Annotated in this window: 47 protein-coding genes; 31 read left to right on the forward strand and 16 right to left on the reverse strand. The window is 71.1% G+C overall.

Annotated elements, in window-relative coordinates; all coding sequences use genetic code 11:
• The first annotated feature begins 143 nt into the window (after window positions 1-143).
• Window positions 144-899: a methyltransferase gene (locus IF67_RS0122965; RefSeq protein WP_030988558.1), complete on the forward strand. Its 756-nt coding sequence runs from the start codon at window positions 144-146 to the stop codon at window positions 897-899.
• A gap of 259 nt (window positions 900-1158) precedes the next feature.
• Window positions 1159-1572, forward strand: coding sequence for a DUF3040 domain-containing protein (locus IF67_RS0122970; RefSeq protein ID WP_030085829.1), 414 nt, complete (start codon window positions 1159-1161; stop codon window positions 1570-1572).
• 417 nt (window positions 1573-1989) lie between these two features.
• Here IF67_RS0122970 and IF67_RS0122975 read toward each other — a convergent pair whose 3' ends face one another.
• The 4 genes from IF67_RS0122975 to IF67_RS0122990 all read right to left on the reverse strand — a co-directional run bounded on the left by IF67_RS0122975 (window position 1990) and on the right by IF67_RS0122990 (window position 7800).
• Complete coding sequence (locus IF67_RS0122975; RefSeq protein WP_030988559.1) at window positions 1990-4431, reverse strand: transglutaminaseTgpA domain-containing protein; 2442 nt, start codon at window positions 4429-4431, stop codon at window positions 1990-1992.
• A 136-nt stretch (window positions 4432-4567) separates the two neighbouring features.
• Complete coding sequence (locus IF67_RS0122980) at window positions 4568-5950, reverse strand: DUF58 domain-containing protein (RefSeq protein WP_030988560.1); 1383 nt, start codon at window positions 5948-5950, stop codon at window positions 4568-4570.
• Window positions 5950-7005, reverse strand: coding sequence for an AAA family ATPase (locus IF67_RS0122985; RefSeq protein WP_420708706.1), 1056 nt, complete (start codon window positions 7003-7005; stop codon window positions 5950-5952). Before IF67_RS0122985 ends, IF67_RS0122980 begins: the two co-directional genes overlap by 1 nt.
• Window positions 7006-7239: 234 nt before the next feature.
• Window positions 7240-7800 (reverse strand): beta-class carbonic anhydrase, encoded by a 561-nt coding sequence (locus IF67_RS0122990; RefSeq protein ID WP_030988565.1) that lies wholly within the window; start codon window positions 7798-7800, stop codon window positions 7240-7242.
• Window positions 7801-8306: 506 nt separating this feature from the next.
• Here IF67_RS0122990 and rsmH point away from each other — a divergent pair.
• The 16 genes from rsmH to IF67_RS0123070 all read left to right on the forward strand — a co-directional run bounded on the left by rsmH (window position 8307) and on the right by IF67_RS0123070 (window position 26366).
• The gene (gene rsmH / locus IF67_RS0122995) at window positions 8307-9275 is read left to right on the forward strand and encodes a 16S rRNA (cytosine(1402)-N(4))-methyltransferase RsmH (RefSeq protein ID WP_030988567.1); all 969 of its coding nucleotides are present in this window, start codon (window positions 8307-8309) and stop codon (window positions 9273-9275) included.
• Window positions 9272-9937, forward strand: a complete 666-nt coding sequence (locus IF67_RS0123000; protein ID WP_030988569.1) for a septum formation initiator family protein — start codon at window positions 9272-9274, stop codon at window positions 9935-9937. Before rsmH ends, IF67_RS0123000 begins: the two co-directional genes overlap by 4 nt.
• 7 nt (window positions 9938-9944) lie before the next feature.
• Window positions 9945-11942 (forward strand): peptidoglycan D,D-transpeptidase FtsI family protein, encoded by a 1998-nt coding sequence (locus IF67_RS0123005; RefSeq protein WP_030988571.1) that lies wholly within the window; start codon window positions 9945-9947, stop codon window positions 11940-11942.
• A gap of 18 nt (window positions 11943-11960) precedes the next feature.
• Window positions 11961-13724 carry a UDP-N-acetylmuramoyl-L-alanyl-D-glutamate--2,6-diaminopimelate ligase gene (locus IF67_RS0123010; RefSeq protein ID WP_030988572.1) on the forward strand — a complete coding sequence of 588 codons (1764 nt, stop codon included), beginning with the start codon at window positions 11961-11963 and terminating at the stop codon, window positions 13722-13724.
• A gap of 62 nt (window positions 13725-13786) precedes the next feature.
• The gene (locus tag IF67_RS0123015) at window positions 13787-15220 is read left to right on the forward strand and encodes a UDP-N-acetylmuramoyl-tripeptide--D-alanyl-D-alanine ligase (protein ID WP_030988574.1); all 1434 of its coding nucleotides are present in this window, start codon (window positions 13787-13789) and stop codon (window positions 15218-15220) included.
• Window positions 15221-15225: 5 nt separating this feature from the next.
• On the forward strand, window positions 15226-16290 hold the full coding sequence (mraY, locus tag IF67_RS0123020) for a phospho-N-acetylmuramoyl-pentapeptide-transferase (protein WP_030085860.1): 1065 nt from the start codon (window positions 15226-15228) through the stop codon (window positions 16288-16290).
• The gene (gene murD / locus IF67_RS0123025) at window positions 16287-17741 is read left to right on the forward strand and encodes a UDP-N-acetylmuramoyl-L-alanine--D-glutamate ligase (protein WP_030988576.1); all 1455 of its coding nucleotides are present in this window, start codon (window positions 16287-16289) and stop codon (window positions 17739-17741) included. The genes mraY and murD overlap by 4 nt, the downstream gene beginning before the upstream one ends.
• Before the next feature lie 60 nt (window positions 17742-17801).
• Entirely contained in the window at window positions 17802-19148 is a 1347-nt protein-coding gene (gene ftsW, locus IF67_RS0123030) for a putative lipid II flippase FtsW (protein WP_030988578.1), read from the forward strand.
• Between the two features lie 6 nt (window positions 19149-19154).
• Window positions 19155-20246, forward strand: coding sequence for an undecaprenyldiphospho-muramoylpentapeptide beta-N-acetylglucosaminyltransferase (gene murG / locus IF67_RS0123035; protein WP_030988579.1), 1092 nt, complete (start codon window positions 19155-19157; stop codon window positions 20244-20246).
• A 22-nt stretch (window positions 20247-20268) separates the two neighbouring features.
• Window positions 20269-21084, forward strand: coding sequence for a cell division protein FtsQ/DivIB (locus IF67_RS0123040; protein WP_030988580.1), 816 nt, complete (start codon window positions 20269-20271; stop codon window positions 21082-21084).
• A gap of 281 nt (window positions 21085-21365) precedes the next feature.
• Window positions 21366-22592, forward strand: a complete 1227-nt coding sequence (gene ftsZ, locus IF67_RS0123045) for a cell division protein FtsZ (RefSeq protein ID WP_030988581.1) — start codon at window positions 21366-21368, stop codon at window positions 22590-22592.
• 13 nt (window positions 22593-22605) lie between these two features.
• Window positions 22606-23370 carry a peptidoglycan editing factor PgeF gene (pgeF, locus tag IF67_RS0123050; protein ID WP_030988582.1) on the forward strand — a complete coding sequence of 255 codons (765 nt, stop codon included), beginning with the start codon at window positions 22606-22608 and terminating at the stop codon, window positions 23368-23370.
• Entirely contained in the window at window positions 23322-24089 is a 768-nt protein-coding gene (locus IF67_RS0123055) for a YggS family pyridoxal phosphate-dependent enzyme (RefSeq protein WP_051818463.1), read from the forward strand. The genes pgeF and IF67_RS0123055 overlap by 49 nt, the downstream gene beginning before the upstream one ends.
• A gap of 123 nt (window positions 24090-24212) precedes the next feature.
• Window positions 24213-24833 (forward strand): cell division protein SepF, encoded by a 621-nt coding sequence (locus IF67_RS0123060; RefSeq protein ID WP_030988586.1) that lies wholly within the window; start codon window positions 24213-24215, stop codon window positions 24831-24833.
• Between the two features lie 71 nt (window positions 24834-24904).
• Complete coding sequence (locus tag IF67_RS0123065) at window positions 24905-25198, forward strand: YggT family protein (RefSeq protein WP_006606159.1); 294 nt, start codon at window positions 24905-24907, stop codon at window positions 25196-25198.
• A 49-nt stretch (window positions 25199-25247) separates the two neighbouring features.
• A complete protein-coding gene (locus tag IF67_RS0123070) occupies window positions 25248-26366 on the forward strand; it encodes a DivIVA domain-containing protein (RefSeq protein ID WP_030988590.1) in 1119 nt (372 codons plus the stop codon).
• A gap of 179 nt (window positions 26367-26545) precedes the next feature.
• Here the strand turns inward: IF67_RS0123070 and ileS are convergent, their stop codons facing one another.
• Window positions 26546-29683: an isoleucine--tRNA ligase gene (gene ileS, locus IF67_RS0123075; protein ID WP_030988592.1), complete on the reverse strand. Its 3138-nt coding sequence runs from the start codon at window positions 29681-29683 to the stop codon at window positions 26546-26548.
• 667 nt (window positions 29684-30350) lie between these two features.
• Here ileS and IF67_RS40830 point away from each other — a divergent pair.
• The 4 genes from IF67_RS40830 (at window position 30351) to IF67_RS0123100 (ending at window position 34540) form a co-directional block, all read left to right on the forward strand.
• Window positions 30351-31103, forward strand: a complete 753-nt coding sequence (locus IF67_RS40830) for a TraR/DksA family transcriptional regulator (RefSeq protein WP_063754381.1) — start codon at window positions 30351-30353, stop codon at window positions 31101-31103.
• 118 nt (window positions 31104-31221) lie between these two features.
• A complete protein-coding gene (gene lspA, locus IF67_RS0123090) occupies window positions 31222-31821 on the forward strand; it encodes a signal peptidase II (protein ID WP_030988595.1) in 600 nt (199 codons plus the stop codon).
• A 79-nt stretch (window positions 31822-31900) separates the two neighbouring features.
• A complete protein-coding gene (locus IF67_RS0123095; RefSeq protein ID WP_030085886.1) occupies window positions 31901-32842 on the forward strand; it encodes an RluA family pseudouridine synthase in 942 nt (313 codons plus the stop codon).
• A 120-nt stretch (window positions 32843-32962) separates the two neighbouring features.
• Window positions 32963-34540 (forward strand): Na+/H+ antiporter, encoded by a 1578-nt coding sequence (locus IF67_RS0123100; RefSeq protein ID WP_420708709.1) that lies wholly within the window; start codon window positions 32963-32965, stop codon window positions 34538-34540.
• Window positions 34541-34598: 58 nt separating this feature from the next.
• Here the strand turns inward: IF67_RS0123100 and IF67_RS0123105 are convergent, their stop codons facing one another.
• The gene (locus IF67_RS0123105; RefSeq protein WP_051818469.1) at window positions 34599-35690 is read right to left on the reverse strand and encodes a mechanosensitive ion channel family protein; all 1092 of its coding nucleotides are present in this window, start codon (window positions 35688-35690) and stop codon (window positions 34599-34601) included.
• Between the two features lie 112 nt (window positions 35691-35802).
• Here IF67_RS0123105 and IF67_RS0123110 point away from each other — a divergent pair, with 112 nt between their 5' ends.
• Entirely contained in the window at window positions 35803-36414 is a 612-nt protein-coding gene (locus IF67_RS0123110; protein WP_199812770.1) for a dienelactone hydrolase family protein, read from the forward strand.
• Between the two features lie 34 nt (window positions 36415-36448).
• On the opposite strand, the gene IF67_RS0123115 is transcribed toward IF67_RS0123110, so the two are convergent.
• The 6 genes from IF67_RS0123115 to IF67_RS0123140 form a co-directional block, all read right to left on the reverse strand.
• Window positions 36449-38092: an alkaline phosphatase D family protein gene (locus IF67_RS0123115; protein WP_030988604.1), complete on the reverse strand. Its 1644-nt coding sequence runs from the start codon at window positions 38090-38092 to the stop codon at window positions 36449-36451.
• Window positions 38093-38181: 89 nt separating this feature from the next.
• Window positions 38182-39114, reverse strand: coding sequence for a thioredoxin domain-containing protein (locus tag IF67_RS0123120; protein WP_030988606.1), 933 nt, complete (start codon window positions 39112-39114; stop codon window positions 38182-38184).
• 46 nt (window positions 39115-39160) lie between these two features.
• On the reverse strand, window positions 39161-39874 hold the full coding sequence (locus IF67_RS0123125; RefSeq protein WP_051818471.1) for a hypothetical protein: 714 nt from the start codon (window positions 39872-39874) through the stop codon (window positions 39161-39163).
• Window positions 39875-39993: 119 nt separating this feature from the next.
• Complete coding sequence (locus IF67_RS0123130; RefSeq protein ID WP_030988610.1) at window positions 39994-40809, reverse strand: thioredoxin domain-containing protein; 816 nt, start codon at window positions 40807-40809, stop codon at window positions 39994-39996.
• Between the two features lie 99 nt (window positions 40810-40908).
• Window positions 40909-41568: a hypothetical protein gene (locus IF67_RS0123135; protein WP_030988612.1), complete on the reverse strand. Its 660-nt coding sequence runs from the start codon at window positions 41566-41568 to the stop codon at window positions 40909-40911.
• Window positions 41569-41679: 111 nt separating this feature from the next.
• A complete protein-coding gene (locus tag IF67_RS0123140) occupies window positions 41680-43038 on the reverse strand; it encodes a DUF2252 domain-containing protein (protein WP_030988615.1) in 1359 nt (452 codons plus the stop codon).
• A gap of 234 nt (window positions 43039-43272) precedes the next feature.
• Between IF67_RS0123140 and dnaE the strand changes: the two genes are divergently transcribed.
• On the forward strand, window positions 43273-46824 hold the full coding sequence (gene dnaE / locus IF67_RS0123145) for a DNA polymerase III subunit alpha (protein ID WP_030988616.1): 3552 nt from the start codon (window positions 43273-43275) through the stop codon (window positions 46822-46824).
• Between the two features lie 77 nt (window positions 46825-46901).
• Here the strand turns inward: dnaE and IF67_RS0123150 are convergent, their stop codons facing one another.
• Window positions 46902-47081, reverse strand: coding sequence for a hypothetical protein (locus IF67_RS0123150; protein WP_030988618.1), 180 nt, complete (start codon window positions 47079-47081; stop codon window positions 46902-46904).
• Between the two features lie 271 nt (window positions 47082-47352).
• On the opposite strand from IF67_RS0123150, the gene IF67_RS0123155 reads away from it, so the two are divergent.
• The 4 genes from IF67_RS0123155 (at window position 47353) to IF67_RS0123170 (ending at window position 51353) form a co-directional block, all read left to right on the forward strand.
• Window positions 47353-48657: an NYN domain-containing protein gene (locus IF67_RS0123155; protein ID WP_030988620.1), complete on the forward strand. Its 1305-nt coding sequence runs from the start codon at window positions 47353-47355 to the stop codon at window positions 48655-48657.
• Between the two features lie 84 nt (window positions 48658-48741).
• Window positions 48742-49752 (forward strand): ABC transporter ATP-binding protein, encoded by a 1011-nt coding sequence (locus tag IF67_RS0123160; protein WP_420708707.1) that lies wholly within the window; start codon window positions 48742-48744, stop codon window positions 49750-49752.
• Window positions 49753-49815: 63 nt separating this feature from the next.
• Window positions 49816-50637 (forward strand): ABC transporter permease, encoded by an 822-nt coding sequence (locus IF67_RS0123165; RefSeq protein WP_030988624.1) that lies wholly within the window; start codon window positions 49816-49818, stop codon window positions 50635-50637.
• A gap of 68 nt (window positions 50638-50705) precedes the next feature.
• Window positions 50706-51353 (forward strand): ABC transporter permease, encoded by a 648-nt coding sequence (locus tag IF67_RS0123170; RefSeq protein ID WP_037839729.1) that lies wholly within the window; start codon window positions 50706-50708, stop codon window positions 51351-51353.
• A gap of 50 nt (window positions 51354-51403) precedes the next feature.
• On the opposite strand, the gene ybaK is transcribed toward IF67_RS0123170, so the two are convergent.
• Genes ybaK through IF67_RS0123185 form a run of 3 tightly spaced genes read right to left on the reverse strand, consistent with a single transcriptional unit; the run spans window position 51404 to window position 54346 of the window.
• Window positions 51404-51898, reverse strand: a complete 495-nt coding sequence (gene ybaK, locus IF67_RS0123175; RefSeq protein ID WP_030988627.1) for a Cys-tRNA(Pro) deacylase — start codon at window positions 51896-51898, stop codon at window positions 51404-51406.
• Between the two features lie 48 nt (window positions 51899-51946).
• Window positions 51947-52693, reverse strand: coding sequence for an LON peptidase substrate-binding domain-containing protein (locus tag IF67_RS0123180; protein WP_030988630.1), 747 nt, complete (start codon window positions 52691-52693; stop codon window positions 51947-51949).
• Window positions 52694-52744: 51 nt separating this feature from the next.
• A complete protein-coding gene (locus tag IF67_RS0123185; protein WP_030988631.1) occupies window positions 52745-54346 on the reverse strand; it encodes a hypothetical protein in 1602 nt (533 codons plus the stop codon).
• 263 nt (window positions 54347-54609) lie between these two features.
• Between IF67_RS0123185 and hisD the strand changes: the two genes are divergently transcribed.
• The 3 genes from hisD to hisB are packed head-to-tail and all read left to right on the forward strand — an operon-like array spanning window position 54610 to window position 57649.
• The gene (gene hisD, locus IF67_RS0123190; RefSeq protein WP_030988633.1) at window positions 54610-55932 is read left to right on the forward strand and encodes a histidinol dehydrogenase; all 1323 of its coding nucleotides are present in this window, start codon (window positions 54610-54612) and stop codon (window positions 55930-55932) included.
• Between the two features lie 8 nt (window positions 55933-55940).
• The gene (locus IF67_RS0123195) at window positions 55941-57059 is read left to right on the forward strand and encodes a histidinol-phosphate transaminase (protein WP_030988635.1); all 1119 of its coding nucleotides are present in this window, start codon (window positions 55941-55943) and stop codon (window positions 57057-57059) included.
• On the forward strand, window positions 57056-57649 hold the full coding sequence (gene hisB / locus IF67_RS0123200; protein WP_030085936.1) for an imidazoleglycerol-phosphate dehydratase HisB: 594 nt from the start codon (window positions 57056-57058) through the stop codon (window positions 57647-57649). The genes IF67_RS0123195 and hisB overlap by 4 nt, the downstream gene beginning before the upstream one ends.
• Window positions 57650-57671: the final 22 nt, after the last annotated feature.

Here is a 57671-nt window from a genome sequence, read left to right on the forward strand (position 1 = left end):
CCCGTCGCCCCCATCTACCCCCCTGCCCGCGCCGCCGCCCCCCGGGGTGGCACCGGGGTGGCTCCGCAGGCGGCGGACGGCGTGGGACGGAATAGGGTGGTGGACGCCTAGACGTTCATGCCCCCGCCGAGGAGCCACCCGCCGTGTCTGACCCGCTGCGCCCGCGCGCATCCCTTCGTACCGCCGTGGTCTGGGACGTCCTCAAGGACGCCCTGGAGCGCCGGGTCAAGGCCGCCGGCCGCGACACCCTGGACGTCCTCGACACCGGCGGCGGCACCGGCAATTTCGCCGTGCCGGTCGCCCGCCTCGGCCATCGCGTCACGGTCGTCGACCCCAGCCCCAACGCCCTCTTCGCCCTGGAGCGTCGCGCCGCGGAGGCGGGCGTCGCCGACCGGGTGCGCGCGGTCCAGGGCGACGCCCACGGCCTGTTCGACGTCGTCGAGCGCGGCGGCTACGACACCGTGCTCTGCCACGGCGTCCTGGAGTACGTCGACGACCCGGCCGAGGGCGTCCGCAATGCCGTCGAGGCGCTGCGCCCGGCCGGCACCCTCAGCCTGCTCGCGGCCGGTCTGGGCGGCGCCGTCCTCGCCCGCGCCCTCGCGGGCCACTTCACCGAGGCCCACCACGCCCTCACGGACCCGGCCGGGCGCTGGGGCGAGGGCGACCCGATGCCGCGCCGGTTCACCGCCGACCAGCTCGCCGAGCTGGTGTCCGCCACCGGACTACAGGTCGGCGCGGTGCACGGCGTACGGGTCTTCGCCGACCTCGTCCCCGGGGTGCTGGTCGACACCGAGCCGGGCGCCATGGAAGCCCTGCTGAAGCTCGAAGCGGCCGCCGCGGAACAGCCCGCCTTCCACTCCGTGGCCACTCAGCTGCATGTCCTCGCCGAGCGCGACTGACCCACGTGGCACACCCGGCTACCGCGTGCAGTCGGCCACAGACCACCCGATCAGCCCCTTCGCCCCGTATGATCGGGGTACGACGTTCTGGCATGGCGGACAGGCGGGTGGGGAATGCAGGCAACATCACCACCGGTCGCCGCGGCGGCCCGGACAGTGAATTGGCGTCGAGGGGCGGGTTTCACGGGGACGATTCCCTGCCTATCCTGAAAGGGTCGCACCCCGGTCGCCCCCCGCGACCGACGAGTAGGAGGACTCCGTGCCGCTCTCGGAGCACGAGCAGCGCATGCTCGAGCAAATGGAGCGAGCGCTGTACGCCGAAGATCCCAAGTTCGCGACAGCGCTTGAGGGAAGCGGGCTGCGTACGTACACCCGGCGACGGGTCTACCAAGCGGTCGCGGGCTTCCTGGTGGGTATCGCCCTGCTCATGGCCGGCATGGTCGCGCAGCAGATCTGGATCAGCGTGGTGGGTTTTCTCGTCATGCTCGGCTGCGCAGTGCTGGCGGTCACCGGCTGGCGCAAGGCTCCCAAGCCCGGTGAGCAGCAGTCCGGTGCGGGTTCCGGAGGCGGCGTAGGTGCTCCGGCACGCCGCCAGGCAAGGCAGCGCCGCTCGATGATGAACCGCATCGAGGACCGCTGGCAGCGCCGCAGGGACGAGCAGCAGGGGCACTGAGCCGACGCAGCGACGGGGCGCGCGGGACTGCTTCCGGCGGGTCCGCCGAGCCTCCGCTCCAGCCAGCCGTCGCGCCTGTGCAGCAGTTGCTCCAGCCGTTTCGATTTCCCAGCCTTTCTCCAGCTGTCCTGGAGCTGTATTTCCGGCACTTCTTCGGGCTGTGTGCCGACCGCTCCACCCCGCGCTTTCCTCTCCACCTCCACTCCGCACATTCCTGGCCACTCTGCTACCAACTCTGCGCGGCTCGCCGACCGGTGAGCTGTCTCCTTCTCCACCGGCCCGGTGATCCGGCGCTTCGGCACGCACCAGCTTTCGCCGCGGTACCGGCCTTCACCGTGGACACCGGGATCTGCGTGCTGTGGCCGCCCGACAGGATCGGGCGGCCACAGCACGTTGTCGTGCCTCCTGCCCCGGTGATCAGGCCCGCTGCCGGCCCGGCCGGAGGGCGGCCGCCACGCGCCGTGCGGACGTCACCGGGCGGCTGTTGCGGCATCGGAGCAGCAGGGTCCTCCAGCGGGCGGACCAGGCCCAGAGGAGGCGGGCCGCCGAGCGCGGGGCGAGCCGGGCGCGCCACCGCAGACGACGGGGCGCGCCGGTCCGGAGCCCGGCGCGCACCTGTTGCACATCCCGGGTGAGCCCGGACACCGGCTGGGGTTGTGGTGCGTACAGAACCTGCTCGACCGCCGCCGCAACCCGGTGGGCGGCCGCGGCGGGCTCCGGTTGCAGTTCTCCGATGTCGATGATCCGAGCGGCCGCCTTGCGCGGGGTCAGCGACTCGTTCGGCACGATGCCGAAGTCCCAGGCGGTGTCCAGCAGCTCCCGCCAGGCGGCGAGGGTGGCCGCCGCGAAGTCCCCGTCCGGGCCGCCGCCCGCCAGCCGTCTGGAGCGCGTCCGCACACGCCACAGCAAGGGGGCCGTGGGCAGCAGCAGGACGAGCAGGGCGGCCAGTGCCAGGCCGGCGACCGCCCAGGGGGACGACCCGCTCTCCGGCGGGCGGGTGCCGGACTCCGCGGGCAGCGCGACGCATCCCGTGCCGGAACCCGACCGCTGCTCATCGGGTCCGCACGAGGGGGCGGTTGAGGGGCCCTCCGAGGGGTCCGCGGACCGGGACGGTGCGGGGTCCGGGCTGCCGGGGTCGGCCGTGCCCGGGGTGTCGGGGTATGCGTAGTCAGGGATACTGCCCCGGCTCGGGGTCGGCTCGAAACGGGTCCAGCCGATGCCCTGGAAGTACAGCTCGGGCCAGGCGTGTGCGTCCTTGAGACCGACCGAGGTCGTGCCGTCGGGCTGCTTGGTGCCGGGAGTGAAACCGATCGCGACCCGGGCCGGTATGCCCAGCGTCCGGGCCATCGCCGCCATGGAGAAGGAGAAGTGGACGCAGAAGCCCTCCTTCTGCCGCAGGAACCGGGCAATGGCCTTGGAACCGCTGCCCGCCCGGACGTCGGTGCTGTAGGAGAAGCCGCCGTTGACCGCGAACCAGTCCTGGAGTCTGACGGCCTTGGCGTAGGCGGTCGGTGCGCCGCGGGTGACCCGGCGCGCGGTGCTCCGTACGACCGGGGGCAGTGAGCCCGGGACCTTGGTGTACTCGCGGAGCAGGCCGGCGGACGGGGCCGGCGCGGCGGCCAGCTGCTGGGAGGTGGGCCGCACTTGCAGGCTCTCGACCTGGTACTGCATGCCGTGGGTGTTCTGTCCGCGGTCCCCGACGAGCGTGCGGCCCTGGGGCTCGAAGCGCCAGCGCCCGGAGATGTCCACCTTGGACGCCGGGTAGGGCAGCGGCAGCCAGTTCTGGGCGTACCACTCGGCCGTCGAGATGGAGGTGTTGATCCGGTTGAGGCTGACCGCGGAGCTGAGGCCGGGCGGTCGCGGAAGCTCTTCGGGGACGTCCGTGACCGTACGCTCGGACGGCTTCCAGGTCGTGCCGTCGAACTGGTCGAGGGCGACGATCCGCAGATACAGATCGCGGGTGTCGGAGGCGGTCGTGCGGTAGTTGAGGACTTCCTTGTCCTCGGGCTGGTTGAGGCTGTCCTGCAAGGACACCAGCGGGTTCACCGCGGAGATCGTGCCGCCACCGCTGCCGGGGCCCGCACCGCTGCCGGAGCCCCCCAGCAACCCGGCGTCGAAGGTGGGCAGCACGGCGGGCACCGCCACGGCGATCCCGAGCGCCACCGCACCGATCCTGCGGCCCGCACGGACCGGGGCGGACGCCTGCCCGTCGGGACCGGAGGCGAATCCCCGTCCGCCGTCCGGCCGGTCCGCTCCGGCACCCGGCCCGCCGAACACCCGGCCCCACTGGGAGAGCCGGTCGCGGCCCTCGGCCAGCAGAAGCAGCAGATAACCGGCCGCCGCAACCAGGAACAGCAGCCGGCCCGCACCGCCCTTCGACAGCCCCGCGGCCACCGAATAGAGCGCGAGCAGCGGCAGCCCGGCGGGCGCGGCGCTGCGGTAGGTGACCGCGAGGGCGTCCACTATCAGGCCGATCACCAGCACGCCGGCGATCAGCAGCAGCCGGATGCCGGGGGTGACGGGGGCGGGGATGGCGTACCGGCCGACGTCCTGCATGCCGTGGCGCAGCAGCCGGCCGAATTCCGCGAGGGCGTCCGGGCCCGGCAGCAGTCCGAGGACCGCCTCCTGCCGGGCGAACAGCAGGGTCAGCAGCAGCACGGCGGACAGGGCCTGTGCGGCGATGGTCAGCGGTCCGGCGAGGGGCACCCGGCGGGCGGCCGCGCCCACGCCGGTCATGAGGCCCAGCAGGATCGCCGCCTCGAACATCCAGCTGATCGGATCCACCAGCGGCAGCAGGGCGCCCGCGGCGCACAGGGTGGCCACCGCCGCACACAGTGCCAGCCGCGCCCGGCCGCTCATGCTCGTGCCTCGCTTCGCTCGGGACCCGGGCACCGCCCGCACCGTCCGCTGCCCCGGCCGCGGGGCCGGGGCGCACTCGCCCGCCCGCCCCTCGCCGGCCGGCCGTCCGTAACCCGTCCGATGTTCACGCCCCCGTTCATGACCAGCCCCCGGCCGCCGTCTCCGGCGTGCCCGTCTCCGCCGACCGCTGCGGCTCGGCTGCGGCACGGTCCGCGGCCGCACGCCACAGGTCGGCGAGCGACTCGCCGGGCGTCACCGGGAGCGCGGTCCAGCCCGCCCTGCGCAGCAGCCGCAGCCGTTCGGCCACCGGGACCTGGCCGCCGGAGAATCTGATGCCGCCGGGGCCCCGCATCCAGGCGTCGCCGTCCAGGACGAAGGCGACGGCCGCGCTGCTGCGCTGCCGCATCCGCCCTGCGACCGCCGCCTGTTCCTCGTCCAGATCGCCGAAGAAGGCGATCAGCAGTCCTTCGTTGCCGCCGCGCACGAGGTCGTACGCCGCCGACAGCCCCTCCTCCTCGGAGTGGTCGACGACGGCGAGGGTGTCCAGCAGCAGGCCCACGGCTTCGGCGGATTCGGCGCCGCCCGCGAAGCTGCCGGCGCTGTCGGGGCCCGGTACCGAGGTGCCGGTGTCGGTCAGCAGCCGTACCGAGAAGCCGCGCTCCAGCAGATGTACCGCGGTCGAGGCGGCGCCGGCCACCGCCCACTCGAAGGCCGAGTCGGGGCCCGCTCCCGGGTAGGCGATTCCGCGGGTGTCGAGCAGGACCGTGCAGCGCGCCTTCTGCGGCTGCTCCTCCCTGCGGACCATCAGTTCGCCGTAGCGCGCGGTGGAACGCCAGTGGACCCGGCGCAGATCGTCGCCGTGCCGGTACTCGCGCGGAATGAGATCGTCCTCGCCGGCCAGCGCCAGCGAGCGCTGTCGTCCGTCGCCGTACCCGGCGGCTTCGCCCGCCGGCCGTACCGGCGGCAGCGGTTCGACCCGCGGCACCACCGTCAGCGTGTCGACGGAGCTGAACGCACGGGTCAGCTCGCACATCCCGAACGGGTCGGAGAGCCGCAGTTGCAGCGGTCCCAGCGGATAGCGTCCGCGCAGGTCGGAGCGGACGCGGTAGGAGACCTCGCGGCGGCCGCCGGCCTCGACCCGGTCCAGGACGAAGCGCGGCCGGGGCCCGAGGACGTACGGCACCCGGTCCTGGAGCATCAGCACGCCCGTCGGCAGCCGGGAGATGTTCTCCATCCGGAGCCGGACCCGGGCCTCGGAGGCCGCGGGCACCCGGGCGGGGGAGAGCGTACGGCTGCCCGCGACGCGGTAGCGGGTGCGCTCCAGGACCAGGACACACACCAGCGGGAGGGCGGCGAGCAGCAGGCCGACCCGCAGCAGATCCGCCTGCCCCAGGAGGTAGGAGCACACCACGGCGGCCAGCCCGGCCGCCAGGAACGATCTGCCCCGTGTCGTCAGCCCCCCGAGGGCCGCCCGCAGTCCGCCCCGCTCCGGCGTCCCCTCGCCTCCCCCCTCGGACATCACAACCCCCGTACGCCGGGCGGCTGCTGGCCGGGATGCCGCCAAACCTGTGCGGACGGGTCGGGGACCGGGACGCGCCGGAGGATCTCCTGCACGATCTGTTCGGCCGTACGGCGGTTCAACTGGGCCTGGGCGGTGGGCAGCAGCCGGTGCGCGAGCACCGCCACCGCCAGCGACTGCACATCGTCCGGGAGGGCGTACTCCCGTCCCAGGAGCGCGGCCGATGCCTTGGCGGCGCGCAGCAGATGCAGGGTCGCCCGCGGTGAGGCACCGAGCCGCAGCTCGGGGTGGCTGCGGGTGGCCGCCACCAGGTCCACGGTGTATCTGCGCACCGTTTCGGCGACATGGACCGTACGCACCGCGTCGATCAGTTTCAGGATCTCGTGGGCGTGCGCGACCGGCTGGAGGTCGTCGAGCGGGGAGGCGCCGCCGTGCACATCCAGCATCTGAAGCTCGGCCGCCGGGCTGGGATAGCCGATCGACACCCGGGCCATGAAACGGTCCCGCTGCGCCTCGGGGAGGGGGTAGGTGCCCTCCATCTCGACCGGGTTCTGGGTGGCGACCACCATGAACGGGCTGGGCAGTTCGTAGGTCTGCCCGTCCATCGTGACCTGGCGCTCCTCCATGGACTCCAGGAGCGCCGACTGGGTCTTGGGCGAGGCGCGGTTGATCTCGTCGCCGATCACGATCTGGGAGAAGATCGCGCCGGGCTTGAACTCGAAGTCCCGCTGCTGCTGGTCGAAGATGCTGACGCCAGTGATGTCGGAGGGCAGCAGGTCGGGCGTGAACTGGATGCGCCGCACCGAGCAGTCGACGGACCGGGCGAGCGCCTTGGCGAGCATGGTCTTGCCGACGCCGGGCACATCCTCGATCAGCAGATGTCCCTCGGCCAGCAGCACGGTCAGCGCGAGCCGTACGACCTCCGGCTTGCCCTCGATCACGCTCTCCACCGACCGGTGAACACGCTCCGCGGTGGCGGTCAGATCTCCCACTGCGCTCGGCTCCGCTCGCGCGGGGGGACCCCCAAGGCTCGCTCGTTCGTCATACGCCGTCACTCGGCCCTCCTCGGCCCCGTACTACGGGCCGATGCCCCCTCTGCGGACCCGGCCCACCCCGAAAGTGTGCGCCGCACCCGATCACTTCCAGGTCGACGTCACCCACGCATTCTTGCCGCCCGCGCGGCTTCGCGTCATGACCTGTGGATAACTCACAAGGATAAGTCCCGGCCTTCCCGGCGAACCCGACTTTCCGGGCCGGTCCGCACGTCGGCCCGGACCGGCCCGGTGGCCTCAGGGGCGCGGGTCGATCTCCCGCAGCAGCCCCGTGGTGACGTCGAAGACGAAGCCGCGGACATCGTCGGTGTGCGGGAGGAAGGGCGAGGTGCGCACGCGCTGCATGGACTGCCGCACGTCCTCGTCGAGGTCCTTGAACGCCTCGACCGCCCAGGTGGGACGCTGCCCGACCTCGGCGGACAGTTCGTGGCGGAAGTCCTCGGTCAGGCTGAGCAGACCGCAGCCGGTGTGGTGGATGAGGACGACGGAGCGGGTGCCGAGCGCGCGCTGGCTGATGGTCAGGGACCGGATGATGTCGTCGGTGACCACACCGCCGGCGTTGCGGATGGTGTGGCAGTCGCCGAGTTCGAGGCCGAGCGCGTCGTGCAGGTCGAGCCGGGCGTCCATACAGGCCACCACCGCGACCTTGAGGACGGGACGGGCGTCCATCCCGGGGTCGGTGAAGGCATCGGCGTAGCGCCGGTTCGCCTCGACGAGACGGTCGGTGACGGTGCCACCGGCGCGGTCGGCGGCACCGTCGGCGGAGGGGGGCAGCGGCTGCGATGCAGGTATAGGCATGGATTCACGGTAATCGGCATCGGCCCTTTCGGCTGCGGGAGAGGTCGGGCATAGGGGTCAACGTCACTCCTTGTGAGGTAATCCACAGGGCCGTTCGCGTCGCCGCCGTCCGGGTGAGAAGCCCGCGGGAAAGGCGGTGCGAAAGCCGTCGCAGGACGCGCGCAACCGGTTGATTGACCGGGGCACCCGGTGGACTAAAGTGGCGCGAAGTGGGAGGCGTGACGCTCTCCTTGGATACCGGATTCCTCGCGTGCGCGCGTCGTACGTACGGCTCGGCCTCCTCCCGCTCCCATGGTCTTCCGACGTCACTTCCCCGTCGCCGGAGGGCCACTTCCCCTTCAGAGCGGGCGGGGACCAAGCGGTACGTGCGGCATCCCCCAGCCAGCGGCCGGGGACCCACCTGCCGCCCAGCCCATCGGAAGGCACATGAGCGAGCGTAGCGAGCGATTCAGGAAGCGGTGCGCGCATGGCGCCGGCAGGCGGACCGAGCGCGGCGGGGCCGTCGCATGACCAACAACACTCGCCACGTACCCGTCATGCTCCAGCGGTGTCTGGACATGCTCGCCCCCGCTCTCGCCGAGCCGGGTGCGGTCGTCGTCGACTGCACGCTCGGCCTCGGAGGGCACAGCGAGGCACTCCTCTCCACCTTCCCGGCGGCCCGGCTCATCGCCCTCGACCGTGACACGTCCGCCCTGAAGCTCGCGGGCGAGCGGCTCGCCCCGTACGGCGACCGCGCCACCCTGGTGCACGCCGTCTACGACGAGCTCCCCGAGGTCCTCGACCGGCTCGGCACCCCGCGCGTCCAGGGCGTCCTGTTCGACCTCGGCGTCTCCTCCATGCAGCTCGACGAGGCCGACCGCGGCTTCGCGTACGCGCAGGACGCCCCGCTGGACATGCGGATGGACCAGACGACCGGCATCAGCGCGGCGGACGTCCTCAATACCTACGCGCCCGGTGAGCTGGTCCGGATCCTGCGCTCCTACGGCGAGGAGAAGCAGGCCAAGCGGATCGTCGAGGCCGTCGTGCGCGAGCGCGCCAAGGAACCGTTCACCAACAGCGCGCGGCTGGTCGAGCTGATCCGTGACGCACTGCCGCAGGCCGCCAAGCGCACCGGCGGCAACCCCGCCAAGCGCACGTTCCAGGCCCTGCGCATCGAGGTCAACGGGGAGCTGGCGAGCGTCGAGCGCGCCGTTCCTGCCGCCGTGAAGGCCCTCGCGGTGGGCGGCCGGATCGCCGTGCTCTCCTACCAGTCGCTGGAGGACCGCCTGGTCAAGCAGGTCTTCGCGGCAGGAGCGGCCAATACGGCGCCGGCCGGGCTGCCGGTCGTCCCCGAGCGCTACCAGCCCCGGCTCAAGCTGCTGACCCGCGGCGCCGAACTCCCCACGGAGGAGGAGGTCGCCGAGAACCGCCGCGCCGCCCCCGCCCGGCTGCGCGGCGCGGAGCGCATCCGCGAGAACGTCGAGGACACCGCGTGAGAGGCCAGGGGAGGCCGCGCGGCAGGCAGAAACGCCTTGCCGCGCTGCTCCCCTCCGGCGCCGGCGGCACCGCGGCACGCACCCCCTTCGTGCTCCTCATCGTCGTGCTGCTCGGCTCCGGCCTGATCACCCTGCTGCTGCTCAACTCCGCCCTCAACCAAGGGTCGTTCGAACTGAGCAAGCTGGAGAAGAAGACCGACGAGCTGACGGACGAGCAGCAGGCGCTGCAACAGGACGTGGACGCGTACTCCGCCCCGGGCGCGCTGGAGCGGCGGGCCCGCCGGCTGGGGATGGTGCCCGGCGGCAGCCCGGCGTTCCTGCTCCCGGACGGCACGGTCCGCGGCCGGACGAGCGCAGCCATGTCGGAGGGGGCGCCGCTGAGCACCTCCGCCGAGCCGTCGCTCCTGAGCGCGACCGGCCACACCGCCCCGTCCGCCCCGCCCCGCCCGCAGGCGCCGCCGGTCGCACCGCCGGCCGTCCGGCCACCGGTGCCGGCCGCGGCCGGCGCGCCGGGCCCGGACAGCGCGGCGCCGGCATCCGGCGCCCTCGCCCCGCCGCCGTCGGCCGCCCCTGTCTCCCTGGTCGTGTCCGGCAGCGACGCTTCCCCTGCACCCGCGCCCGCCGCGGCGGGCGCCCTCTCCCCGACTACCTCCGGCAGGTGATCGCGGCATGACCGAGCCCAGGGACCCTCGCCGGGTGCCGCGCCCCGCCCAGCGCGGCGGCCAGGCCGGCAGCCGTGCCGGCCGCCCGCCCGCCAAGCGCCCCGCGCCCCGGCCGGGCCCCAAGCCCCCGGCCCGCCGCCCGGCCGCCCGCCCCCGCTCCGGCGGACCCCAGGCCCTCCGCCTCGGCAGCCCGCGCCCCCGGCTGCGGCTGGTCTCCCTGGGGCTGACGCTGATCATGCTCGTCTTCGTCGTACGGCTCTTCCAGGTGCAGGCCGTGGACGCCGGGGCGTTCGCCGCCAAGGCCAACGAGAACCGCTATGTACCGGTCAAGCTGGCCGCCGAGCGCGGCGCGATCACCGACCGCAACGGCGTGGACCTCGCCACCACCGTCGACGCGTACGACATCACCGCCGACCCGAGCCTGCTGGCGCCCGCCAAGACCAGGATCGACGACGCTCCGCGGCGGGCCGCCGCGCTGCTCGCCCCGGTCCTCGGCGAGGACAAGGCCACCCTCACCGAGAAGCTCGACCAGCCCAAGGCGCGTTACGTCCTGCTCGCCCGCCAGCGGACCCCGCAGGTCTGGAAGCGGATCAAGGACCTGCGCAAGACCCTCGACGCCCGGGCGGCCGCTGCTCCCAAGAGCGCGCCCCGCCCCAACGTCCTGGTCGGCATCTTCGCCGACAAGCACAGCAAGCGCCTCTACCCGAACCAGGACCTCGCCTCCGGCGTCCTCGGCTTCGTCAACGGCGCGGGGAAGGGCGGCGGCGGCCTGGAGGCGCTCCTGAACAAGCAGCTGGCGGGCAAGGACGGCAAGCTCGTCTACGCCCAGTCCGGCGGCCGCCGGGTACCGACCGCCGACACCCAGGAACACCCCGCCGTCCCCGGCAGCAAGGTCGAGCTGACCCTCGACCGCGACATCCAGTGGGCCGCCCAGCAGGCCATCACCAAGCAGGTCGCCACCTCCGGGGCCGACCGCGGCTACGTCGTCGTCCAGGACACCCGCAGCGGGGAGATCCTGGCGCTCGCCAATGCGCCCGGGTTCGACCCCAATGAGGTCTCGAAGGCCGATCCGGAGGCGCTGGGCAACGCCGCGCTGTCCGACGCCTTCGAGCCGGGGTCCACCAGCAAGCTGATGTCGATGGCCGCCGTCCTGGAGGAGGGCGTCGCCACGTCGTCCACCCACGTCACCGTCCCCAACCGGCTGCACCGCGGCGACCGGCTGTTCGCGGACGACGTCGACCACGAGACCTGGCACCTCACGCTCAACGGCGTGCTCGCCAAGTCCAGCAACATCGGCACCATCCTCGCCGCCGGCCAGCTCGGCAAGACCCAGCCCGAGGCCAACCAGGTCCTCTACTCCTACCTGCGCAAATTCGGCATCGGGAAGCCCACGGGGCTCGGCTTCCCCGGGGAGACCGACGGCATCCTGGCCAAGCCGCAGGACTGGAACACCTCGCAGCAGTTCACCATCCCGTTCGGCCAGGGACTCTCCCTCAACGCCGTACAGGCCGCCTCCGTCTACTCCACGATCGCCAACGGCGGCGAGCGCATCGCCCCCTCGCTGGTCCGTGGCAGCACCGGGCCCGACGGCCACTACCGGCCGGCACCCAAGCCCGACAGGAACCGCGTGGTCGGCCAGAAGACCGCGACCACGCTGGCCACCATGCTCGAATCGGTGGTCGACGACGAGGAAGGCACCGGAGCCAAGGCGAAGATCGACGGATACCGCGTCGGCGGCAAGACCGGCACGTCCAACCGGGTGGACCCCAAAACCGGCCGGTACCACGGCTACACCGCGTCCTTCGCCGGCTTCGCGCCCGCCGACAAGCCCCGCATCACGGTCTACTGCGCCGTGCAGAACCCCACTACGGGCAGCTACTTCGGCGGTCAGGTCTGTGGCCCGATCTACCAGCAGGTCATGGCCTTCGCGCTGAAAACCCTCCAGGTCCCGCCGACCGGCGCCAAACCCCCGCGGCTGCCGGTCACCTTCACGCCAGGCCAATGAAATCGAGGCAATTCCGCCGTGACGACCATCACTCCCGACGGCACCCCCGACGGCACCCCCACTCCGGGAAACTGCTCCCCCCCACGGCCCTCGCTTCGCCCCGGGCCGGTTCTGCCCGGTACGCTCACCGCCGTGTCACACGCTGATCAGTCCCCGAAAGCCCAGCACGCCGAGAAGGGCGGGCCCGGCACATATCCGGGAGCGCCGCGCCCTGAAACGGTCCGCCCCACCCCCCTGGCGGACCTCGCCGAGCAGCTGGGAAGTCCCGCCCCGGACGCCGCCCATGCCGATGCCATGGTCGCCGGCATCACCCATGACTCCCGCGCGGTCCGTCCCGGTGATGTCTATGCCGCGCTGCCCGGCGCCCGTCTGCACGGCGCCGACTTCGTCGCCCAGGCCGCCGACCTCGGCGCCGCGGCGATCCTGACCGACCCGTCGGGCGCCGAGCGCGCCGCGGCGACCGGCCTGCCGGTCCTGGTCGTCGAGAACCCGCGCGCCCGGATGGGTGCCCTGGCCGTCTCGATCTACGGAGCGCCCGGCGAGGACCTCCTCCAGATCGGCATCACCGGCACCTCCGGCAAGACCACCACCGCTTACCTCATCGAGGGCGGGCTGCGGGCGGCTGCCGCGAAGCGTCCCGACGGGGGACTGACCGGCCTGATCGGCACCGTCGAGACCCGCATCGGCGACGAGCGCATCAAGTCCGAGCGCACCACTCCCGAGGCCACCGACCTCCAGGCGCTGTTCGCCGTGATGCGCGAGCGCGGCGTGCGCGCCGTCGCCATGGAGGTCTCCAGCCACGCCCTGGTCCTCGGCCGGGTCGACGGCTGCGTCTTCGACGTCGCGATCTTCAACAACCTCAGCCCGGAGCACATGGAGTTCCACTCCGGCATGGAGGACTACTTCCAGGCCAAGGCCCAGCTGTTCACCAAGGCCCGTAGCCGGGCCGGCGTCGTCAACCTCGACGACGAGTACGGCAAGCGGCTGGCCGAGGGCGAGTCCGAGGTCCCGGTCACCACCTTCTCCGCGGAGGGCCACCCGGACGCCGACTGGCGGGCGTCCGACGTCGAGGTCGGCACGCTCGGCTCGACCTTCACCGTGCACGGCCCGGACGGCCGGACGCTGCGCGCCGCCTCGCCGATCGCCGGCCCGTTCAACGTCGCCAACTCGCTCGCCGCGATCGTCTCGCTGGTCGTCGCCGGCATCGACCCGCAGACCGCGGCCGACGGTGTCGCCGCGGTGCCCGGCGTCCCCGGCCGCCTGGAGCGCATCGACGCCGGCCAGCCCTACCTGGCGGTCGTCGACTACGCCCACAAGACCGACGCCGTCGAATCGGTTCTGCGCGCGCTGCGCAAGGTCACCGACGGCAAGCTGCACGCCGTCCTCGGCTGCGGCGGCGACCGCGACCCGCACAAGCGCGCCCCCATGGGTGCCGCGGTGGCCCGGCTCGCCGACACGGCCATCCTGACCTCCGACAACCCCCGCAACGAGGACCCGCTCTCGATCCTCGCCACCATGCTCGCGGGTGCCGCGGAAGTCCCCATTCATGAACGCGGCACGGTGCTGGTCGAAGAAGAGCGGGCCATCGCCATCGCCGCCGCCGTCGCCCGCGCCGAGCCGGGCGACACCGTGATCGTCGCGGGCAAGGGCCACGAGCAGGGCCAGGACATCGCCGGAGTGGTACGCCCCTTCGACGACCGCCAGGTGCTGCGCGATGCCATCGAGGATTCGCTGAAGTCACAGCATTCGCAGCAGTCACCGCAGCCGAACCACCAGGGATGACACACCGCCATGCGCGCACAACCCTTGCACCGTCACCGCCCGCCCCTCGCCGGGGGTGACCTGTGATCTCCCTGTCCCTCGCCGAGATCGCGAGCATCGTCGGCGGCCGGCAGTACGACATACCGGACGACGGCCGCCGGGTGACCGGACCGGTCGTGGCGGACTCCCGCGCGGTATGCCCCGGCGCCCTGTTCGTGGCCTTCGCCGGTGAACGCGCCGACGGCCACGACTTCGCGTCCGGCGCCGTCGAGGCAGGCGCGGTGGCCGTACTGGCCGCCCGCCCCGTCGGCGTCCCCGCGATCGTCGTCGACGACGTGGTCGCCGCGCTCGGTGCGCTCGCCCGCGCCGTCGTCGGACGTCTGGGCACCACCGTCGTCGGTCTCACCGGCTCGGCCGGCAAGACCAGCACCAAGGACCTGATCGCCCAGCTGTTGCAGCGCAAAGGCCCGACGGTCTGGCCGGAGGGCAACCTCAACAACGAGATCGGGCTGCCGCTGACCGCGCTGCGCGCCGACGACACCACCCGCCATCTCGTCCTGGAGATGGGCGCCCGCGGCGTCGGCCACATCCGCTACCTCGCCGGGCTGACCCCGCCGAGCATCGGTGTGGTGCTGAACGTCGGCTCCGCGCACATCGGCGAGTTCGGCGGCCGCGAGCAGATCGCCCTGGCAAAGGGCGAACTCATTGAGGAGCTGCCCCCGGCCGAGGACGGCGGGGTGGCGGTGCTCAACGCCGACGACCCGTACGTGCGCGCCATGGTTCCCCGCACAAAGGCCCGCACCCTCCTGTTCGGTGAGGCCGAGGACGCCGCCGTACGTGCCGAGAATGTCCGGCTCACGGAGCTGGGACAGCCTGCCTTCACGCTTCACACACCCTCCGGGTGCAGTGATGTGACCATGCGGCTGTACGGTGAGCACCACGTGTCGAACGCGCTCGCCGCGGCCGCCGTCGCCCATGAGTTGGGCATGCCCGCAGACGAGATCGCCACCGCGCTCTCCGAAGCCGGCACGCTCTCCCGCTGGCGTATGGAGGTCACCGAGCGCGCGGACGGCGTGAGGGTCGTCAACGACGCCTACAACGCGAACCCCGAGTCCATGCGAGCGGCGCTGCGAGCGCTGGTCGCCATGGGCGCAGCCGCCAAGGCGGGGGGCGGCCGTACGTGGGCGGTGCTCGGTGAGATGGCCGAGCTCGGCGAGGAGTCGCTCGCCGAACACGACGCGGTCGGGCGGCTGGTCGTCCGGCTCAACGTCAGCAAGCTCGTGGCAGTCGGCGGCAGGGAAGCGGCCTGGCTCGACATGGGCGCCAAGAACGAGGGTTCGTGGGGTGAGGAGTCGGTGCACGTGTCCGACGCGCGGGCGGCGGTCGACCTGTTGCGCAGCGAGCTGCAACCGGGAGACGTCGTGCTGGTGAAGGCGTCCAGGTCGGTGGGGCTGGAGCGGGTTGCCGCAGCATTGCTGGACGACGCAGGCCTCGAGGGCGGAGCCGCGTCCCGATGAACTCGATGAAGCAGATCCTCTTCTCCGGAATGATCGGGCTCTTCCTGACCTTGATCGGCACTCCGGTGCTGATCAAGCTGCTGGCCAAAAAGGGATACGGGCAGTTCATCCGTGATGACGGCCCGCGTGATCACCACAGCAAGCGCGGTACGCCCACCATGGGTGGTATCGCCTTCATCCTGGCCACGATCATCGCCTATGTGCTGACCAAGGTCATCACGAGCAGCGACCCCACCTTCTCCGGTGTGCTGGTGCTGTTCCTGATGGCGGGCATGGGCCTGGTCGGCTTCCTCGACGACTACATCAAGATCGTCAAGCAGCGTTCGCTGGGCCTGCGGGCCAAGGCCAAGATGGCCGGCCAGCTGATCGTCGGTATCGCCTTCGCGGTGCTGTCGCTCCAGTTCGCCGACCTGCGCGGACAGACCCCGGCCTCCGACCGGCTCTCCTTCACCCAGGACTTCGGCTGGCAGATCGGCCCGGTGATCTTTGTGATCTGGGCGCTGTTCATGATCCTGGCGATGTCCAACGGCGTGAACCTCACCGACGGCCTCGATGGCCTGGCCACCGGCGCCTCGGTGATGGTCTTCGGTGCGTACACGTTCATCGGCATCTGGCAGCACCAGGAGTCGTGCGCCAACCAGATCACCGCGGGACCGGGCTGTTACGAGGTCCGCGATCCACTCGACCTCGCGGTCGTCGCCTCGGCTCTGATGGGCGCCTGCTTCGGCTTCCTGTGGTGGAACACCTCGCCCGCCAAGATCTTCATGGGGGACACCGGTTCGCTGGCCCTGGGCGGCGCGCTGGCCGGTCTGGCCATCTGCTCCCGTACGGAGCTGCTGCTGGCCATCCTCGGCGGACTCTTCGTCCTGATCACCATGTCGGTGGTCATCCAGGTCGGCTCGTTCCGGCTCACCGGTAAGCGGGTCTTCCGGATGGCGCCACTCCAGCACCACTTCGAACTCAAGGGGTGGTCGGAAGTCCTTGTGGTGGTCAGATTCTGGATCATTCAGGGCATGTGCGTGATCGTCGGACTCGGCATCTTCTACGGCGGCTGGCAGGCGGCCAAGTGACCACCCCGAGCCCGGCGGACTTCGCCGGTCAGCACATCACCGTCGCCGGCCTGGGCGTGAGCGGCATCAGTGCCGCCCGCGCGCTGGCCGGCCTCGGCGCCCACGTCACCGTCGTGGACGGCGGCGACAGCGAGAAGCAGCAGGCCGCCGCGCGTGAGCTGGAAACGGAAGGGATCACCGTCCGCCTCGGCGACGGCGCGACCCTTCCCGCGGGCACCGACCTCGTCGTCACCTCGCCCGGCTGGAAGCCGGACAGCCCGCTGTTCGCGGCGGCCGCCGCGGCCGGGGTGGACGTGGTCGGCGATGTCGAGATCGCGTGGCGGCTGCGCGGTCCTGACGCCGCCGCCTGGCTCGGGGTCACCGGCACCAACGGCAAGACCACCACGGTGCGGATGCTGGCCTCGATCCTGGCCGCCGAAGGGCTGCACACCACGGCCGTCGGCAACATCGGCACCCCGATCATCGATGTCGTCCTCGGCCAGGGCAAGGACGGCGAGCGCCCCTACGACGTGCTCGCCGTCGAGCTCTCCAGCTACCAGCTGCACTGGGCGCCCTCGCTGCGCGCCCACTCCGCCGCGGTCCTCAACCTCGCGCCCGACCACCTCGACTGGCACGGCTCCATGCAGGCGTACGCCGCCGACAAGGGCCGGATCTACGAGGGCAACACCGTCGCCTGCGTCTACAACGTGGCCGACAAGGCGACCGAGGATCTGGTGCGCGAGGCCGACGTCGAGGAGGGCTGCCGTGCCATCGGCTTCACCCTCGGCACCCCCGGCCCCTCCCAACTGGGCGTCGTCGAGGGCATCCTCGTCGACCGTGCCTTCGTGGAGAACCGTCAGCAGCAGGCCCAGGAGCTCGCCGAGGTCTCCGACATCGCGCCCGGCTCCGGGACCCCCGCCCCGCACAACATCGCCAACGCCCTCGCGGCGGCGGCGCTGGCCCGTGCCTTCGGGGTCCGTCCCGCCGCCGTACGCGACGGACTGCGCGCCTTCCACCCGGAGGCCCACCGCATCCAGCACATCGCGGACCTCGACGGCGTCACCTACATCGACGACTCCAAGGCCACCAACACCCACGCCACCGAGGCGTCGTTGGCGGCGTACGAGCACATCGTGTGGATCGCCGGCGGGCTTGCCAAGGGCGCGACCTTCGACGAGCTGGTGCAGAAGTCGGCGGCCCGGCTGCGCGGTGTGGTGCTGATCGGTGCCGATCGGGCGCTGATTCGCGAAGCCCTGGCGCGACACGCCCCCGATGTCCCGGTGGTCGACCTCGACCGGACCGACACTGGGGCGATGCCTGAGGCGGTCCGGGAAGCAACCCGCCTGGCCGAGCCCGGCGACACCGTCCTGCTGGCTCCGGCCTGTGCCTCGATGGACATGTTCGTCAATTACAACAAGCGGGGCGAGGCCTTCGCCGACGCGGTCGGTGAGCTGACCGCACGGGATCACTAGACCGTTTCTCCCCGCTGTCGTCGTCAGCCGGCGGCGAGCGCACCTGTGGAGGGGACGAGGATGACGGCCCGATCGGCGAAGGCGGCCCCGTCGCGTCCGCGTCGGCCGTCCACGGTGCGAGGGCCGCGCGGGGGCCGCACACCGGGCGGCCCCCGGGGGCTCCACACCCGGCTGAAACGGGCCTGGGACCGCCCGCTGACCGCGTACTACCTGATCCTCGGCGGCAGCCTGCTGATCACCGTCCTGGGGCTGGTGATGGTCTACTCGGCGTCCCAGATCAAGGCGCTCCAGTCCGGTCTGGCCCCGACGTACTTCTTCCGCAAGCAACTGCTCGCCGCCGTCCTCGGCGGCGGGCTGCTGCTGGCCGCCTCCCGGATGACGGTGCGGCTGCACCGAGGTCTGGCCTATCCGCTGCTCGCCGTCTCGGTGTTCCTGATGTGCCTGGTGCAGATTCCGGGCATAGGGGTCGCGGTCAACGGCAACCAGAACTGGATCAACCTCGGCGGCCCCTTCCAGATGCAGCCGAGCGAGTTCGCCAAGCTCGCGCTGGTGCTGTGGGGCGCCGATCTGCTGGCCCGCAAACAGGACAAACGGCTGCTGGTGCAGTGGAAGCACCTGCTGGTGCCGCTGATCCCGGTGGCGTTCCTGCTGCTCGGGCTGATCATGCTCGGCGGCGACATGGGCACCGCGATCATTCTCACGGCGATCCTCTTCGGGCTGCTGTGGCTGGCGGGTGCGCCGACCCGGCTGTTCGTCGGGGTGCTGGGCAGCGCCGCGCTGATCGGGGCGCTGCTGATCAAGACCAGCGCGAACCGGATGTCCCGGCTGGCCTGCATCGGTGCGACCGATCCGGGCCCCGGCGACCAGTGCTGGCAGGCCGTGCACGGCATCTATGCTCTGGCGTCCGGCGGATTCTTCGGTTCCGGCCTCGGTGCGAGTATGGAAAAATGGGGAGAACTCCCCGAACCGCACACCGACTTCATCTTCGCCATCACCGGGGAGGAACTGGGTCTGGCGGGGACGCTGTCGGTGCTCGCCCTCTTCGCGGCTCTAGGCTATGCGGGTATCCGCGTGGCCGGACGCACGGAGGACCCCTTCGTACGGTACGCCGCGGGAGGCGTGACCACCTGGATCACGGCCCAGGCCGTGATCAACATCGGTGCGGTGCTCGGCCTGTTGCCGATCGCCGGTGTCCCGCTCCCGCTGTTCTCCTACGGAGGCTCCGCCCTGCTGCCGACGATGTTCGCCATCGGGCTGCTGATCGCCTTCGCGCGTGACGAGCCCGCTGCACGGGCGGCGTTGGCGGTGCTGGCCACGCGGAAGCCGGTTTTCGGAAGAAAACCGGCTGGGGTGAGATGGAAGACGATGAGACGGCGCGTCAAGAAGCGGCCGTCCGGAGAGCGGTGAATTTCGGTGCATGTCGTACTCGCCGGTGGGGGGACCGCCGGCCACATCGAGCCCGCGCTCGCCCTCGCGGACGCACTGCGAAGGCAGGACCCCACCGTGGGGATCACGGCGCTCGGTACGGAGAAGGGCCTGGAGACCCGCCTCGTCCCGGAACGCGGCTATGAGCTGGGCCTCATCCCGGCCGTGCCGCTGCCGCGCAAGCCCACACCCGAACTGATCACCGTCCCCGGGCGGCTGCGCGGCACGATCAAGGCCGCCGAGCAGATCCTGGAGCGTACGAAGGCGGACTGCGTCGTCGGCTTCGGCGGTTATGTGGCGCTGCCCGGCTACCTGGCCGCCAAGCGCCTCGGGGTGCCGATCATCGTCCACGAGGCCAATGCCCGGCCCGGCCTGGCCAACAAGATCGGCTCGCGGTACGCCAAGTTCGTCGCCGTCAGCACCCCCGACAGCAAGCTGCGCGGTGCCCGTTATGTCGGCATCCCGCTGCGCCGCACCATCGCCACCCTGGACCGTGCCGCGGTGCGCCCCGAGGCGCGGGCCGCCTTCGGTCTCGACCCCAACCTCCCGACCCTGCTGGTGTCCGGTGGTTCCCAGGGCGCCCGCCGGCTGAACGAGGTCGTTCAGGCCGCCGTGCCGGTCCTCCAGCGCGCCGGCATCCAGGTGCTGCATGCGGTCGGCCCGAAGAACGAACTGCCGCATGTGGACAACATGCCCGGGATGCCCCCCTATGTCCCGGTACCGTACGTGGACCGGATGGATCTCGCGTACGCCGCGGCCGACATGATGCTCTGCCGCGCGGGCGCAATGACCGTCGCCGAGTTGTCCGCTGTCGGGCTCCCGGCCGCGTTCGTCCCGCTGCCCATCGGCAACGGCGAACAGCGGCTCAACGCCCAGCCGCTGGTCAACGCAGGCGGGGGCCTGCTGGTCGATGACGCCCAGCTGACCCCGGACTGGGTGCAGAACAGCGTGCTCCCGGTCCTGGCCGATCCGCACCGGCTGTACGAGATGTCCCGCGCGGCCTCCGAGTTCGGCCGCAGGGACGCCGACGAGCTGCTGGTCGGCATGGTGTACGAGGCGATCGCGCAGCGCAACAAGTAGCGCACGAGAGAAGGCAGGGAGCGTGGCCGGACCGACAACCGCCCGCCGCGGCGAGAAGAAGTCACTGTCCGGCCCGCCCTCCGCCGCGCCGCCCGGCGGCCCGCGGCTCCGGTGGGTGCGCCTTCCCCTTCGCGCGCCGGGCCGCCGCAGTCTGATCATCATCACAGTCGTCGCGGTGCTGTTCGGCGCGTTCGGCGCCTGGGCCCTCTACGCCTCGAACTGGCTCCGGCTGGAACGCGTCAAGGCCACCGGCACCAAGGTGCTGACGCCGCATGAGGTCACCGCCGCGGCGCGCGCCCCGATGAACGCGCCGCTGGTCTCCGTGGATACGGACGCCCTCGCCCGCCGGCTGCGCGCGCGGCTGCCCCGCATCAAGACCGTTGATGTCGAGCGGTCCTGGCCGCACGCGATCGGTCTGAAGGTGATCGAAAGGGTGCCGGAACTGGTGATGCGAGCGGGCGGAAAGTTCACCGAAGTGGACACTGAAGGCGTCCGGTTCGCCACCGTCGGCACGGCCCCCAAGGGTGTTCCACTTCTGGAAATGGCCGTATCCGACTCCCCGAGTCTGCATCGTTTCGGAATCGACCGGTTGCGGCGTGCGGCCGTCGAGGTGACCCAGGATCTGCCCGCGGCCGTGCGCAAGGACGTACGCAAGGTCCGTGTACGGTCCTACGACGCCATCTCCCTCGAACTGACCGGCGGCCGCTCGGTCGCCTGGGGCAGTCGCGAAGAGGGCGCCGAAAAGGCAAAGGTGCTGACCGCGCTGCTGAAAGCGGCACATGCCGGGCGTCACTTCGACGTGTCGGTGCCCAGCGCCCCTGCGGTGTCCGGGAGTTGACGTGCCGAGTCGCAGGCCAGCACCCTGGATGGCTACGACTATGGGTGATCACATAGGGTGAAAAGAAAAACGGGAGGTTCGGCGTGTTCGTTGAACGGGCGCGCCTTGTCGACTTAGTGTCTCGTTCCAAAGGGACTATGGAACCAAGGAACACAGACACAGGTAACCCTAAACTTCAACGTTAGGGTTCGGGTCGGCGATACGAACCGTCCCATCGGCATCAGTCGGCGTCCACAGCACGTGCGGCGACGACACGTAACTCGAGGCGAGAGGCCTTCGACGTGGCAGCACCGCAGAACTACCTCGCAGTCATCAAGGTCGTCGGCATCGGCGGCGGTGGCGTGAACGCCATCAACCGGATGATCGAGGTCGGGCTCAAGGGCGTCGAGTTCATCGCGATCAACACCGATGCGCAGGCGCTGCTGATGAGCGACGCCGACGTCAAGCTCGACGTCGGCCGCGAAATGACGCGCGGACTCGGAGCCGGCGCCAACCCGGATGTGGGTCGGAAGGCGGCCGAGGACCACCGCGAGGAGATCGAGGAGGTCCTCAAGGGGGCCGACATGGTCTTCGTGACCGCGGGTGAGGGCGGCGGCACCGGCACCGGCGGTGCGCCCGTCGTCGCCAACATCGCCCGCTCGCTGGGCGCCCTGACGATCGGTGTGGTCACCCGGCCGTTCACCTTCGAGGGACGCCGCCGTGCCAACCAGGCTGAGGACGGCATCGCCCAGCTGCGCGAAGAGGTCGACACCCTCATCGTGATTCCCAACGACCGGCTGCTGTCCATCTCGGACCGTCAGGTGAGCGTGCTCGACGCGTTCAAGTCCGCGGACCAGGTGCTGCTGTCGGGTGTTCAGGGCATCACCGATCTGATCACCACCCCGGGCCTGATCAACCTCGACTTCGCCGACGTCAAGTCCGTGATGTCGGAGGCGGGTTCCGCGCTCATGGGCATCGGCTCCGCACGGGGCGACGACCGCGCGGTGGCCGCCGCGGAAATGGCGATCTCCTCGCCACTCCTGGAGGCCTCCATCGACGGCGCCCGAGGGGTGCTGCTCTCCATCTCCGGCGGTTCCGACCTCGGTCTCTTCGAGATCAACGAGGCCGCACAGCTGGTCAGCGAGGCCGCACACCCGGAAGCCAACATCATCTTCGGCGCGGTCATCGACGACGCGCTGGGCGACGAGGTCCGGGTGACGGTCATCGCCGCGGGCTTCGACGGCGGTCAGCCGCCGGCCCGCCGCGATGCGCAGTCCGCGCTGTCGTCCCAGAAGCGCGAGGAGCCCGCCCCGGCCCCGAGCCGTCCGGCCACTCCGCCGGAGCCGCGTTCGTCGTCCTTCGGCGGACTGGGTTCGGTGCCCGTACGGGACGAGGAGCCGGCCCCGGCCGAATCCTCCGCGCTGGGCGAGGTCCCGTCGCCTCCGTCGAGCGCCCCGCAGGTTCCTCCGGCCCGTCCGTACTCGGACTCCGCGGCCGAGGAACTGGACGTCCCCGACTTCCTGAAGTGACCGAAGCACCGAAGTGATAGGGCAACAGCACCACGAGAGCGGCGCGCATTTCGCCTTCACCGACAGGTGGGGCGGGGTGAGCGCCGCTCCGTACGATCAGCTCAACCTGGGCGGTGCGGTCGGCGACGACCCGCAGGCCGTACGCGCCAACCGCATCCGCGCCGCCGTGGAACTCGGCCTCGACCCGGCCGCGGTGGTCTGGATGAACCAGGTGCACGGCCGGGACGTCGCGGTGGTCGACGGGCCTTGGTACGGCGACGACGTTCCCGCTGTGGACGCGGTGGTGACCGACCGCCGGGGCCTGGCGCTGGCCGTTCTGACCGCCGACTGCACCCCGGTCCTGCTGGCCGATCCGGTCGCCGGGGTGGCGGGGGCGGCGCACGCCGGCCGGCCCGGTCTGGTCGCCGGGGTCGTCCCGGCGGTCGTCGAGGCGATGGTGAAGCGGGGCGCGGTGCCGGCGCGGATCGTCGCGTACACCGGACCGGCGATCTGCGGGCGGTGCTACGAGGTGCCCGAGGCGATGCGTTCCGATGTCGCCGCGGCGGTGCCCGAGGCCCGTGCGACGACCAGCTGGGGCACTCCTGCGGTGGACGTCACCGCGGGGGTACGGGCCCAACTCGCCGCGGCGGGCGTGCCGGTGCGTGAGGATCCCCACATCTGCACCCTCGAATCCGCCGACCACTTCTCTTACCGGCGCGACCGTACGACGGGACGGCTCGCGAGCTATGTATGGCTCGGGGACACCCCCGGCCCGCGGCTGGGGGAGGCCGAGCTGTGACCGACGACCGCAAGACGCAACTGGCGCAGAACCTGGCACAGGTGGAGGAACGTATCTCCGCCGCATGCGCCAGGGCCGGCCGGCCGCGTGACGAGGTGACCCTGATCGTGGTCACCAAGACCTACCCCGCGAGCGATGTCCGGCTGCTCGCGGAGCTGGGGGTGCGGCAGGTCGCGGAGAACCGCGATCAGGAGGCGGCGCCCAAGGCCGCTGAATGTGCTGATTTGCCCCTTACTTGGCACTTCGTTGGTCAGCTCCAGACGAACAAGGTGCGGTCTGTGGCCGGTTATGCCGGAATTGTTCAGTCCGTCGACCGGGCTCGACTCGTCACCGCGCTCTCCAAGGAAGCGGTGCGTGCCGAGCGTGAACTGGGTTGTCTGATCCAGGTGGCGCTCGACGCGGAGTCGGGGGAGCGGGGTGAGCGCGGCGGGGTGGCGCCCGACGGCGTCGAGGCGCTCGCCGAGGTGATCGCCGGGGGCCAGGGTCTGCGGCTCGACGGTGTGATGACCGTTGCGCCGCTGGCCGGGCCGTATGCCGGACGTGAACTCGCCGCTTTCGAACGGCTCATGGAAATCTCATCCGACCTGCGCGCCGCACATCCTGCTGCCAACATGGTGTCAGCAGGCATGAGCGCGGACCTCGAAGACGCTGTGGCGGCCGGGGCGACACATGTGCGCGTCGGCACTGCGGTACTCGGAGTCAGACCACGGCTCCGGTAACGTCGCCAAGCAAGTCGGACCACAGCACAAAATATGGTCATTCCCGCAAAAAGCGGGCAGGCCGAGTGGATCCAAGGCCCCTGGTGACGGAGCCGATCCACCACAGAGCGGAGGACGCAGAGAATGGCCGGCGCGATGCGCAAGATGGCGGTCTACCTCGGCCTCGTGGAGGACGATGGGTACGACGGCCGGGGGTTCGACCCCGATGACGAGTTCGAGCCCGAGCTTGACCCGGAACCCGATCGAGGGCGGCGTCAACAGCACCAGGTGCAGGCCGAAATTCCCCCGGAACGGGAGGAACCCGTCCGTGCCGTGACGCCTCCGGCGCAACGTGAACCGGCCCCGCTCGCCGCGGAAAGCGGACGACCCGCGCGAATCGCCCCCGTGGCATCCATCACACCCGAACGCCCAAATCTGGAGAAGAACGCACCGGTGATCATGCCCAAGGTTGTGTCCGAGCGGGAGCCCTACCGCATCACCACACTGCACCCCCGGACCTACAACGAAGCCCGTACCATCGGGGAACACTTCCGTGAGGGCACTCCGGTGATCATGAATCTGACGGAGATGGATGACACCGACGCGAAGCGACTTGTCGACTTTGCGGCCGGTTTGGTGTTTGGTCTTCACGGCAGTATCGAGCGGGTGACGCAGAAGGTGTTCCTGTTGTCTCCTGCTAACGTCGATGTCACGGCGGAGGACAAGGCCCGTATCGCAGAGGGTGGGTTCTTCAACCAGAGCTGAGACGCAACACCGGGCACACCGAGGCCGTAAGGCCAACACAGGAGCAAGGCAAGGGGAGAGGGACGCGCGAGATGAGTGTTTTTGGTCAGGTGATCTACATCGCGCTGTACTGCTTCCTGATCGTGTTGATCTTCCGGCTGGTGATGGACTATGTCTTCCAGTTCGCCCGTTCATGGCAACCCGGCAAGGCGATGGTGGTCGTTCTTGAGGCCGCCTACACTGTCACTGATCCGCCACTCAAGCTTCTGCGGCGGGTCATCCCGCCGCTGCGTCTCGGGGGCGTGGCGCTCGACCTGTCCTTCTTCGTATTGATGATCATCGTGTACATCCTGATCACCGTCGTGAGGTCGGTGTTGTTGGTGTGAACGATACGGTCTTGCCGATTGCCGACGACTACGTTGAGGTGAAGTAGAGATGCCGTTGACCCCCGAGGACGTGCGGAACAAGCAGTTCACGACCGTCCGCCTCCGAGAAGGCTATGACGAGGACGAGGTCGATGCCTTCCTCGATGAGGTCGAAGCCGAACTGACCCGGCTCCTGCGGGAGAACGAGGACCTTCGCGCCAAGCTGGCCGCTGCCACCCGCGCCGCCGCGCAGAACCAGCAGCAGCAGGGTCTGCGCAAGGGACCGGACCAGCAGCAGCAGCAGGAGCAGCAGCAGCGGCCCGGGTCTCCGGTGCCCGCCGCCATATCCGGTCCGCAGCCGGTGCCGCCGCAGCAGCAGGGGATGGGTGGCCCGCCCCAACTGCCCGGTGGTGCACCGCAGCTGCCTCCCGGTCCCGGTGGCCACGGCCCCGGTCCGCAGGGCCCGCACGGCCCCGGTCCGATGGGCCCCGGCGGTCCGATGGGTGGCCCGATGGGCGGCCCCGGCGGACCGCAGCAGCTGCCCCAGGGCGGCCAGCAGGGTGGTCCCGGTGGTGACAGCGCCGCGCGCGTGCTGTCGCTGGCACAGCAGACCGCCGACCAGGCGATCGCGGAGGCCCGTTCCGAGGCCAACAAGATCGTCGGCGAGGCGCGCAGCCGTGCCGAGGGCCTGGAGCGGGACGCCCGCGCCAAGGCCGACGCGCTGGAGCGGGACGCGCAGGAGAAGCACCGCGTGGCGATGGGCTCGCTGGAGTCGGCCCGCGCGACGCTGGAGCGCAAGGTCGAGGACCTGCGCGGCTTCGAGCGCGAGTACCGCACGCGGCTGAAGTCCTACCTGGAGAGCCAGCTGCGTCAGCTGGAGAACCAGGCGGACGACTCGCTGGCCCCGCCGCGGACGCCGGCCGCCGCTTCGCTGCCGCCGTCGCCGTCGATGGCGTCGGCCGGTGCGGGTGCCATGGGCGGCAACCACACCATGGGTGGCGGTCAGCAGATGGGCGGCAACCACTCCATGGCCGGCCAGTCCAACGGTGGTCCGTCCTACGGCGGCCAGCAGCAGATGTCGCCGGCGATGACCCAGCCGATGGCTCCGGTGCGGCCGCAGAGCCCGCAGCCGATGCAGCAGACGCCGTCGCCGATGCGCGGCTTCCTCATCGACGAGGACGACAACTGACGTCCGCGTAGCGCGCACAGTCGGCAATCAGGGCCGGGCCCCGAGGGAACATTCCTTCGGGGCCCGGCCCTTTTGTGTGCACTTGTGCGCCCCGTCCGGGTACCTCCGCGGAAACGGCGGAGCCCCCCGGCGCGGGCTGCGCCGGGGGGCTCTGTACGCCGTGGTGACCGCGGGGGCGGTTACGCCTTGCGCAGCTGGAACGTCAGGGCCAGGCTCTCGTCGGTGAACGCGGTGCCGTAGGACCCGTCCGCCTCTCCGGGGGTGAATTCCTCGGCGAGCACCTCGTCGGAGATCAGGCCGGTGTGGTCGGCCAGCGCCGTGCGCACCTCCTCGTCGGTGGACTGCCAGCGCAGCGCGATCCGGTCGGCGACGTCCAGGCCGCTGTTCTTACGGGCCTCCTGGATCAGCCGGATCGCGTCGCGGGCCAGGCCCGCCCGGCGCAGCTCCGGGGTGATCTCCAGGTCGAGGGCGACCGTGGCGCCGGAGTCGGAGGCCACCGACCAGCCTTCGCGCGGGGTCTCGGTGATGATGACCTCGTCGGGGGCGAGCGAGACGGTCTCCCCGTCGACCTCGACGCTCGCCGTGCCCTCGCGCAGGGCGAGCGAGAGGGCCGCGGCGTCCGCGGCGGCGACGGCCTTGGCGACCGCCTGGACGCCCTTGCCGAAACGCTTGCCCAGGGCACGGAAGTTCGCCTTGGCAGTGGTGTCGACCAGGGAGCCGCCCACCTCCGAGAGCGAGGCCAGCGAGCTGACGTTGAGCTCCTCGGCGATCTGCGCCCGCAGGTCCTCGGACAGGCCCGCGAAGCCATGGGCCGCGACCAGCGCACGGGACAGCGGCTGGCGGGTCTTCACCCCCGACTCGGCGCGGGTCGCCCGGCCCAGCTCGACCAGCCGGCGCACCAGCTGCATCTGGCCGGACAGCGCCGGGTCGATGAGCGCGCGGTCGGCTGCCGGCCAGCTGGTGAGGTGGACCGACGCCGGCGCCTCCGGGGCGACCGGGACGACCAGGTCCTGCCAGACCCGCTCGGTGATGAACGGGGTGAGGGGCGCCATGAGGCGGGTGACGGTCTCGATGACCTCGTGGAGCGTGCGCAGCGCGGCCGCGTCGCCCTGCCAGAAGCGGCGGCGGGAGCGGCGGACGTACCAGTTGGAGAGGTCGTCGACGAAGGAGGAGAGGAGCTTGCCGGCGCGCTGGGTGTCGAAGGACTCCAGCGACTCGGTGACCTGCTCGACCAGGGTGTTCAGCTCGCCGAGCAGCCAGCGGTCCAGCAGCGGGCGGTCCGCCGGGGCCGGGTCGGCCGCGGAGGGTGCCCAGCCGGACGTACGGGCGTACAGCGCCTGGAAGGCGACGGTGTTCCAGTACGTCAGCAGCGTCTTGCGGACGACTTCCTGGATGGTGCTGTGGCCCACCCGGCGGGCGGCCCACGGCGAGCCGCCGGCGGCCATGAACCAGCGGACCGCGTCGGCGCCGTGCTGGTCCATCAGCGGGATCGGCTGGAGGATGTTGCCCAGGTGCTTGGACATCTTCCGGCCGTCCTCGGCCAGGATGTGACCGAGGCAGACCACGTTTTCGTACGAGGACTTGTCGAAGACGAGCGTGCCGACGGCCATCAGCGTGTAGAACCAGCCACGGGTCTGGTCGATGGCCTCGGAGATGAACTGCGCCGGGTAGCGCTTCTCGAACAGCTCCTTGTTGCGGTAGGGGTAGCCCCACTGCGCGAACGGCATCGAGCCCGAGTCGTACCAGGCGTCGATGACCTCCGGGACGCGGGTCGCGGTGCCCTGGCACGTCGGGCAGGCGAAGGTGATCTCGTCGATGAACGGGCGGTGCGGGTCCAGGCCGGACTGGTCGGTGCCGGTCAGCTCGGTCAGCTCGGTGAGCGAGCCGACGCAGGTGAGGTGGTTCTCCTCGCAGCGCCAGATGGGCAGCGGGGTGCCCCAGTAGCGGTTGCGGGACAGCGCCCAGTCGATGTTGTTGTTGAGCCAGTCGCCGAAGCGGCCGTGCTTGACCGACTCGGGGAACCAGTTGGTGCGCTCGTTCTCCCGCAGCAGGGCGTCCTTGACCGCGGTGGTGCGGATGTACCAGGAGGGCTGTGCGTAGTAGAGCAGTGCGGTGTGGCAGCGCCAGCAGTGCGGGTAGCTGTGCTCGTAGGCGAGGTGCCGGAAGAGCAGACCGCGGGCGTCGAGGTCGGCGACCAGCGCCTCGTCGGCCTTCTTGAAGAACTGGCCGCCGACCAGGGCGAGTTCTTCCTCGAAGGTGCCGTCCGCGCGGACCGGGTTGATCACCGGCAGGTCGTACGCCTTGCAGGTCCTGAGGTCGTCCTCACCGAAGGCCGGGGCCTGGTGGACGAGGCCGGTGCCGTCGTCGGTGGTGACGTACTCGGCGTTGACGACGATGTTGGCGCCCTCCAGCTCCACGAGGGAGAACGGGCGCTCATAGGCCCAGCGCTCCATCTCGCGGCCGGTGAAGGACTCACCGGTGGCGGTCCAGCCCTCGCCGAGGGCCTTCTCCAGCAGCGGCTCGGCGACGACCAGCTGCTCGCTGCCGTCGGTGGCGACGACATAGGTGACGTCGGGGTGCGCGGCGACGGCGGTGTTGGAGACCAGGGTCCAGGGGGTGGTCGTCCAGATCAGCAGCGAGGCCCGGCCGGCCAGCGGGCCGGACGTCAGCGGGAGGCGGACGAAGACCGAGGGGTCGACGACGTTCTCGTAGCCCTGGGCCAGCTCGTGGTCCGACAGGCCGGTGCCGCAGCGCGGGCACCAGGGGGCGACGCGGTGGTCCTGGACCAGCAGGCCCTTGTTGAAGATCTCCTTCAGCGACCACCACACCGACTCGATGTAGTCGGGGTCCATCGTGCGGTACGGGGCATCCAGATCGGTCCAGTAGCCCATACGGGTCGTGAGCTCGGCGAAGGCGTCGGTGTGGCGGGTCACCGACTCGCGGCACTTGGCGTTGAACTCGGCGATGCCGTACGCCTCGATGTCCTTCTTGCCGTTGAAGCCCAGCTCCTTCTCCACGGCCAGCTCGACCGGGAGGCCGTGGCAGTCCCAGCCGGCCTTGCGGTCGACGTGGTAGCCCTGCATCGTGCGGAACCGGGGGAAGACGTCCTTGAAGACGCGCGCCTCGATGTGATGCGCGCCGGGCATGCCGTTGGCGGTCGGGGGGCCCTCGTAGAAGACCCACTCGGGCCGTCCCTCGGACTGCTGGAGGGTGCGGGCGAAGATCTTCTGTTCCTGCCAGAACTCGAGCACGGCATGCTCGAGGGCGGGGAGGTCTACCTGGGCGGGTACCTGGCGGTACTGGGGCTGCGGACTCATCGGGGGCTTCCTCCGGCGGACACCTGCTGTGTTTTCCGTCCGGAGGGACGAGAGCGTGCTCCCGCGGTACCACCCTCCTTGGCGGTGAGGATCCACCGCCCCCTCATTGGGGTCGCGCTGCCGGTTCTACTCGCCCCGGGGATGATCCACGGGCTTTCTTCCGGCGGCTCCGGGGTGATCTTCACGTCGTGCACGCCCCCGGGCTTCCACCGTCCCCGGGTCGCTCCTGGCTGCGTACGACGCTACTCGTCCCATCAATGCCTCTCGCTCGGCCCAGTGTACGGGGCCGTGCCGACACCGGCCGACCGGATTTACGGCAGCGGGGGGGCGGGCCGGGCCACCGGCGGCGTACGGGGGCCCGCTCTCCCGCCGTGCCGCGTCCCGGTCCTCGTCGGGTCAGGGTCCCGGCCCCTCGCTGCGCCGCGTCCGGGCTCCGCGCCGCGCCGCGTCCGGGCGCGCGCCGTGACCCGAATGGCGAGCGGGTGGGTGCCGTGCCGACCGGCGGATTACCGGCCGGGGAGCGGGGCACAACCGAGACAGACCGGGCGTCCCGGGCCGGGTGGTGGGACCGGGAGGGCGGTGCGTCCCGTTGCCGCGTGGCGTGCGGCGATTTATCGTTCCCGTCACGATTCGCGAACAAAGTCACATAGGTGAAGGGGTCGCGGCCATGGTGGCGAAAAAGACCGCCGCGGAGAAGAGCACGACGCCTGCCGACGAGGCCGTCGCGAAGAAACCTGCACCGAAAAAGGCGGCTCCGAAGAAGGCCGCGGCCAAGAAGACGGCGGCCGGCACGACCACGCCGGTGAAGACCACGGCCAAAAAGGCGGCGCCGCAGAAGGCGGCCGCGAAGAAGACCGCAAAGAAGACCACGAAGAAGACCGTGAAGAAGGCTCCGGCCAGGACGGCCGCGGTGCCCGCGGAGAAGACGGGAGCCCAGACGGTGGCGGCGAAAAAGACTGCGGCCGCAACGGCCAAGGCACACGGCGACGACTCCGCGGTGCCCATGGCCCGGGTGGCCGCGGCGCCGGGAGAGCTCGCCGTACGGCCGGGCGAGGACCCCTGGACGCCCGGGGAGGTCGCCGCGGCGCGTACCGAACTGATGGAGGAGACGGCCCGGCTGCGGCTGGAGATCGTCTCGGCCGAGGACGCCATCGCCGGGCTGATGCGCGACTCCGGCGACGGAGCGGGCGACGACGAGGCCGACACCGGCACCAAGAACATCACCCGCGAACACGAGATGGCGCTCGCCTCCAACGCCCGCGAGATGCTCCACCAGACCGAGCGCGCCCTCGGCCGGCTGGACGCGGGCACCTACGGGCTGTGCGAGAACTGCGGCAACCCCATCGGCAAGGCGCGGATGCAGGCCTTCCCGCGCGCGACGCTGTGCGTGGAGTGCAAGCAGAAAGAGGAGCGCCGCTGAAGACAGGCCCTGTCGCGGGCCGCACCCGGACCGCCCGCGACCGTACGCATGTGCCGTACTCTCGTGGTTCAGCCGGGCACGGCCCGGCCGTGTACACAAAGGGCTGAGGGACTCACACGTGGCAGAGGCGGAACGCATCACCGGTACGCCGGAACCCGAGCCGGGTACCGGAGCGGATCCCACGACGGGCTCCGAGGGGGGAGGTCCGGTGGAGCCGGAACCGGGCGGCCGCGGCAAGCGGCGGATCGGCGCGCTGCTGCTGGTCGCGCTCGTCGTCTACCTGCTCGACCTGGGCAGCAAGGTGCTGGTCGTCGCGAAGCTGGAGCACCACGAGCCCATCGAGGTCATCGGGACGCTGCTCCAGTTCACCGTGATCCGCAACCGCGGGGCCGCGTTCAGCATGGGCGAGGCGCTGACGATCTTCCTCACCATCATCGCGGCGGTCGTGATCGTGGTGATCATCCGGATCGCCCGCAAGCTCTACAGCCTGCCCTGGGCGATCGCGCTCGGGCTGCTGCTCGGCGGCGCCTTCGGCAACCTCACCGACCGGCTGTTCCGCTCGCCGGGGGTCTTCGAGGGCGCGGTGGTCGACTTCATTGCCCCGGCGCACTTCGCGGTCTTCAACCTCGCCGACTCCGGGATCGTCTGCGGCGGCATCCTGATCGTGATCCTTTCCTTCCGCGGACTGGACCCCGACGGGACCGTCCACAAGGACTGACCGGGGGCCGGAAGGGCCGGGGCCGTCCGGGTCCCGGCCGCCGGGCAGGGCACCGTGGTGGGACTGCCATACTCGTGGGGTGAGCACCATTCCCGAGATCCGCACCCTGCCCGTACCGGACGGCCTGGAGGGCGAGCGCGTCGACGCTGCGCTGGCCCGGATGTTCGGCTTCTCCCGTACGAAGGCGGCCGAACTCGCCGCCGCCGGCAAGGTCCGGGTCGACGGTTCCGAGGTGATGAAGTCCGAGCGGGTGAGCGGCGGCGCCTGGCTGGAAGTCGAGATGCCCCAGGCCGCGCCGCCCGTGGAGATCATCGCGGAGCCCGTCGAGGGCATGGAGATCGTGCATGACGACGACGACATCGTCGTGATCGTCAAGCCGGTCGGCGTCGCCGCGCACCCCAGCCCCGGCTGGACGGGAACGACCGTCATCGGCGGTCTGGCCGCGGCCGGCTACCGCATCTCCACCTCCGGTGCCGCCGAGCGCCAGGGCATCGTGCACCGCCTCGATGTCGGCACCTCGGGCCTGATGGTGGTTGCCAAGTCGGAGCGCGCCTACACCCTGCTCAAGCAGCAGTTCCGTGAGCGCACGGTCGACAAGCGCTACCACGCCCTGGTCCAGGGCCACCCGGACCCGATGAGCGGCACCATCGACGCCCCCATCGGCCGGCACCCGCAGCACGACTACAAGTGGGCAGTGACGGCCGAGGGCAAGGCGTCCGTCACGCACTACGACCTCATCGAGGCGTTCCGCGCGGCCAGCCTGCTCGACATCAAGCTGGAGACCGGCCGCACCCACCAGATCCGGGTGCACATGGCCGCGCACCGCCACCCCTGCGTCGGCGACCTGACCTACGGCGCCGACCCCACCCTCGGCAAGCGCCTCGGCCTCACCCGGCAGTGGCTGCACGCCATGCGGCTGGGCTTCGAGCACCCCTCCGACGGCCGCTGGGTCGAGTTCGAGAGCGCCTACCCGGACGATCTCCAGAAGGCCCTGGACACCGTCCGGGACGAGAGCAACTGACGCGGCGGGCATCCTGCGGGAGCCGATACGGCGGGCAACCGCGGGTGCCGTGGCACGCTGGGGTCGGAAAGTGATCGAATCCGACCCCGGAGCGTAGCCACCGTGGACCAGCTGGCTCTGATGTTCGTCCTTCTGCTCGGAGCCGTGGTCATGGTTCCGGTCGGCGACCGGCTGGGACTCCCTTCACCGGTGCTGATGACCCTCGTCGGTGGCGTCCTGGCACTGCTGCCGTTCGTCCCCAACGTCGAGGTACCGCCGGAGTTCATCCTGCCGGTGGTGCTGCCGCCGCTGCTCTACGCGGCCGTGCAGCGCACCTCCTGGCGGCAGTTCACCGCCAACCTCCGGCCGATCTTCCTGCTCGCCGTGGCACTGGTCTTCGCCACCACCGCCGCGGTCGCCGCCGTCGCCCAGGCGGTGGTGCCCGGTATGCCGGTGGCCGCCGCGGTGGTGCTCGGTGCGCTGGTCGCCCCGCCCGACCCGGTGGCCGCGACCGCCGTCGCCGGCAAGCTCGGGCTGCCCCGCCGGATGGTCTCGATCCTGGAGGGCGAGGGGCTGTTCAACGATGTCACCGCCATCGTGCTCTACCACGTCGCGCTCACCGCGGCGGTCACCGGAACCTTCTCGGTGCCCGCCGCGGTCGGCTCGCTGGTGCTCTCCGCGGTCGTCGCCATAGCGGTCGGCCTGGGGCTCGGCTGGCTCACCAACAAGCTGATGGGGCTGCTCGGCGACCCGACGCTCCAGATCGGTCTGACGCTGCTGGTGCCGTTCGTCGCGTACGTCCTGGCCGAGGAGTTCCGGGGCTCCGGTGTGCTCGCGGTGCTGACCTGCGCGCTCTTCCTGGCCGAGTATGCGGTCGATCCGGACGATGTGATGGGCCGGCTGGCCGGCTACACCTTCTGGGAGGTCGTCGACACCCTCGTCACCGGGGTCGCCTTCGGGCTGATCGGCCTGGAGCTGCACAACATCTTCGGGGCGGCCTCCCACCGTTGGGGCCAGTTGCTCGGGGCCGGCGCCGCCGTCGTCGGGGTGGTCGTCGGCGTCCGGCTGCTGTGGCTGCTGCCCGCCGCCTGGCTGGCCAAGCGGATGCACAAGCGCCGCGACTACGACGAGGAGATCCCGATGAGCTGGCGGGAGACGCTCATCATGTGGTGGTCGGGGATGCGCGGGGTGGCCTCGGTGGCGCTGGCGCTGGCCATCCCGTACAGCATCGACGGCGGCGGTGAGTTCCCGGTCCGCGACGAGATCCTCTTCATCGCCTTCGCGGTGGTGCTCAGCACCCTCCTCATCCAGGGCCTCACCCTGCCCTGGCTGGTGCGCAGGCTGCGGGTTCGGGCCGACACCGATGCCGTCGACGCGCTGGAGCGGGAGCTGGCGATCCGGGTGATCAAGGCGTCCAAGCGGCGGCTGAAGGAGATCCTGGAGGTCGAGGAGCTGCCCGACGAGGTCACCGACCAGCTGGCGCGCCGGGCGCACGACATCGGGGCCCGTATCGCGCCGGACATCGTCGACGACGAGCGGCGCGAGCTCTTCGAGAAGCGCATCACCCGGCTGAAGAAGGTGCAGCGCATCCAGGGGGAGATGCTCTCGGCCGCCCGGCACGAGGTGCTGGCGGCGCGCAGTGAACCGGGCGCCGACCCGGAGATCGTCGACCGGGTGCTGCGGCATCTGGACATGCGCAGCCTGCGGGGCGCGCCGTGAGGCCGTGACGGGGGAGCGGGGTGGGTAGGGCCAGTGGGGCCGGTGGGGCCGGTGGGGCTCAGCCCCGCGCGGACTCCGGGCCCGGCTCCCGGCCCCGGTCGAGCACGGGGGAGCCCGTAGGCGCCGGCGAGGTGCTGATCCGCGGCAGCGCGTAGGCGTGCTCGGCCTGTAGCCACTCCAGCATCCGCTCGCGGACCTCGCAGCGCACCGTCCAGAGGGTGTCCGCGTCCCGGGCGGTGGCCAGCGCGCGCACCACGATCGTGGACGGTGTGGTGTCGGTGACCACCAGGCTCCAGGACCTGCCGTCCCACTCGGGGCACTCCTGGAGGATTTCCAGCAGCCGCTGGCGCATCTTCTCCACCGGTGCGCCGTGGTCGAGGTGGAAGAACACCGTGCCGGTCATCTGCGCACCGCCGCGCGACCAGTTCTCGAACGGCTTGCCGGTGAAGTACGACACCGGCATGGTGATCCGGCGCTCGTCCCAGGTCCGTACGGTCAGGAAGGTCAGCGTGATCTCCTCGACGGTGCCCCACTCGCCGTCCACGACGACGGTGTCCCCGATCCGCACCATGTCGCCGAACGCGATCTGGAGCCCCGCGAAGAGATTGCCGAGCGTGGACTGGGCGGCGATACCGGCGACGATGCCCAGCAGCCCGGCCGACGCCAGCATGGACGTGCCGACCGCCCGCATCTCCGGGAACGTCAGCAGCATCGAGGCGGCCGCGACGACGATCACCACGGCCGTCACCACCCGCTGGATCAGCGTCACCTGGGTCCGTACCCGCCGCACCCGCGCCGCGTCCCGGCCGCTCGCCGCATAGCGCGAGTACGACGACTCCACGATCGCCGCCGCGGCCCGGATGACCAGCCAGGCGGCGGCCGCGATCAGGACCAGGGTCAGCGCCTGGCCGATGCCCGCCGCGTGTTTGTCGGCGGACTTGAGCCCCGCCTGCCCGAACGAGCCGTGCAAGAGGGCCGCGCAGAGCGCCACTTGCAGCGGTATCCGGCAGCGGCGCAGCAGCCCCCACAGCGGTGTCTCCGGATGGGCGGCATCGATCCGGCGCAGTGCCCGGTCGGTGAGCCAGACCAGGATGAGCGTGAGCAGGACCGCGCCGCCGATGACGACGACCGGACGCAGGACGTCCTCCAATGACACGAGACTCCTCCTCCGTGGGGTGCGAGGGGCTGTGGTGTGCTGGTACCCGGTCCCCGTGACCGTAACTGGCACGATGGGGGGAGATCGATCCAACCCCAGGGAAGTGATGTCAGTGCCGGCCTCCACCGAGTCCTCGACCAGCGGACTGTCGACGATTGTCCTGATTCATTCGGTGTGCGGGCTGCGTCCCGCGGTGCACGCGGCGGCGGACCGGCTGCGCGCCGCCGGGCATGAGGTGATCGTCCCCGATCTGTTCGACGGCCGGACCGCCGACTCGGTCCCGGACGGCATTCTCATCAAGGACGAGATCGGCAAGGAGGAGCTGCTCAAGCGCGCCATCACGGCCGTTGCGCCCTACTCCGACCGCGGACTGGTCTACGCCGGCTTCTCCTTCGGCGGCTCGGTCGCCCAGAACCTCGCGCTGGGCGACGAGCGGACCCGCGGGCTGCTTCTGCTGCACGGCACCTCGGACATCGCGGACGGCACCGTCGCCGACGACCTGCCGGTGCAGCTGCATGTCGCCGACCCGGACCCGTACGAGCCGCACGACTGGCTGAACGCCTGGTATCTCCAGATGCGCCGGGCCGGCGCGGACGTAGAGGTCTTCCGCTACGCCGGCGCCGGCCACCTCTTCACCGATCCCGATCTCCCCGACTACGACGCGGAGGCGGCGGAGAGCGCCTGGAAGGTGGCACTGGGCTTCCTCGCCGAGCTGTGAGCCGGGCGGCCGGCCGGGCGCGGGCCGGCATGCCCTAGGTGAGCGGCTGGTCCGCGCGCTCCACCTGCTGGCTGCCGGACCGGGTCAGGTACGAGCGCAGCAGGGTGCTGGTGGCCTGCGGGTCGGTTTTGTCGGAGATGGCGAAATAGTCCATCTGCGTCCGCTCGGCGGTGACGTCCAGCACCCCGTAGCCGTGTGAGTCCATGTCCAGCCACTTCACATGCCGGTTGGCGGCCTTGATGGCGGCGACCCCGGCCATCGAGATCGTGTGCGGGGCGACGTGCAGGAAGTCGTCCACGTTGTCGGAGGTGACGGAGGTGACCACGAACTCCGTCGCCACCGCGCGGTCGGCGGGGTAGGTCGCGGCCTGGAGCGGCACCTCGTTGGCCCAGGCCATGTGGATGTCGCCGGTCAGGAACACGGTGTTGTCGATACCGCGGTCGCTGAGGTGGCCGAGCAGCTCGCGCCGGTCGTCGGTGTAGCCGTCCCACTGGTCGGTGTTGATTGCCAGGCCCTCCTTGGGTATCCCGAGGATCTCGGCGAGCGGTCCGAGCAGCTTCGCGGGGACGGCGCCGAAGGCGACCTGCGAGATCATCACCGAGGTGCCGACCAGCCGCCAGGCGGTGTCCGAGCGTTCGAGTCCGGACTTGAGCCAGTCCAGCTGGGCCCGCCCGGTGATCGTGCGGCTCGGGTCGTCGACCTCCCCGCTGCCCGGCTTGGCCTGTGCGTCGCGGAACGACCGCAGATCCAGCAGATGCAGGTCGGCGAGGGTGCCGAAGCGCAGCCTGCGGTAGGTGGTGCCGGCGATCGAGGGGCGCACCGGCATCCACTCGAAGTAGGCCTGCTTCGCGGCGGCCATCCGCGCGGACCAGGGGCCCTCGGTGTCCGCGGTGTGGTTCACCGCGCCGCCCTTCCAGGCGTTGTCGGCGAACTCGTGGTCGTCCCAGATGGCGATGACCGGGTGCATGGCGTGCATGGCCATCGCGTCCGGGTCGGTCTTGTGGACGCCGTGCCGCATGCGGTAGTCGGCGAGCGTCAGCAGCTCGTGGGCGGGGGTGTGCGGGCGGACGACGTACTTGAACTCCGGGTATTCGCCGGACTTGTACTCGTAGAGGTAGTCGCCGACGTGCAGCACCGCGTCCAGCTCGGTGCGGGCGGCCAGGTGACGGTAGGGCGAGAAGTAGCCGGACTCCCAGTTGGCGCAGGAGACCACGCCGAAGCGGACGTTGCCGGCCGTGGTGTCGTGGGCGGGGGCGGTGCGGGTCCGGCCCACGGGGGAGTGCTGCCCGTCCACGGTGAAGCGGTAGTAGTAGTGGGTGGCCGGGTGCAGGCCGCGGACGTCCGCCTTGACGGTGTGGTCGGCGGCGGCGGAGGCGGTCAGGGTCCCCCGTGCGACGACGGACGTGAAGCCCTTGTCGCTCGCCACCTGCCAGCTCACCTTGGTGGCCGGCCCCCGACCGGAGCCCGGGGTGGCCGCCTCGGTCGGCGTGACCCGGGTCCACAGCAGGACGCCGTCGGGGAGCGGGTCACCGGAGGCGATCCCGTGCTGGAAGAACGAGCCCTGGGCCGCGGCCTCTTGGGCGTGCGCGGTGGCGGCGCCGGCGAACGGCAGAAGAGCGGCGGTGGCGGCTACGGCCGTGACGGCAGTGCGGCGCGAGATCTGGTCATGATCGGTCACGGCCGATCACCTTACTGGCCGGTAATCGAACCCGGGAGGGCGAATCCCGATAACCCCGAGAATTCGCCCTCCCGTTGTCCGAAAGGCACTCAGTTCGCGCCCGTGGGGTCCTTTTCGCCCTCGCGGATGCCCTTCCCGCCGTCTTCGCCCTTGCTGTCGTCCTTGCCCTGGTCCGCGGAGCCCTTCGCCGGGCCGAACTCCTTGTCGATCATCTTCTTGAAGTTGGCCTGCGCGAGCTGGTTGTACTGCACCTGCGTCATCTGCTGCTGCGGGACCTGCGGCATCACGAGCTTCTTGTCGCCGTGCATGAACGTGGGCGTGCCCTTGACGCCCTTGCGGCCGAACAGCGCGGTCATCTCCATCGCCCAGCGGTCGTAGGTGCCCTTCTTGACCGCCGTGGCGAACGCCTTGTCGTTCTCCAGCTCCGGCACGTCGGCGGCGACCTTGAGGAGTTCGGAGTCCTTGCCGTAGACGTCCTCGCGCTCGTCGGGGTGGTGCTTGGTCGAGTACAGCGCCGCCTTGTACTTCAAGAAGGCTTCCGGGCTGATGTTCAGCGCCGCGCCGAGCGCGCTCAGCGCGTTCTTCGAGCCCTCGCCGCCGCCCACGCCGTCGATGAAGGTGTACATCGTGAAGCGGACCCGGTAGCGGCCGTCCTCGATGTCCTTGAGCAGGGCCTCGCCGCTGCTCTGCTCGAAGGCCGCACACGCCGGGCAGCGGACGTCCTCGAAGACCTCCAGGGTCTGCTTGGCGTTCTTGTCGCCTATGAGGATCTCGGTGCCGTTCTTGCCCTGGGTGTGCGCGGGCGTGACGAGCTTGGCCTCCTTGGCGGCCTCCCAGCCCTTGGGCTCGTTGGCCTTCATCACGGCGTAGCCGATGCCGCCGGCCAGGGCCAGGACGCCGATCACCGCGCCCGCCGCGGTCAGTTGGCGGCGCAGCTTCTCCTTCTTCTTCTGGCGGTCCCGCTCGGCCCGGATGCGTTCGCGGGCCGCGGTCTTGTTGGCCTGGTTGTTGCGGTTGCTCATGGGTGGTGCCGTCCCCTCGAGGGTGTTGCTGGCTTCTGCGGGCTGGTCAGGCGGCGGCCATACGAGGAGGGCCGCGGCGCAGTACGCAGTGCAGGAGGAGGGGGAGCGGGCGGGCCGGCGCCGTCGGGTGCAGCGGGCGGATCCGCCGGCGGGGCGGGGTGAGTGCGGCGGTGGCCACCGCGACCGCGGTGAGCAGGGGGCGGAACGCACCGGCCGCGGCGGCGCGCAGCAGGGCGTCCAGGGCGGCATCGCCGCGGTGCAGCCAGCCGGCGGCGAGCAGGCCGACCACGACATGGGCGGCGAGCAGCAGCCAGGGGGCCGCCGCCGGAACGGCCGGCGGCAGCGGCGAGCCAGGGTGCGCGGCCATCCGGGCCAGCGGGGTGCCCAACTCGCCGCCCCGGCACAGCAGATCGACGCCGACCGAGCGCAGCGGGCCGGTGACCGGGCCGCCGGCCGCCCCGTAACAGGTGTGCTGTCCGGCGGTGAAAACGGTGTCGGCGGCCAGCTCCAGCGGTACCAGGAGCGCGGCGACCGAGCCGTAGCCACGCTCCCGCCCGGTCAGTGCGTAGGCCGCGGCGAAGACACCGGCGAAGACCGCGACGACCGGCGCGGGCGGCAACGGGGCGTGTGAGAGCAGCACATGGGAGGCCGCGGACAGGGTGGTGCACAGCACGGTGAACAACACCGCCCGCACCGCCCGGAGCTGGACCCCCGGCGCGGCCGCCGGCCGGGTCCGGGGGCGTACTCCCGTCGCCTGCATGCCGGGAGTCTGCCATGTGCACGGCACCACCGGGTCAAGATTTGGCATCGGCCGACGTGCACGGAGCACGCCGGCCGAGGGACACCGGAGGCGGACCGGCCGGGGAGCCGGTCGCTACGTCACTTCTTCAGCGCCTTGTCCACCAGGGAGTTGAAGGCGGCCACGCTGGACGGTGCCGCCTTGCCCTGCGGGGTGTCCGTGCCCAGCACCGTGCCGTTGAGCTTGATCGTCGGGGTGCTCTTGACGTCCTTGACGGAGTCGAAGGCCTTGGACACCTCCAGCCCCCACCGGTCGTACGTGCCGTCCTTGACGGCCTTCTGGAAGGCGGCGTTGCCCTTGAGCGCCGGGATGGTGTCGGCGACCTTGATCAGGTAACTGTCGTCGGCGAACTTGTCAGGACCGGTCTCGTCCGGGTGGAACTCCTTCGAGTACAGCGCGTACTTGTACTTCAGGAAGGCGTCCGGGCTGACGTTGAGGGAGGCGCCCAGCGCGCTCAGCGCGTTCTTGGAGCCGGTGCCCTGGAGGTTGTTGTCGAGGAACGTGCCCAGGTGGTACGAGGCCTTGTACTTGCCGTCCTTGATGTCCTTCTCGACGGTGGCGCCGGCGGTCTGCTCGAACGCGGCGCAGCCGGGGCAGCGCGGGTCCTCGAAGAGGTCCAGGGTGTTCTTGGCGTCCGGCTTGCCGACGACGATTGTGGTGCCCTTGGGGCCGCTGGTGTTGGCGGGCTTGACCAGCGGGCCGTTGGCGGCCTTCGCGTCGCCGCCCATGTTGGCGACCGCCACTCCGATACCGCCGGCTATCGCCAGGACGCCGACGATCGCACCGCCGACGATCAGCTGCCTGCGCAGCCGGTCCTTCTTCGCCTGCCGCTCACGCTCGGCGCGCAGCCGCTCGCGGGCTGCCTGCTTGTTGGCCTGGTTGTTGCGGTTGCTCATGACTGTTCCTGCTCCGTGGGTGTCCGTGGGACGGGAGATACGTGCGGTCGACGGCGTACGCGCGCTCAGCGGGCGTACGCGGGCCGCGCGGCCGAAAGCTCACGCGGCGAGCGCGCAGGGCGGCCCACGGCGCACGACACAGTGCACGAGCAGGGGGACGGCGCGGGCGGGGTGCCCGGACCGTACGGGGGCGGGCACCGGCCGGCGGGCCGCGGTGCCCGAGCCGATGACCGCGACGGCGATCAGCAGCGGGCGGAAGGCGAAGCCGGCCACCGCGGCGAGCAGCCGGCACAGCGCCCGCTCGCCGCGGCGCAGCCAGCCGGCCGCCAGCAGTCCCGTGCAGACATGCGCCGCGAGCAGTACGAGCCAGGTGACCACGGGCGCGGCATCGTCCTGGGGCAGCTGTGCCAGCGGCGCACCGACCGGGTCGCCACCGCACAGCAGATCCATGCCCAGCGAGCGCAGCGGGCCGGCGACCGGGCCGCCGGCCTCCCCGTAACAGGCGTGCTGCCCCAGGCTGAAGACCAGATCGGCGGCCAGCTCCAGGGGGATCAGCAGCGCCGCGATCCGCCAGAAGCCGCGTTCGCGGCCGGCCAGTGCGTAGGCGAGGGCGAAGACGGCACCGCAGAGCGCGGCGATCGTGGTCAGCGGCAGCGGCATACGGGACAGCAGCACATGGGACGCCGCGGACAGCGTGACGCACAGCGCTGTGAAGAGCGCCGCGCGCAGTGCCCGCAGGTGTGCCGCCGAGATGTCCATTGCAGCCGAGTGTGCCATGGGCGGGGATAAGAGGTGCCTAAGGGGGCCCGAAGCCGTACGCACCGGGAAATACGGTGCGTACGGCAGGTGTCGGACCTGGCCCCCGGGCCCCTACAGACCCGGGATCCGGCCGTTGCGGAAGAGGTCCACAAAGATCTGGTGGTCGGCGCGGGCGCGGGCGCCGTAGGAGTGCGCGAAGTCCACCAGCAGCGAGGCGAAGCCGTCCTCGTCGGCCGCGATGGCCGCGTCGATGGCCCGCTCCGTCGAGAACGGCACCAGCGAGTGGCCGCTCTCGTCGTCGGCGGCCGCATGCATGGTCGCGGTGGCCCGGCCCAGGTCGGCCACCACCGCGGCGATCTCCTCCGGGTCGTCGATGTCCGACCAGTCCAGGTCGACCGCGTACGGCGAGATCTCGGCGACCAGCTGGCCCGCGCCGTCGAGTTCGGTCCAGCCCAGCCACGGGTCGGCGTGATCCTGGAGGGCGCGCTGGGAGATCACCGTGCGGTGGCCCTCGTGCTGGAAGTAGCCGCGGACCCCGGGGTCGGTGATGTGCCGGGAGACGGCCGGGGTCTGCGCCTGCTTCATGTAGATCACGACATCGTTCTCCAGGGCGTCGCTGTTGCCCTCGAGCAGGATGTTGTACGACGGCAGACCGGCCGAGCCGATGCCGATGCCGCGGCGGCCGACCACGTCCTTGACGCGGTAGGAGTCCGGGCGGTCCAGGCTCGACTCCGGCAGCGTCTCCAGATAGCCGTCGAAGGCGGCGAGGACCTTGTAGCGGGTCGCCGCGTCCAGCTCGACGCTGCCGCCGCCCGCCGCGAAGCGGCGCTCGAAGTCGCGGATCTCCGTCATCGAGTCGAGCAGCCCGAACCGGGTCAGCGAGCGGGCCATGCGCAGCGCGCCCAGCAGCGGGCCCTCGGCGGTGTCGAGCGTGAAGGGCGGCAGCTCGTCCCGGTCGGAGCTCTTCGCCCCGGAGGCCAGCGCGTGGATGCGCTCCCGGTAGGCGGCGGCGTAGGTGGTCACCAGGTCGGTGATCTGCTTGTCGCTGAGCGCCTTGGCGTAGCCGATCAGCGCGACCGAGGCGGCGAACCGCTTGAGGTCCCAGGTGAACGGGCCGACGTACGCCTCGTCGAAGTCGTTGACGTTGAAGATCAGCCGGCCTGTGGAGTCCATGTACGTGCCGAAGTTCTCGGCGTGCAGATCGCCGTGGATCCACACCCGCCCGGTCCGCTCGTCCAGATACGGGCCGCTGTCCTTGCCGCCGTCCTCCTGCGCGGCCTCCAGGTCCCGGTAGAACAGACAGGCCGTGCCCCGGTAGAAGGCGAAGGCGGAGGCGGCCATCTTCCGGAACTTCACACGGAAGGCCGCGGGGTCGGCGGCGAGCAGCTCCCCGAAGGCGGTGTCGAAAACGGCGAGGATCTCCTCGCCGCGCTGCTCGGCGTCCTGCGCCGGGGCGTGCTGGGACGGCATCGCTGGGTGCCTCCTGAGGTGCGGAAGAGGGTACGGAGAGCCGTGGCGGAGCCCGTCGCGGTTCTGCCACTGACAACGCGCGAGGCTACTCGTCGGTGCCCGGCGATTGTCAGTCAGGAGTCGTAGACTTCGAGACCGTCTCACCCATCCGTCGCCGGCCGTCCATCCGCCGGCCGGTCACCGTCCCTCGCCGAGGCGCTTTGCGCCGCTCTGTTCTCTTGGAGGTCCTCCGCCGTGGCAGCCTCGTCCAGGCCCCCCTTCACGCACCTGCATGTCCACACCCAGTACTCACTGCTGGACGGTGCGGCGCGGCTGTCGGACATGTTCAAGGCGTGCAACGAGATGGACATGACGCATATCGCCATGTCCGACCACGGCAACCTCCACGGCGCGTACGACTTCTTCCACTCGGCGAAGAAGGCCGGGGTGACGCCGATCATCGGCATCGAGGCGTATGTGGCGCCCGAGTCGCGGCGCAACAAGCGCAAGGTCCAGTGGGGCCAGCCGCACCAGAAGCGCGATGACGTCTCCGGTTCCGGTGGTTATACGCACAAAACGATCTGGGCGGCGAACAAGACCGGTCTGCACAACCTCTTCCGGCTGTCCTCGGACGCCTACGCCGAGGGCTGGCTGACGAAGTGGCCGCGGATGGATAAGGAAACCATCGCCCAGTGGTCCGAGGGCCTGATCGCCTCCACCGGCTGCCCCTCCGGTGAGCTCCAGACCCGGCTGCGCCTCGGCCAGTTCGACGAGGCGCTGAAGTCCGCTTCCGAGTACCAGGACATCTTCGGCAAGGACCGGTATTTCCTGGAGCTGATGGACCACGGCATCGAGATCGAGCGCCGGGTCCGCGACGGCCTGCTGGAGATCGGCAAGAAGCTCGGCATCCCGCCGCTGGTCACCAACGACTCGCACTACACCTACGCCCACGAGTCCACGGCGCACGACGCGCTGCTGTGCATCCAGACCGGCAAGAACCTCTCCGACCCGGACCGCTTCCGCTTCGACGGCACCGGCTACTACCTCAAGTCCACGGACGAGATGTACGCCATCGACTCCTCGGACGCCTGGCAGGAGGGCTGCGCCAACACCTTCCTGGTGGCCGAGCAGATCAACACCGACGGGATGTTCGAGAAGCGCGACCTGATGCCGAAGTTCGACATCCCGGAGGGCTTCACGGAGGTCACCTGGTTCCAGGAGGAGGTCCGGGTCGGCATGCAGCGCCGCTACCCGGGCGGTGTCCCCGACGACCGGCAGAAGCAGGCCGAGTACGAGATGGACATCATCATCCAGATGGGGTTCCCCGGCTACTTCCTCGTGGTCGCCGACTTCATCATGTGGGCCAAGAACAACGGCATCGCGGTCGGCCCCGGCCGTGGTTCCGCGGCCGGTTCGATCGTGGCGTACGCCATGGGCATCACCGACCTCGACCCGATCACGCACGGACTGATCTTCGAGCGGTTCCTCAACCCCGAGCGCGTCTCCATGCCCGATGTCGACATCGACTTCGACGAGCGCAGGCGCGTCGAAGTCATCCGGTATGTCACGGAGAAGTACGGCGCCGACAAGGTCGCCATGATCGGCACGTACGGCAAGATCAAGGCGAAGAACGCCATCAAGGACTCCGCGCGCGTCCTGGGCTACCCGTACGCGATGGGTGACCGCCTCACCAAGGCCATGCCCGCCGACGTCCTCGGCAAGGGCATCGACCTCAGCGGCATCACCGACCCCAAGCACCCGCGCTACAGCGAGGCGGGCGAGATCCGGGGGATGTACGAGAACGAACCGGACGTGAAGAAGGTCATCGACACCGCCAAGGGCGTCGAGGGCCTGGTCCGGCAGATGGGTGTGCACGCGGCCGGCGTGATCATGTCCAGCGAGCCCATCGTCGACCACGCCCCGGTCTGGGTCAGGCACACCGACAACGTCACCATCACGCAGTGGGACTACCCCCAGTGCGAGTCGCTCGGCCTGCTGAAGATGGACTTCCTGGGCCTGCGCAACCTCACCATCATGGACGACGCCGTCAAGATGGTGCGGAAGAACAAGGGCGTGGAGCTGGAGATGCTCACCGTCCCGCTGGACGACCCCAAGACGTACGAAATGCTCTGCCGCGGTGACACGCTCGGCGTCTTCCAGTTCGACGGCGGCCCGATGCGTTCGCTGCTGCGGCTGATGAAGCCCGACAACTTCGAGGACATTTCCGCCGTCTCGGCCCTGTACCGCCCAGGCCCGATGGGCATGGACTCGCACACCAACTACGCGCTGCGCAAGAACGGCCTCCAGGAGATCACCCCGATCCACCCGGAGCTGGAGGAGCCCCTCAAGGAGGTCCTCGGCCTGACCCACGGCCTCATCGTGTACCAGGAGCAGGTGCAGAAGGCCGCCCAGATCATCGCCGGGTACTCCCTCGGCGAGGCCGACATCCTCCGCCGCGTCATGGGCAAGAAGAAGCCCGAGGAGCTGGCGAAGAACTTCGTCCTCTTCCAGGAGGGCGCGCGGAAGAACGGCTTCTCCGACCAGGCCATCCAGGCCCTGTGGGACGTCCTGGTCCCGTTCGCCGGCTACGCCTTCAACAAGGCGCACTCCTCCGCGTACGGCCTCGTCACCTACTGGACCGCCTACCTCAAGGCCAATTACCCGGCCGAGTACATGTCCGCGCTGCTGACCTCGGTGCGCGACGACAAGGACAAGTCGGCGGTCTATCTGAACGAGTGCCGGCGCATGGGCATCAAGGTGCTGCCGCCGAACGTCAACGAGTCCGAGGCCAACTTCGCCGCCCAGGGTGACGATGTGATCCTCTTCGGCCTCACCGCGGTCCGCAACGTCGGCCAGAACGTCGTCGATTCGATCATCCGGTGCCGCAAGGCGAAGGGGAAGTACCTCTCCTTCCCCGACTACCTCGACAAGGTCGACGCGGTCGTCTGCAACAAGCGCACCACCGAATCACTGATCAAGGCCGGCGCCTTCGACGAGATGGGCCACACCCGCAAGGGTCTGACGGCGCACTACGAACCGATGATCGACAACGTCGTCCAGGTCAAGCGCAAGGAGGCCGAGGGGCAGTTCGACCTCTTCGGCGGCATGGGCGACACCAGCGCCGACGAGGGCCCCGGCTTCGGGCTGGACGTGGAGTTCTCGGACATCGAGTGGGACAAGACCTACCTCCTCGCCCAGGAGCGCGAGATGCTCGGTCTCTACGTCTCCGACCACCCGCTCTTCGGCCTGGAGCATGTGCTGTCCGACAAGGCGGACGCCGCCATCGCCCAGCTGACCGGCGGTGACTACTCGGACGGATCGATCGTCACCATCGGCGGCATCATCTCCGGTCTCCAGCGCAAGATGACCAAGCAGGGCAACGCCTGGGCCATCGCCACGGTCGAGGACCTGGCCGGCTCCATCGACTGCATGTTCTTCCCGGCGACCTACCAGCTGGTGTCCACCCAACTCGTCGAGGACACCGTGGTGTTCGTCAAGGGCCGGCTCGACAAGCGGGAGGACATCCCGCGGCTGGTCGCCATGGAGATGATGGTCCCCGACCTCTCGGAGGCCGGCACCAACGCCCCCGTGACGATCACCATTCCGACGGTCAAGGTCACCCCGCCGATGGTCGAGAAGCTCGGCGAGGTGCTCAGCAGCCACCGCGGCTCCACGGAGGTGCGGATCAAGCTACAGGGAGCGCGCAAGACGACCGTGCTCCGCCTGGACCGGCACCGGGTCACGCCCGACCCGTCGCTGTTCGGCGATCTGAAGGTGCTGCTCGGGCCGTCCTGTCTGGCGGGCTGATCCACCGGCCCCCGGCCGTTCCATCCCGAGGGGCGCGCCCGTAGCGGACGCGCCCCTCAAACTCTGTACGGCGTGGATCAGTTGTGACCGAAGCGCCGCTGGTGCTTACGTGCAACATCGGCCGGGCTGCCCTGCGCCTGCGATCGCGACTGGGACTGTGCCTCCAGGCTCGCCTTCTGGGCCTCCTGCTGACCGCGCTCGGCCGCGGATGCCGCCTTCTGCTGCTGACTGCGGTCCTGCTTCTTGTCCTTGGCCATGATCGTGCCTCCTGAGGGGGAATGAGGATCGGGGCCGGAACCAGACTTACATGACGGACAGACGCCTGCATTTCGGGCAATTACCCTGCGTTATACGGTTGATCACGCGCTGTACTCAAGCTCCCCGCCGAATCCGCCACGCCGATGATCGAGTTCGGGCAGATAACGCCCGTAGGGTCGGGCAGACTCGAAGGACAACCGAAGAAAACTCGTGCCACGGGCCGAGCCGGGGGGCGACCGGACATCAGCACCTCAGGGAAGAGGGTGGATCGTGGATCGCTGTGTCGTCCTGGTGGACGCCGGGTATTTGCTCGGCGCCGCGGCGAGCCTGCTCGCCGGAGAGCCCGCCCGTTCCCGGATCACGGTGGATCACGCCGCCCTCATCCAGGGCCTGCGCCAGCGCGCCGAGGCGGACACCGAACGCCCGCTGCTGCGGATCTACTGGTTCGACGGCGCACCCGACCGCGTCCCGCAACCCGAGCACCGACGGCTGCGCGTGATGCCTCGCGTCACCGTCCGGCTCGGCGCGCTGACCCGCAGTGACGGGCGCTGGGCGCAGAAGGGCGTGGACGCCGCCATGCACGCCGAGCTGACCGAGCTCGCCCGTAACCGCGCCTGCTCCGACATCGTCCTGGTCACCGGCGACGGCGACCTGCTGCCCGGCCTGATGTCGGCGAAGGAGCACGGCGTCGCCGTCCACCTGTGGGCCGTTCAGGCCGCGGACGGCGACTACAACCAGTCCGAGGACCTGGTCGCCGAGGCCGACGAGCGGCGGGTGCTGGACCGGACCTGGATCACCCGCGCGGTACGCGCCAAGGAACTCGGCGGTCCCTGTGCCCCGCCACCCGTACCCCGCCCCGAGATCGCCGCGATCCTCTCCGCGCCGCTGCCGGAATCCGCCGTCGCGGCGGCGGCCGCCGCGGCGGATTCCGGCCCGGAAGCCGCCGAGCACACCCATGACCACAACGGCGCCAACGGCGTCTCCCGGCCGCCGGCCGGCACCGAGGGCGCACCGGTCGCCGGCGACGAGCCCGGCGCCGCCGGTTCCAAGGTCGTGCCCACCCCCAAGGACCTGGCCGGTCTCGGCCGGGCCCACGCCGCGGGCCAGGGGCCCGGCGGTACGGGCGGCGCCGCCCCGCAGGCGCCCGCGACCGGTGCCACGCTGCGCTGGTCGTCCGACAAGGGCTGGGTCGAGCGCGGCGGCCCGGTCGGCGAACCCTCCGAGACCGCGGCCCTGCCCACCCTCGCCCAGCTCACCAGCGCCGAGCAGCGCTGGGCCGACCGCGAGGAGGACATCACCGCCGTCAGCGGCGACCCCTTCGAGGTCGGCCAGGTCTTCGCCCGCCGCTGGACCGACCGGCTCTCCGACACCGCGCATCTCCAGCAGCTGTCGACGGAGTACCCGCGCATCCCGCACCGCATCGACGGTGAACTGCTGCGCTACGCGGCCCGGTTCGGGCTGCTCGCCCACAAGGACGACCAGATCGACGAGCACGACCGCTACGCGATCCGGGCCGGTTTCTGGCGCGAGGTCGATCTGCGGACGGCCGCCGAGCACGCTCCGGCCGGGGACTGACCGGCCCGGCCGCCTCGCGCCCCGTCCCGCCCGCCGGTGCCCCGCGGCCCGGAGGCGGGCCGGGGACGCGTACCCTCATAGCTCGTGAGGACGGGCGCAAAACAGGTGGAGCGCGGCGTGCCGGTGTGCGCCGTACAGGACCTGGTCAAGACGTACCCCGCGATGCGCGGGCGCCGCGGGGCGGCACGGGCGTCCGCCGTACGCGCCAACGACGGCATCACCCTGGATGTACACGGCGGAGAGATCTTCGGGCTGCTCGGGCCCAACGGCGCCGGCAAGTCCACCCTGGTCCGCCAGCTGACCGGGCTGCTGCGCCCGGACTCCGGCAGCGTCCGCGTGCTCGGCCACGACCTGGTGCGCCACCCGGAGCGGGCCGCCCGGCTGCTCGGCTACCTGGGCCAGGAGTCCACCGCCCTGGACGAGATGACGGTCGCGCTGGCCGTGGAGACCACCGGACGGCTGCGCGGCCTCGGTGCCCGCGAGGCGCGCGCCGAGCGGGACGCGGTGATCGGCGAGCTGGGGCTCGGGGGCATCACGGGGCGGCCGCTGAAGAAGCTGTCCGGCGGGCAGCGGCGGCTGGCCTGCCTGGCCACCGCGCTGATCGGCGAGCGGCCGCTGCTGGTGCTGGACGAGCCGACCACCGGTATGGACCCGGTCGCGCGCCGTGCCGTGTGGGCCGCGGTGGACCGGCGCCGGGCCGAGCGCGGCGCCACGGTGGTGCTGGTGACCCATAACGTGCTGGAGGCCGAGAGCGTGCTCGACCGGGTCGCGGTGATCGACCGGGGCCGGGTCATCGCCTGCGACACGCCCGGCGGGCTGAAGGAAATGGTGAGCGAGGAAGTCCGGCTGGAGCTGGTGTGGCGCGACCGCCCGCCGCTGGAGGTGCCGGAGGTCGCCGCCCTCGAAGCCGACGCGCACACCTCCGGCCGCCGCTGGACCCTCCGCCTCCCCGCCGACCGGGCCCGCTCCGCGGTCGCCGCGGTCACCGCGGGCCCCGCCTTCGCGGCCCTGGACGACTTCACGCTGGCCACGCCCAGCCTGGAGGATGTGTACCTGGCCCTGGGCGGCCGGTCGGAGGGACTGGTCAAGGCGTGAACGGGCGCCGGTGCGGCGGACGTATGAAGGACCACGGGGCAGCGAGGAAGGCTTGGTGACAGCGTGAGTGTGGTTCCCGCGCAGGCGGTGGCCGGGGTGGTCCCGGACACCGGGGCACAGCCCGAGGAGGCCGCCCCGCTGGCGCCGCGCGCCCGTCTGGTGCCCGCCCTGGGCGCCGTCTACCGCGCCCAGCTCTCCCGGGCCCGGGTCGCCCGGATCCCGCTGCTGTTCGTCGCCACCTTCCAGTCCATCGGGATCATGGTCCTGCTGCGCGGGGTGGTCGACGGCGGCGAGGCGGCCCGTTCCGTGGTGTCCGGCTCCAGCGTGCTGGTCGTCGCCTTCGTCGCGCTCAACCTTCTCGCCCAGTACTTCGGACAGCTGAGGGCCGGCGGCGGGCTCGACCACTACGCGACGCTGCCGGTGCCGCCGGCCGCCGTGGTGCTCGGCGCCGCCGCCGCGTACGCCTCGTTCACCGTGCCCGGGACGGTGGTCACCGCGGTCACCGGCTGTGTGCTCTTCCAGCTGCCGATGGCCCATCTGTGGGTGCTGGCCGCCGTGCTCCCGCTCGCCGGGGCGGCGCTGGCCGGCCTCGGTGCGGCCCTGGGCCTGCTCGCCCCGCGCCCCGAACTTGCCACTCTCTGCGGCCAGTTGGGTATGTCGGCGGCGCTGCTGCTGGGAGTGCTGCCGGCCGAACGGATGCCCTCGGTGATCGGCTGGGCCCGCGATCTGCTGCCCTCGACCTACGGGGTGGAGGCACTGGCGCGCAGCTTCGACCCCCATCCCGACTGGGTCGCGGTCGGCGCCGACCTGGGTGTCTGCGCGGCCGTCGGAGTGCTCTCGCTGGCCGTCGCCACCTGGGCCTACCGCCGGGCGGCGACCCGATGACGGGTTCCACCACACCGAACGGCCGTCCTGCTTCGGGTCCCACCAGCCCCACCTGGCACGATGACGGGGTGATCGCACCGCTGACGCCACCCGACAACCAACCGCCCGAAGAGCCGCAGCACCCCGAGGCCGCGCCCGTCGCCGACCACGGCGGCCTCGGCGGCCCCGAGCTGGCCCGCGAGCTGCGCGAGGGCGCACTGATCGCGCTCGTGGTCGCGGTGAGCGGCGTACTGCTCGGCGTGCTGTGGAACTGGCTCGCGCCGCATACCCCGCTGATCTCGGACACCCGCAACGTCTACCTCAAGAACACCGAGGGCGAGGAGGCGATCGGCGCGGACGGCACCTTCGTCCTGCTGTGCCTCGGCTTCGGTGTGCTCACCGCCGCCGCGGTCTTCCTCTTCCGCCGCCGGGGCGGGATTCCGCTGGTCGTGGCGCTGGTCGTGGGCGGGCTGCTCGGTGCGGTGCTCGGCTGGGTGACGGGTATGTGGCTGGGCCCCACCCCGGACGTGGCCGCGCACGCCAAGCAGGCCGGCCCCGGTGTGACCTTCAACGGACCGCTGCGGCTCCAGGCCAAGGGCGCGCTGCTGGCCTGGCCGATCGCCGCGATGCTCACCCAGCTGGCGCTGACCGGGCTGTTCGGGCCGCGTGACCCGGAGCCGGAGCCACCGCACTGGCCGGGCGACCCGCACGCACCGCAGCCGCCCGCCACGGACTGACCGGCGCGGATCTCCGGGACGGCCGGTCCACCGGCCGTCCCGCAGTGCGTTCAGCCGCGGGCGATCGGCGCGAGGTGCGCGCCCGTGAGGGCCACCAGATCCTCCGGCGCCAGCTCGACCTCCAGCCCCCGCCGCCCCGCCGAGACACAGACCGTCGGCCGGCCCTCGGCCGAGGCGTCCACGACCGTGCGCAGCCGCTTGCGCTGTCCCAGCGGCGAGATCCCGCCCCGGACGTAGCCCGTGCTGCGCTCGGCCGCGGCCGGGTCGGCCATCGTGGCCCGCTTGCCGCCCACCGCGGCCGCCAGCGCCTTGAGGTCCAAGGACCCCGACACCGGGACCACGGCGACCGTCAGGGTGCCGTCGACGTCCGCCAGCAGTGTCTTGAACACCTGGTCGGGCGCGACACCGAGGGCCTCGGCGGCCTCCTCGCCGTACGACGGGGCGGCCGGGTCGTGCTCGTAGGAGTGTGTGGTGAAGGGGACGCCGGCCGCGGTGAGGGCGACCGTCGCCGGGGTGCCGACGGACTTCTTGGACTTCTTCGCCACCGTCTTCGTGCCTCGCGTCAGTGGGGCCGGTCGTGGGGGCCGGGCGGTTCAGTTGGGGCTGGTCGGCTGCCGGGTCAGATCCACGGCCGGCAGCGACGGGAGCTTACCGAGCAGCGCCGATTCCTGGCGAAGCAATTTCAGCTCCTGCCCCAGCCGGGACGCGGTGTCCGGCGCCTCCAGCAGCCGCTGCTTGGCGGGGACGTCCAGCACGGCCGCCGCGGCGACGAGGTACGAGAGCACCGAAGGGTCGGCCGGCAGGTCCTGCCCGCTCGACAGGGTCCGCTCGTTCGCCCAGGCCAGCCGCTTCTGGTACGTACGGAAGGCCCGGACGACGCCCGAGGCGAGCGCGCCCGCGCCCTCTCCCTCGCCGTCCTCCAGCTCCTCGAGCTCGCCGGTCAGATACGGGCCCGAGGCGTCCACGGACAGCAGCCGGAAGCGGGTGATGCCGGTGGCGAGGACCTCGTAGCCGGTGTCGTCGTCGGAGGACTTCTCCCGGATGGTCGCCGCGTCGGCGATACAGCCCACGGCGTGGAACGCCCGCATCGGATCGTCACCGAAGCCCGCCGCGGGACCTTCCGCGGCCGGCAGGGTGGCGTCCGGCATGCCCTGTGCGGTGGCGGCGACCTCCCGGCCGTCCCGGATCGCGATCACCGCGAAGCGGCGGTCGTCCTCGGGCACGGCGCTCAGATCGCGCATCATCGCCCGGTACCGCGCTTCGAAGACGTTCAGCGGGAGCACGAGTCCCGGGAACAACACCGAGTTCAGCGGGAAGAGCGGTAGGCGCACGGAGGTCACAGCCCGTAAGCCTAGAGCCTGTGGCGGCCGGGGCCACCACCCGTACCCCCGCTATTGCCGTCGCAGCAGCCGGGACGCGCCGGCCGCGACCGTCGTGGCGAGCACCCAGCCCGCCAGGATCAGGATGGCGGCCGCCCACTGCGCACCGCCGCCCGGCTTCCAGGCGGCGCCCTGATTGAGGTCGATCACCGGCAGCAGCAGGTCCAGGGCGTAGAGATACGGATTCCAGGGCGGCGCCTCGCCCGCCTTCAGCGGCGGCGGCGGGGACATCGAGAAGTAGAGCGTCCCGATCGCCCACAGGATGGCCATCCACACCGCGGCCCGCCCCGGGCGGTAGCCGTAGGCCACCGTCCAGTCCTGAAGGAAGCCCCAGGCCTTGGCCGCCAGCGGCAGTGTCTCGCGGCGCCGCCGCTGCTTGGCCAGCAGCACCTCGCGGGCATCGGAGTCCTCACCGGTGGTGCGCAGCGAGGTGGCGAGCATCTCGTACGGCTCGGGAGCGTACTCGGGGGTCGCCGCGGCCACCCACTGAAGCCGCAGCGAGAGCGGGAAGTGGCCGCGCGGGATCAGCGTCTCGTAGGCGAACCCGGCCATCCACAGCCCGCCGAGCCCCGGCCAGCTCGCCGACTTGTCGACGAGATTGACCACCCGGGCGCCGGAGAGGATCACCCGGCCGCGCTGCGGCCGCTCGCCGAGGAACCGCAGCTCGGGCGTCTGGATACGGCGCAGCGACAGCTCCTGGTCGGACTCCATGATGAACCGGGCGTGCTCGAAGTCGACCGCGTCGCCGAACCGCCCGTCGTCCAGCCGCATCCCGCCCTCGCACTCGAAGCGCTGCATGCGGGTGCCGCGCGAGGGGGTGTGCGCGATGCCGTACGGGGGAGTGGCGCTGCTGGAGAACGGAGAGTTGGCCAGGCCCGCTGCGGTCAGATAGAGGGTGCGCTCGACGGTGAGCTGCGGGGCGTTCAGCGCCCGGCGGCCGAACGGATTGCTCAGCCTGCTGCCGCGCAGACTCAGCGACACGCCGATGGTGGCGCCGCGCAGCGACAGCTCGCCGTAGGACTCCATCATCTCGGCCTGGAGGTCCTGGGCGACGGTCATCCCGTCCGCCATGATCGACCGGCCTTGGCGGTCCTTGTGCACCACGGCCTGATTGAGCATCAGATCCGTGCCGATGTGCGCGTCGGTGAGCCGGATGCCGGAGTGCACCACACAGCGCGGCAGATGGAGATCGCCCTCGGTGTGCAGCCGGGCCGCCTCCACCCGGGGTATCGCGCAGTTCACCAGCCGCAGCGTGGTGAACCGGCTCTCCGGCAGCACCACCTCGGCCTCGAAGCGGCAGTCCCGCAGTTCGACGAATGGCTTGATCGTGCCGCCCGCAACGTCGAGAGTGTCCGTGATGTACGCACCGGTGATCTTGAGCGCGGAGACCCGGCCGGGCTGCGGTGGCGGCCCGTCGAGCAGCAGCAGCGCCACGACCCGGGCCCGCACCCGGCGCTCCGGACCCCACAGATGCTGCCCGTGCGGATCGTCGCGGGCCGGATCGCCGATGTGCAGATCGCAGGTGCTGCCGTTGCGGAAGGCCTGCCACATGCTCCATTCCGCCGATGTCAGCTGAAGGTCGGCGGGCGCGTCGCCGTCCCCGGGCTCGGTCACTGTGGATCCCCCTTGCTCTCCCGTGGTGTGTCGCAACCTGTTCGGACGCATTTCGTGCACGGGTCGTGATGCGTCCCACAGGCGTCCCCGTACGCCGTCACGTGGCCCTTGCCCGCCCCGTGACTGCTTGAACACGCGTGGTCAGGGCCAACTCCGGTCAACTTCAGGCGGCCTGGTGACGGCGTGTCCGGAGCGTGTGCCGCTGTGTATCACTGAGTGATACGGCCGCTCGGGCCCAGGAGCGGGTCTGAGACACTGGGAGGGTGATCTCCCGAATCGATCTGCGCGGTGACGCCCTCCCCGAGGGCGGCGCCCTGCGCGACCTGCTGCCCCGTGCCGAGTTCGACGTGGAAGCCGCCCTGGAGAAGGTGCGGCCCATCTGCGAGGACGTACGCCATCGCGGCACCGCGGCGCTGATCGACTACGCGCGGCGGTTCGACGGCGTCGAGATCGAGCGCGTACGGGTGCCCGCCGAGGCCATGCAGAGCGCGCTCGCGGAGCTGGACCCGGCCGTCCGGGCCGCCCTGGAGGAGTCCATCCGGCGCGCCCGGATCGTCCACCGCGAACAGCGCCGCACCGACGTCACGACCAAGGTCGTCCCCGGCGGCACGGTCACCGAACGCTGGGTGCCCGTCGAGCGGGTGGGCCTCTATGTCCCCGGCGGCCTGGCGGTCTACCCGTCCTCCGTCGTCATGAACGTCGTCCCGGCGCAGGAAGCCGGTGTCACGGGCATCGCCGTCACCTCCCCGCCGCAGAAGGAGTTCGGCGGCAGGCCGCACCCGACGATCCTCGCCGCCTGCGCCCTGCTCGGCGTCGACGAGGTCTATGCCGCCGGCGGCGCCCAGGCCATCGCGATGTTCGCGTACGGCACCGAGGAGTGCCTGCCGGTCAACCTCGTCACGGGCCCTGGCAACATCTTCGTCGCCTCCGCCAAGCGCCTGCTCAAGGGCCGTATCGGCATCGACGCCGAGGCCGGACCGACCGAGATCGCGGTGCTGGCGGACGCCACCGCCGACCCCGAGCACGTCGCCGCCGACCTGATCAGCCAGGCCGAGCACGACACCCTCGCCGCCGCCGTCCTGGTCACCGACTCCACCGAGCTCGCCGACGCCGTCGAGGACGCGCTCAAGCGGCAGGTGGCGGCCACCAAGCACATCGACCGGATCACCGAGGCGCTGGCCGGACAGCAGTCCGCCGTCGTTCTCGTCGACGGCATCGACGAGGGCCTCAAGGTCGTGGACGCCTACGGCGCCGAACACCTCGAGATCCAGACCGCCGACGCCTCCGCCGTCGCCGCCCGGGTCCGCAACGCCGGCGCGGTCTTCGTCGGCCCCTACGCCCCGGTGTCCCTCGGCGACTACTGCGCCGGCTCCAACCACGTCCTGCCCACCGGCGGCTGCGCCTGCCACTCCTCGGGCCTGTCCGTGCAGTCCTTCCTGCGCGGCATCCATGTCGTGGACTACTCCCGCGACGCACTGGCCGAGGTCGCCCACCATGTGGTGACCCTCGCCGAGGCCGAGGACCTCCCGGCCCACGGCGCCGCGCTGAAGGCCAGGTTCGAATGGAAGGTCCCGCAGAGCAAGTGAGCAGGCACGTGACCCGTATCGACGATCTCCCCATCCGGGACGAGCTGCGCGGCAAGTCCCCCTACGGCGCACCGCAGCTGGACGTCCCGGTGCGCCTGAACACCAACGAGAACCCCTACCCGCTGCCCGAGCCGCTGGTCCGGCGGATCGCCGAGCGGGTGACCGAGGCCGCCCGGCAGCTCAACCGCTACCCCGACCGGGACGCGGTCGAGCTGCGCACCGAGCTGGCCCGCTACCTCACCCGCACCGCAGGACACGAGGTCGCCGCCACCCAGGTCTGGGCCGCCAACGGCTCCAACGAGGTCATCCAGCAGCTGCTCCAGACCTTCGGCGGCCCCGGCCGCAGCGCCATCGGCTTCGAGCCGTCGTACTCGATGCACGGGCTGATCTCCCGCGGCACGGGCACCGGCTGGATCTCCGGCCCGCGCAACGAAGACTTCACCATCGACGTCGAGGCGGCGGAGCGGGCGATCGCCGAGCAGCGGCCCGACGTGGTCTTCATCTGCTCGCCGAACAACCCGACCGGCACCGCCGTAGGGGAAGCGACGGTGCTCGCGCTGTACGAAGCGGCGCAGGCGGCCCGTGCCGACGGTGCCGGCGCCCTGGTCGTGGTCGACGAGGCCTACGGCGAGTTCAGCCACCACCCCTCGCTGCTGCCGCTGATCGAGGGCCGGCCGAATCTGGTCGTCTCCCGCACCATGTCCAAGGCCTTCGGTGCCGCCGGCCTGCGGCTGGGCTATCTCGCCGCCGACCCCGCCGTGGTCGACGCGGTGCAGCTGGTCCGGCTCCCGTACCACCTCTCGTCCGTCACCCAGGCCACCGCGCTCGCCGCGCTGGAGCACACCGACACGCTCCTGAAGTACGTCGAGCAGCTCAAGACCGAGCGGGACCGCCTGGTCAACGAGCTGCGGGCGACCGGCTGCCAGGTCGTCGCCTCCGACGCCAACTTCGTGCAGTTCGGCCTCTTCGACGATGCGCACGCCACCTGGCAGGCGATCCTCGACCACGGCGTGCTGGTCCGTGACAACGGCGTACCGGGCTGGCTGCGGGTCACCGCCGGCACCCCGGCCGAGAACGACGCGTTCCTCGACGCGGTTCGCGCAGTACTGAAGGAGAGCAAGCGATGACCCGCGTAGGACGCGTGGAGCGCACGACCAAGGAAACGTCCGTGCTCGTCGAGATCGACCTCGACGGCAGGGGCGAGGTGGAGGTCTCGACCGGTGTCGGCTTCTACGACCACATGCTCGACCAGCTCGGCCGGCACGGTCTGTTCGACCTGAAGGTCAAGACCGACGGCGACCTGCACATCGACACCCACCACACCATCGAGGACACCGCCCTCGCGCTGGGTGCCGCCTTCAAGCAGGCCCTCGGTGACAAGTCCGGGATCTACCGCTTCGGCAACTGCACCGTGCCCCTGGACGAGTCGCTCGCCCAGGTGACCGTCGACCTCTCCGGCCGCCCCTACCTGGTGCACACCGAGCCGGAGAACATGGCGCCGATGATTGGCTCCTACGACACGACGATGACCCGGCACATCTTCGAGTCGTTCGTCGCCCAGGCCCAGATAGCGCTGCACATCCACGTCCCCTACGGCCGCAACGCCCACCACATCGTGGAGTGCCAGTTCAAGGCGCTGGCCCGCGCCCTGCGCTACGCCAGCGAGCGCGACCCGCGCGCGGCCGGGATCATCCCCTCCACCAAGGGAGCCCTGTAGCCCTGTGAGCGACGCACGCGCG

The organism is Streptomyces sp. NRRL S-1813 (genome assembly GCF_000719605.1).
GTDB lineage: Bacteria > Actinomycetota > Actinomycetes > Streptomycetales > Streptomycetaceae > Streptomyces > Streptomyces decoyicus.

Bases quoted from the DNA above. Each gene is read 5' to 3' on its own strand.
- hisB (WP_030085936.1), top strand. From the start codon at position 57,056: ATGACCCGCGTAGGACGCGTGGAGCGCACGACCAAGGAAACGTCCGTG.
- IF67_RS0123125 (WP_051818471.1), bottom strand. From the start codon at position 39,874: ATGCAGGCGACGGGAGTACGCCCCCGGACCCGGCCGGCGGCCGCGCCG.
- IF67_RS0123055 (WP_051818463.1), top strand. From the start codon at position 23,322: ATGGCTCGGGGACACCCCCGGCCCGCGGCTGGGGGAGGCCGAGCTGTG.
- IF67_RS0123130 (WP_030988610.1), bottom strand. From the start codon at position 40,809: ATGAGCAACCGCAACAACCAGGCCAACAAGCAGGCAGCCCGCGAGCGG.
- IF67_RS0123100 (WP_420708709.1), top strand. From the start codon at position 32,963: ATGTTCGTCCTTCTGCTCGGAGCCGTGGTCATGGTTCCGGTCGGCGAC.
- rsmH (WP_030988567.1), top strand. From the start codon at position 8,307: ATGACCAACAACACTCGCCACGTACCCGTCATGCTCCAGCGGTGTCTG.
- IF67_RS0123150 (WP_030988618.1), bottom strand. From the start codon at position 47,081: ATGGCCAAGGACAAGAAGCAGGACCGCAGTCAGCAGCAGAAGGCGGCA.
- IF67_RS0123110 (WP_199812770.1), top strand. From the start codon at position 35,803: ATGTCAGTGCCGGCCTCCACCGAGTCCTCGACCAGCGGACTGTCGACG.
- IF67_RS0123070 (WP_030988590.1), top strand. From the start codon at position 25,248: ATGCCGTTGACCCCCGAGGACGTGCGGAACAAGCAGTTCACGACCGTC.
- IF67_RS0123135 (WP_030988612.1), bottom strand. From the start codon at position 41,568: ATGGACATCTCGGCGGCACACCTGCGGGCACTGCGCGCGGCGCTCTTC.
- IF67_RS0123140 (WP_030988615.1), bottom strand. From the start codon at position 43,038: ATGCCGTCCCAGCACGCCCCGGCGCAGGACGCCGAGCAGCGCGGCGAG.
- IF67_RS40830 (WP_063754381.1), top strand. From the start codon at position 30,351: ATGGTGGCGAAAAAGACCGCCGCGGAGAAGAGCACGACGCCTGCCGAC.
- ileS (WP_030988592.1), bottom strand. From the start codon at position 29,683: ATGAGTCCGCAGCCCCAGTACCGCCAGGTACCCGCCCAGGTAGACCTC.
- ftsW (WP_030988578.1), top strand. From the start codon at position 17,802: ATGACGGCCCGATCGGCGAAGGCGGCCCCGTCGCGTCCGCGTCGGCCG.
- IF67_RS0122980 (WP_030988560.1), bottom strand. From the start codon at position 5,950: ATGTCCGAGGGGGGAGGCGAGGGGACGCCGGAGCGGGGCGGACTGCGG.
- IF67_RS0122975 (WP_030988559.1), bottom strand. From the start codon at position 4,431: ATGAGCGGCCGGGCGCGGCTGGCACTGTGTGCGGCGGTGGCCACCCTG.
- IF67_RS0123060 (WP_030988586.1), top strand. From the start codon at position 24,213: ATGGCCGGCGCGATGCGCAAGATGGCGGTCTACCTCGGCCTCGTGGAG.
- IF67_RS0123120 (WP_030988606.1), bottom strand. From the start codon at position 39,114: ATGAGCAACCGCAACAACCAGGCCAACAAGACCGCGGCCCGCGAACGC.
- IF67_RS0123005 (WP_030988571.1), top strand. From the start codon at position 9,945: ATGACCGAGCCCAGGGACCCTCGCCGGGTGCCGCGCCCCGCCCAGCGC.
- mraY (WP_030085860.1), top strand. From the start codon at position 15,226: ATGAAGCAGATCCTCTTCTCCGGAATGATCGGGCTCTTCCTGACCTTG.
- IF67_RS0122990 (WP_030988565.1), bottom strand. From the start codon at position 7,800: ATGCCTATACCTGCATCGCAGCCGCTGCCCCCCTCCGCCGACGGTGCC.
- IF67_RS0123065 (WP_006606159.1), top strand. From the start codon at position 24,905: ATGAGTGTTTTTGGTCAGGTGATCTACATCGCGCTGTACTGCTTCCTG.